Here is a 56,907-nt window from a genome sequence, read left to right on the forward strand (position 1 = left end):
TGGCGGCAATAGCGCAGTGGAACCACCTGACCCCATGCCGAACTCAGAAGTGAAACGCTGTAGCGCCGATGGTAGTGTGGCATTCGCCATGCGAGAGTAGGACACTGCCAGGCACCCAATTGAAGAAGCCCGCTCATTCGAGCGGGCTTTTTTATTGCCTGAAATTGGCCAGAACGGCGAATTTCCACCTTCAGATAGTCCCGCCGTTTTGTCATTAACCACCCTAGCTTCACCAATCCCTTTGATTCTCTGTTCGATATTTATCCATTGATAGTGTGCGTTGGATATAAAAAACACAGAATGTGATGCCTCTACCTTTCTTGCGATGCCCGCTCTGCTTTAATTCGTCAGCCCACGTTCGATGGGCCAAGGAATCACAATAATCTGAGGAATGGACACATGTTCAAAAGAACAGTAACGATGATGCTGGCGGCGGGAACCCTGGTATTAGGCGGTTGCGCATCAAATGGCGGTGCAGAGCAGGCGGCAGACAACAGCGACTTCGGCGGCAAGTCCATCTACCTGCGAGGGGAGATGAACGACTGGATGGCGACCGATGAGAGCAAGGTGGTCAAGGTCGCCGACAAGCTTTACATGGCCAAGGGCACGCTCAAGAAGGAGTGGGCTCCCTACAAATTCAAGTTCGCTGACTCCGGCTGGAGCTGCGGTACCAACTTCGGCTACAAGAGCCCGAGCGATGGCGTGGCCGTACTGGGCGGGGAGCCCGTACCGGTCAACCCTTGCTCCAAGTATGAGGACATGAAGTTCTCGCCCGATGCGGATGGCGTCTATGAGTTCTATCTGAATATGGCGGGTGAGACACCGAGCGTTTACGTCAAGAAACCCTGAGATCCCGCTTCGCATTAAATCTCTCGGGAATTGAACCGCTTAAATGCCCTGGCCCAGAAATCTGCTGGCCGGGGCATTTTTTTAGGATAGAATCTGCGCCCTCGTTATGACTGGTTTACTATATATAGTGTTGTCTGCCTTAAATTTCACTATTAGTTGTGCTTTTAGTGTTGTCAGGGTGTAGATGCATTCACATGAGGTTGATTGAACATGGCTAAATCCACCCCGGTGCTGGAGAGCGACACCCTCGCCCGCCAGATCCCCCTGCAGGAGACGTCCCTCGAGATCTGGGACAGTAAATATCGTCTCAAGAGCAAGGATGGCGCCCCCATCGATGGTTCCATCGACGAGACCTACCAGCGGGTCGCCCGCGCGCTGGCTGCGCAGGAACGCGAACCCGAGGCCTGGTATGCGCCCTTCCTGTGGGCCCTGCGCAATGGTGCCATTCCGGCGGGCCGTATCACCTCCAACGCCGGAGCGTTCGAGCACAAACCCGCCACGTCCACCATCAACTGCACCGTCTCCGGCACCATCGAAGATTCGATGGACGATATCCTCGGCAAGGTGCATGAGGCTGGGTTGACCCTGAAGGCCGGCTGCGGCATCGGCTATGACTTCTCGACCCTGCGCCCGCGCGGGGCCTTCGTCTCCGGTGCCGGCGCCTATACCTCGGGTCCGCTCTCCTTTATGGACATCTACGACAAGATGTGTTTCACCGTGTCTTCAGCTGGCGGCCGTCGTGGCGCCCAGATGGGCACCATGGACATCCGTCACCCCGACGTGATCGAGTTCATCCAGGCCAAGCGGGAAGATGGCCGCCTTCGCCAGTTCAACCTCTCCCTGCTCATCACCGAAGAGTTTGTGAAGGCGGTGAAGGTGGATGCCCCCTGGCAACTGATCTTCCCCTACACCGCCAAGGAGGTGGAACAGGACGGCATCGCGCTGGACGACCCGCTGCAGGTGATCTGGGCGGACTGGCCCAACAAGGAAGGGGTGGTGATAAACGAGCTGGGGCAGGTAGCCTGCAAGGTCTACAAGACCTTACCCGCCCGCAAGCTCTGGAACGTCATCATGACCTCCACTTACGACTATGCGGAGCCCGGTTTCATCCTGATCGACAAGGTCAACGAGATGAACAACAACTGGTTCTGCGAGGAGATCCGCGCCACCAACCCCTGTGGCGAGCAGCCCCTGCCGCCCTATGGCGCCTGTCTGCTGGGCTCGGTCAACCTGACCGCCTTCGTGCGTGACCCCTTCACCGAGCAGGCCGCCTTCGACTGGCCCGCGTTTCGCAAGGTGGTGGCCATCTTCACCCGCATGCTCGACAACGTGGTGGAGATCAACCAGCTGCCGCTGGCCAGACAGCGCGAGGAGATTACCGCCAAGCGCCGCCACGGCATGGGCTTCCTCGGCCTGGGCTCGGCCCTGACCATGCTGCGCATCAAGTACGGCTGTGCGGCGTCCGTCGCCTTTACCGAGCAGGTCTCCCAGGAACTGGCGATGACCGGCTGGCAGGAGTCCCTGCGGTTGGCGAAGGAGAAGGGGCCGGCGCCCGTCATGGAGCAGGAGTTCGAGGTCACCGGCAAAATGCTGCGCCTGCGCCCCGAGATGGCGGCAGATGGCATCAAGATCGGCGACAAGGTGAAGGGCAAGGTGCTGCACTCCCGCTACAGCCGCTACATGCAGCAGGTGGCCGAGGTGGATCCCGCCCTGGTGGCCGAGCTGGCCGAGGTGGGTGGCCGTTTCACCCACCACAGCAGCATTGCGCCGACCGGCACCATCTCCCTGTCGCTCGCCAACAACGCCAGCAACGGTATCGAGCCGAGCTTTGCCCACCACTACAGCCGCAACGTCATCAAGCCTGGCAAGAAGAGCAAGGAGAGCGTGGATGTCTACTCCTTCGAGTTGCTCGCCTACCGCGAGCTGGTGAACCCGGCTGCGATGCCCTATGGGGCGGATGAGGCCAGTCGCCTGCCGGATTATTTCATCACCGCAGACGACATCAGTCCGACCGGGCACGTGGACATCCAGGCAGCGGCCCAGCGCTGGATTGACTCCTCTATCTCCAAGACCGCCAACGTGCCGACCGACTTCCCGTTCGAGCAGTTCAAGGATATCTACCTCTATGCCTCGGATTCCGGGCTCAAGGGGTGCACTACCTTCCGCTTCAATCCGGAGGCCTTCCAGGGCGTGCTGGTGAAGGAGAAGGATCTGGAGAACACTCAGTACGAGTTCACTCTGGAGGATGGCTCCGTCATCACGGTGAAAGGGAACGAAGAGATCGAATACGATGGCGAGCTGCACACTGCCGCCAACCTCTACGACGCCTTGAAAGAAGGCTATTACGGCAAATTCTGAGAACGACACATGGTCAAGAAGATCGACAGAAAAATCGTCGCCTACAAGGTGAAAACCCGGGATGAACCGCAAGAGGCACCGGATCCCCAGGATGACGTGGTGCACATGCACGAGACGGTGCTGCGCCCGGAACGGCTGATGGGCACCACCTACAAGCTGAAGACGCCGGAGCACGTCTCCGAGCATTCGCTGTTCATCACCATCAACGACATCATTCTCAACGAGGGCACGGTCCACGAGACGCGCCGTCCGTTCGAGATCTTCATCAATTCCAAGAGCCTGGAACACTATCAGTGGATAGTGGCCCTGACCCGTATCATCTCGGCGGTATTCCGCAAGGGGGGGGATGTCACCTTCCTGGTGGAGGAGCTGCGCTCCGTGTTCGATCCCAAGGGCGGCTACTGGAACAAGGGCAAGTATGTGCCCTCGCTCATCGCCGAAATTGGCAACGTGATAGAGACCCATCTCACCGAGATCGGCATGCTTAAGGTGCCCGGGCTGGACGAGCACCAGCAGGCGTTTCTGGCCGAGAAGCAGGCGGAACTGCAGGCACAGCAACAGGCAGAAGAACAGCAGGCGGGCAGCGGTTTCCCCCCCAATGCGGCGCTCTGCTACAAGTGCCACACCAAGGCGCTGGTGCAGAAAGATGGCTGCATGACCTGCCTCAATTGCGGTGATTCCAAGTGCGGCTAACGGGGCCGCTTGGGGGATAATCACGCTTAAAAGATCGGCCAGAGGGCCGGTCTTTTTTATTGATTGCTTTATATACAGTCAGTTGGGGCGTGCAAGGGAAATGTTGCACGCCGGTAAATTCGGGCGTAGCGTTGGGGGTAATAAAACTGTCACGGTCGTGTGGTTTCAATGACATCTGAGATTCACACACGTGGCACCTTCAGTGCCAAGGAGGATGCTTATGGACAACACGGACCGAAAGCTGTTTATCCTGGATACCAACGTTCTGCTTCACGAACCCCTCGCCATCTACTCCTTCAAAGAGCACGACGTGCTCATCCCCATGACGGTGCTCGAAGAGCTCGACAACATCAAGGATCGCCAGAAAGACGTCAGCCGTGATGCCCGTATCGCCATTCGCGCACTGGAAGACGTATTCCGCGACGCGACCCCGGAACAGATAGTGCAAGGGGTGGCGCTGGCCGGCGAGGCGAGCGGTCGCATCTCCATCTTCAGCGATCACCATCTGCCTCAGGATGCCGAGGTGTTCACCGACAAGGAGGCGGACAACCGCATCATCAATGCGGCCCTCTATCTGCAAAAGCATGAGATGAAACGCCAGGTGGTGCTGGTGACCAAGGACATCAACATGCGCCTCAAGGCCAAGGGGGCCGGCCTTGCCCATGTCGAGGACTACCGCAGTGACCAGCTGATCGACGACATCCGCCTGCTGGCCAAGGGCTTCCAGGTGGTGCCCGGCAGTTTCTGGGAACGGGTCGGCGAGTGTGACAGCGAGACCCATGGCCGCGATACGGTGCACGTCATCGACTCGGCCCTGCTGGAGGGGGTGCACGTCAATCAGTACCTGCTGGACGAGGAGAACTTCTTTGCCGCTAGGGTACTCGCCCACGACGGCCAGAAGATCCGCCTCAAGGATCTGGGCCGCGAGCGGTTGATGTCGCGCAAGGCCTGGGGCGTGCATCCCAAGAACATCTACCAGGGCATGGCCCTCGACGCCCTGCTCGATCCCCATATCGACCTGGTGATCCTGACCGGACCTGCCGGTTGCGGCAAGACCCTGCTCGCCATGGCGGCGGCCCTGGAGCTGGTGATCGAGAAGGGGATCTACGAGAAGGTGATCGTCACCCGCAACACCCCGGAAATCGCCGAGAGTATCGGTTTCCTGCCCGGCACGGAAGAAGAGAAGATGATGCCCTGGCTGGCGGCGGTGACCGACACCCTGGAGGTGCTGCACAAGCAGGACGAGAACATGAGCGGGTCGCTGAGCTACATCATGGAGAAGGCCAACATCCAGTTCAAATCGGTCAACTTCATGCGCGGGCGCAGCATCCAGAACACCTTCGTGCTGCTGGACGAGTGCCAGAACCTGACGGCGTCCCAGATCAAGACCATCATCACCCGTTGCGGCGAGGGGACCAAGATCGTCTGCTCCGGCAACCTGGCCCAGATCGACTCCAACTACCTGAGCCCGGTGACCTCGGGTCTGACCTACATCGTCGAGCGTTTCAAGGACTTCGACGGCAGTGCCAACATCTTCCTGAATGGCGTTGTGCGCAGTCGACTCGCCTCCTTCGCCGAAGAAAACCTCTGATCCCGGCCGACAAACCATGCATGAAAAAGGGAAGCCAGCTGGCTTCCCTTTTTTGATCCCGTCTACCTAGGCCCCCTGGGGACGACCGAGATAGCGCAGCAACCCGGGATGATCGCTGCTTTGCAGGATCTCGGGCTTGCCCTGCAAGGCGATGCATCCCTCGTCGATGAAGAGTACCTGGTCGGCGATAAGCTGGGCGTCTTCCGGGTTATGGGACACCATCAGCACTGTAATGCCTTGTTCGCAGGCGAGGCGGGCGACTTCTGCCAGCATTTCCCTGCGCAGGGCCGGATCCAGGGCCGAGAAGGGCTCGTCCAGCAACAGCAGCGGCTTGCCCCGCACCAGGGCGCGGGCCAGGCCCACCCGCTGTTGCTGGCCACCGGAGAGCTGATCCGGCAGGCGCATCAGCATGGCGCCGAGGCCCACCCGCTCGGCCGCCTCGTTGACCTGATTCCGCTGGGCGGCGTTGAGACGCAGCCCGGGGTGCAGGCCGATGGCGATGTTGTCGAACACCGACAAATGCAGGAAGAGGTTGTGATCCTGGAACAGGGTGGTGACCGGCCGCTCGGCCGGGCCCAGCGGCATCAGATCCTGACCGTCGAAGGTGAGGGTACCGGACTCCACCGGCACGAAGCCGGCGATCATGCCGAGCAGGGTCGACTTGCCGGCGCCGCTCGGACCGATCAGGGCGGTGATCTCCCCCCTGGCCAGGGTGGCGGTGAAGTCGACACGCCAGTCGGGGTAGCTGGTGACCAGTCTGTCGATGTTCAACATCTTTTGTTCTCCGGGGAGCTGTGTGAGCGGCCAGCAGGGCTGTGTCGGGACCCTTGCAAGGTGCCGCGGATTTCAAGGTTCGGCATGCTTCCCTCCAAGCCCCCGCTCGACCAGCCAGAACAGGGAGAAACAGAGCGTGAGCAGCAGCAGGGCAGTGGCGGCCGCCTCGGTCAGGCGGTAGCTGCCGAGCTGCTGATAGAGCAGCCAGGGCAGGGTGGTGAGGGTCTGGCTGCCGAACATGGCGATGGCGCCGAGATCACCCAGCGACAGGATCATGGAGAGGGCCATGGCCAGGGCCAGCGGGCGGCGCAGCAGGGGCCACTCTACCAGCCGCAGGCGATGCAGGCCGCGTACCCCCAGACTGTCCGCCAGCCGATCATACTGGCGCACCACCAACTGCATGGGGGCGTTGAGGGTGCGCAGCACATAGGGCAGTGCCATCAGGGCGTTGACCAGTACCACCAGCCAGGGGCCCAGGGAGAAGACATCGGTGAAGGGCATGAACATGATGAAAAGCCCGGTGGAGAGCACCACCGCCGGTATCATCAGGATCATGGAGCCGCTGGCTTCCCACAGGGCGGCGGCGCGCCGCTTGCGATCCCGCACCCTGAGGTGGCGGCTGGTGAGCAGCAGGGCGGCGCCGAGCAGGGTGGCCAGGGAGCCAGCCGCCAGCGCAATGGCCAGCGACTGGCCTCCCGCCTGCCACAGCCGGTTCGACGTCAGTGCCGGCAGCAGGCCGGGGTTGAACCCGGCGACGACGATGGCCAGCAGCGGCGGCAGGAAGATGGCGAGCCCCAGGGTCAGGGCCAGCCCATCCACCAGGGCCGTGCCCCTCTGCTGACGGTCCGGGCGCAGGCAGGGGCGACGGCTCTCGATCCGGCTTGCCGGCGTGGTCTGCAACTTGTGCTGCAACAGGAGCAGGGCCAGGGTCAGCAGCAGTTGCACTAGGGCGAGCCCGCCGGCGGTGGCGAGATCGAAGTCAAAGCGTAGCGCCTGATAGACCGCTACCTCCAGAGTGGTGGACTTGGGGCCACCGCCGAGCGCCAGCACTGTGGTGAAGCTGGTGAAGCAAAGCATGAAGATGAGGCTGGCGAGCCCCGGCAGCATGCCCCGGATGATGGGCCACTCCAGCAGCCGGAAGATGTGGGAGGATCGCATGCCGAGCTGGCTGGCGAGGCGCCAGGAGGACTCGGGAATGCTCTCTATGCTCTGCAGGATGAGGCGTGCGGCGAGCGGCATGTTGAAGAAGACGTGGGCCAGCAGGATGCCGAACAGGCCGTAGAGGTAGTTGCCGGGATCCACGCCCAGACCGCACAGCAGTTGCGGCAGCCAGCCCTGACGGCCGTGTACTGCCACCATGCCGAAGATGGCGATGATGACGGGCAGCACCAGGGAGAGGCCAAACAGCTTGAGCAGCAGGCGGCGGCCGGTGAAACGGCGCCGAGCCAGGGCCCTGGCCACCGGAATGGCTAACCCTAAGCTCAGCAGGGTGGAGAGCAGGGCCTGCCAGAGGCTGAAGCCCAGCACGTGGCGCAGATAGGGATCGGCCATCAGGGTGCGGGGGGACAGGGTACCGGCCTGCCACAGCAGGGCCGCCAGCGGCCCCAGGGACAACAGCAGGATGATCAGGGTGGCTGCGCTGCCCGGCAGCCACCAGAGGGGTCGAGACTGTGGTTTCACGAAGTGATGGCTCACTGGGTGACGGCTTGCAGCCACTCCCGGATCCAGCCCTTGCGGTTGGCGGCCACCTCGTCAGAGGTGAAGCTGAGCGGCTTGTTGACGGTGATCATCTGCTCGAAGCCCTTGGGCAGCGGGGTGTCCGTCACCGGATACATCCAGTTGCCGGTGGGGATCTCGTTCTGGAAGGCGGGGCTCAGCATGAATTGCAGGAACTGGTCGGCCAGCTTGCCCTGCTTGGCGCTCTTGAGCTTGGCGGCTACCTCCACCTGGCGGTAGTGACCCTCCTCGAACGCGGCCGCCCGATACTGGGGCTTGTTCTCGGCGATCAGGTGATAGGCCGGGGAGGTGGTGTAGGAGAGCACCATGTCCGCCTCGCCGTCGAGGAACATCCCGTAGGCTTCTGACCAGCCCTTGGTGACGGTGACCGTCTTCTTGGCCAGCTGCGCCCAGGCGGCAGGGGCCTGTTCACCGTAGACCGACTTCATCCACAGCATCAGCCCCTGCCCCGGGGTGGAGGTGCGGGGATCCTGATAGATCACCTTGAGATCGGGGCGCTCCACCAGCTCTTTCAGACTCTTGGGGGGTTGCTTGAGTTTGCCGCTGTCGTAGACGAAGGCGAAATAGCCGTAGTCATAGGGGACGAAGGTATCATCCTGCCAGCCACCCGGCACCTTGAGGCCATCCAGCTTGGTGGAATGAGACGCGAACAGCCCGCTCTGCTTGGCCTCGCTCACCAGGGCGTCATCCAGCCCCAGCACCAGGTCGGCCTTGCTGTGCTGGCCTTCCAGCCGCAGCCGGTTGAGGATGGCCACGCCATCTTCCAGCGCCACCAGATCCAGGGTGCAGCCGCACTCCTTCTCGAAGGCCTGCTTGATCTTGGGGCCCGGGCCCCATTCGGCGGCGAAGGAGCTGTAGGTGTAGACGGTGAGGGTATCGGCGGCAAATGCCTGGGCCGAGAGCAGGCCGGTGGCGAGCAGCAGCAGGGTCTTCATCAATGGCACTCCTGTGGGTCCTGAGGTGCCATGGGCAGCGGGCTGCTCATCAATGGCACGTCTCGTGTGGTGAGGGCCAGCGGATGAGGGCGCAAAAACGCGCGTCATGCCTCAAATTCCTCCGCCAGCATTATCTGGATCAGGTTCACGGGTATAATCTCAGCGGTAAACCGCACCCCGTTTGAGCAACGCATCGCATTGTATGGGCGTTCCCAGGGGGAGGCCAGCACTATGTTTCACGGGCCGCATCGTGCGCGCCACCACCCAGGAGGATGCCCCAAGTGATCACCAGCACCAAGGAAAGACGAGCCTTCCAGCGCATGGTCATCAATGCCCCCGTCACCCTGTTCCAGCATGATCTGGTGCTGGAGGGGATCTGTCGGGATCTCAGCGCCAACGGCATGGGCGTCGAGGTGAACGAACACGGTTTCGATCCGGATCAACCCGTCCGGGTGAGCCTGGCCACCAGCAGCAACCTCCTGCCTCCCTTCGAGGCCCAGGCTCGCATCGTGCGGGTGCTGGAGGAAGAGCACGGGCTTCTGCTGGCGCTGGAGTTCCAGTCTCTGGCCTGACGCATACCCTCACCCCTTCTCACTCTCTTATCTTATCGGTCGGCCGAAGCTGGCCGCTCTGCTCGCCTGCCCGGTTCTTCACTGGTTGGCCAGTACCGGCTGCACGCTGAGCTGGCCGCTGTCGACCAGCACCCGGCTGGCGGGCGCGAGCTGCCCCAGGGGGAGCTGGGCAGGGCCGGTCGGTTCCATCAGGAGATAGGTTTCCCCATCCCGGCTCAGGGTCGCCGCACCCGGTGTGGCCGGCAGGGCCACACCCAGCAGGGCATGGCCAGGCACGAATACCATGGTCTGCCTGAGCTCGGGGAAGAGCTGGGCCAGCAGGGCGGCCATCAGGGTCACCTTGCTGTCGCAGTCCCCCCCGTTCTGTTCCAGCACCTGGCGGGGGCTCAGAAAGCCCTTGCCCGAGCGCCCCGACTGGCTGTCTAGCAGCCGATAGGGGATGGCCTGGACGAAGTCGAGGATGTACTCCACCGTCTTCTGGCGCGCCTCGGTTTCTGTGGTGCCTTGCCGCTTGAGCTGATCGGCGAGCGGTGCCAGTTCGGTCCGGCTCTCCAGGGCGATGCGCACATGATCCTGCTTGATGGCGGAGGCGCCGTCGGGAGCGGTGAAGGGCTGGAAGTAGTGCTGCGTGAGCCACTCGGACTCCAGCTTGCCGCGCTCCCGGGTGAGCCAGCTCATGGCCTGGTTGACCTGCTCTGGCTGGCGGCTCTTGAGCTGAAGCTCCATCCCGGGGCGGGAGAGGGAGAACTGTACGCCGGGGAACTCGGCCACCCCCTTTTGCAGCAGGCGCTGCAGTACCTCTTCCTGCATGCGGGCCGGCCGGTAGGCGATGAGTGGCGGCAGTTTGCCCGCCTCCAGCCGGTAGGTGAGCTGCTGCACCTCGCCCTCCCTGTCCTGCCAGCCGACGTTAAGCTGGCCGCCGCTGCTGTGGAAATAGGTCTGCCCGGCGCTGGCCGGGAGGGTGAGCAGCAGGATCAGCAGCAAGAGGGGGCGGGTACTTGTCATCATCCTTTCCTGTGGGTGAGCCCGTGGCGGGCGGGAAATAAAACAGGGAGCCTGGGCTCCCTGTGGATTCTACTCGCTTTATCGCGTCCGGGCCTTGTCAGATCCGGCTCGGCAACCTTGTCTCGAAGGCGCCTGGGCGGCTCTTGTGCTTGTCAGATCCAGCTCGGTTGCTTCGCCTCGAAGGCGCTGATGGCTGCCTCGTGCTGCAGGGTCAGGCCGATGGCATCCAGCCCGTTGAGCAGGCAGTAGCGGCGGAACTCGTCGATCTCGAAACCGAAGCAAAGTTCACCGGCTCGCACCTGGTTGGCCTCCAGATCCACTTCGATCTCGATGCCCGGCTGGGCGGCAACCAGCTGGAACAGGGCCTCGACCTCCTCCTCCTTCAGGCGCACCGGCACCATGCCGTTGTTGATGGCGTTGCCGTAGAAGATGTCGGCAAAGCTCGGGGCGATCATGGTCTTGAAGCCGTAATCCGCCAGCGCCCAGGGGGCGTGCTCGCGGCTCGAGCCGCAGCCGAAGTTTTCGCGGGCCAGGAGGATGCTGGCACCGGCGAACTGCGGCTGGTTCAGCACGAACTCGGGGTTGGGCTGCTCCCCTGCATCGTCCAGGAAGCGCCAGTCGTGGAACAGGTGCTTGCCAAAACCGGTGCGGTTCACCTTCTGCAAGAACTGCTTGGGAATGATGGCGTCGGTGTCGACGTTGGCGCTGTCGAGGGGAACGACGATCCCTTTATGTTGTTTGAATCCTGTCATCTCTCTTCCCTCTTACAGTGCGCGAATGTCGGCGAAGCGGCCGGTGACGGCGGCGGCGGCAGCCATGGCCGGGCTCACCAGATGGGTGCGGCCGGCACGGCCCTGGCGCCCTTCGAAGTTGCGGTTGCTGGTGGAGGCGCAGCGCTCCCCCGGTTGCAGCCGGTCGTTGTTCATGGCGAGACACATGGAGCAGCCGGGCAGGCGCCACTCAAAGCCCGCTTCGATGAAGATCTTGTCCAGCCCCTCGGCCTCGGCCTGGGCCTTCACCTGTTCGGAGCCCGGCACCACCAGAGCCTGCACGCCGGCGGCGACCTTGCGGCCACGGGCGATGGCGGCGGCGGCGCGCAGATCCTCGATGCGGCTGTTGGTGCACGAACCGATGAACACCTTGTCGATGGCGACGTCGGAGAGCTTCTGGCCCGGTTGCAAGTCCATATAGGCGAGGGCCTTGCGGGCGGACTGTTGCTCCACCGGATCGGCGAAGGATTCCGGCGCAGGGATGGGCTCATTGACGGCGATCACCTGACCCGGGTTCGTGCCCCAGGTCACTTGCGGGGCGATGTCGGCGGCGTCGAGCACCACTTCGGCATCAAATCTGGCATCGGCATCGCTCTTGAGGGTCTGCCAGTAGGCGATGGCCTGCTCCAGGACCTCGCCCTTGGGGGCGAACTCCTTGCCACGGATGTAGTCGATGGTGGTCTGGTCGGGGGCAATCATGCCCGCCTTGGCGCCGAGCTCGATGGCCATGTTGCACACTGTCATGCGCCCTTCCATGGTGAGCCCCTCGATGGCCTCACCGGCGAACTCCACCACATAGCCGGTGCCGCCAGCATGGCCGACCTTGCCGATGATGGCGAGTACCACATCCTTGGCGCTGATACCTTCGGCCAGTTTACCGTTGACCGAAATACGCATGGTCTTGGCGCGGCCCTGTTTCAGGGTCTGGGTCGCCATCACGTGTTCCACTTCCGAGGTGCCGATGCCGAACGCGAGCGAGCCGAAGGCGCCGTGGGTGGCGGTGTGGGAGTCACCGCAGACGATGGTGGTGCCGGGCAGGGTGATGCCAAGCTCCGGTCCCATCACGTGGACGATACCCTGGTATTTGTGGTTGAGATCGTAGAGACGAACACCGAACTCCTTGCAGTTGGCGGCCAGCGTCTCCATCTGGATGCGGGCCATCTCGCCGGAGGCGGCGATGTCCTTGGTGGTGGTGGAGACGTTGTGATCCATGGTGGCCCAGGTCAGATCCGGGCGACGCAGCTGGCGGTTCATGGCGCGCAGGCCGTCGAACGCCTGGGGGCTGGTCACTTCATGCACCAGGTGACGGTCGATGTAGATGAGGGGCGTTTCGCCTTCCACTTCCCGCACCACGTGGGCGTCGAACACTTTCTGATAGAGGGTCTTGGACATTGCTCTCTTCCTTGTTATCTGGTGGCGTCAGATGCGCGCGGCGATCTGGCTGCCCATGTCGGCGGTGCTTTGTACCGGGTGCTTGGCGCTGGCCTGATGCAGATCGGCGGTGAAGTAGCCTTCGGCCAGGGTCTGGGCCACGGCCTGCTCGATGGCCTGGGCGGCGGCTTCCTGACCGAGGCTGTAGCGCAGCATCAGGGCGGCGGAGAGGATCTGGGCGATGGGGTTCGCAATCCCCTTGCCGGCGATGTCGGGGGCCGAGCCGCCGGCCGGTTCGAACAGACCGAAACCGGATTCGTTCAGGCTGGCGGAGGGGAGCAGGCCCATGGAGCCGGTGATCATGGCGCACTCGTCGGAGAGGATGTCGCCGAACAGGTTGGAGCAGAGCAGCACGTCGAACTGGGACGGATCCTTGATGAGCTGCATGGTGGCGTTGTCGATATACATGTGGTTCAGCGCCACGTCCGGATAGGATTTGGCGACCTGGGTCACCACCTCGCGCCACAGGATGGAGGAGGCGAGCACGTTGGCCTTGTCGATGGAGGTGACCCTGGCCTTGCGCACCCGGGCCGATTCGAAGGCTATCTTGGCGATGCGCTCGATCTCGAAGCGGTGGTACACCTCGGTGTCGAACGCCTTCTCGGTGGCGCCTTCACCCTCGCGTCCCTTGGGCTGGCCGAAGTAGATGCCGCCGGTCAGCTCGCGCACGCAGGCGATGTCGAAGCCGCGATCGGAGATGTCGGCACGCAGGGGCGAGAATTGCTCCAGACCGGTGTAGATACGAGCCGGACGCAGGTTGCAGAACAGCTTGAAGTGGGCACGCAGGGGCAGCAGTGCGCCGCGCTCCGGCTGATCGTTCGGTGGCAGATGCTCCCACTTGGGGCCACCCACCGAGCCGAACAGCACCGCATCGGCCGCTTCACAGCCGGCAATGGTGCTCTGGGGCAGCGGGGTACCGTGGTTGTCGATGGCGATGCCGCCCACGTCGTGGCGGTCATAGTCGAGGGAGAAGCCGAATTTGGTCTGCACCTTTTCCAGTACCTTGATGGCTTCTGCCATCACTTCCGGGCCAATGCCGTCACCCGGCAATACTGCGATCCGATAACTGCTCATACTCTCTCCGTCTTGATAGTGTTATTCCATTTCATCTGCGAGGCCCGGACGCTGCCCGGGCGGCTGTCGCCTTGATGTTGTGCTGTCATCTTGTCCGGCGGGCTCAGACGGTTTCCGGCTTGATGGTGTTGTTGCGTTCCATCTGCTCGGCGACCTGGTCTGCACGCCAGATGCTGTTGATCACGTGGACCAGGGCCTGGGCCGACGACTCGATGATGTCGGTGGCCAGCCCCATGCCGTGGAACTTGCGCCCCTTGTATTCGGCGACGATGTCCACCTGGCCGAGGGCGTTTTTGCCCTCGCCCTTGCCCTTGAGTTCGTACTTGTCGATGCGGATCTCGTAGCCGGTGATGCGGTTGATGCACTGGTAGACCGCGTCCACCGGGCCGTTGCCGGTGGCCGCCTCGCACACCAGATCCTGGCCTACCTTAAGTTTCACCGAGGCGGTGGCGAGCACCGAGCTGCCGCTCTGCACGCCCAGGTACTCCAGCTTGAAGTGCTCCGGCTCTTCGTGGATCTGGCTGAAGAAGGCGAGGGCCTCCAGGTCGTAGTCGAATACCTGCCCCTTTTTGTCCGCCAGGGTGAGGAACTTGCCGTAGAGATCGTCGAGGTCATAGCTGCTCTCGGCGTAGCCCATGGACTCCATCCGGTGTTTGATCACGTGGCGGCCGGAGCGGGAGGTCATGTTGAGGTTGTTCTGGGTGAGGCCGATGCTCTCGGGGGTGATGATTTCGTAGGTGTTCTTCGCCTTGAGCACGCCATCTTGGTGGATGCCGGAGCTATGGGAGAAGGCGTTGGCCCCGACGATGGCCTTGTTCGGCTGCACCGGCATGTTGCAAATTTGACTGACGAGCGTGCTGGTGCGGTGGATCTCGTTGTGGCGGATGTTGGTGTGCACCCCGAGCAGGTCGGCGCGGGTCTTCAGGATCATCGCCACCTCTTCCAGGGAGCAGTTGCCCGCCCGCTCGCCGATGCCATTGATGGTGCACTCGATCTGGCGGGCCCCCATCTGCACGGCACCGATGGAGTTCGCCACCGAGAGGCCCAGATCGTCGTGGCAGTGCACCGAGATGATGGCCTTGTCGATGTTGGGCACCCGGTTGAACAGGGTCTGGATGATGCCGGAGAATTCGGTCGGCACCGTGTAGCCGACGGTGTCCGGAATGTTGATGGTGCGGGCGCCGGCCTTGATGGCGGCCTCCACCATGCGGCACAAATTGTCTATCGGGGTGCGGCCCGCATCTTCACAGGAGAACTCCACGTCGTCGGTGTAGCGCAGGGCGTGCCTGATGGCGCCGACCCCCATCTCCAGCACGTCCTCGAAGCTCTTCTTGAGCTTGCTCTCGACGTGGATGGAGGAGGTGGAGATGAAGGTGTGAATGCGAAACGCCTCGGCGACTTTCAGCGCCTCACCGGCGGCATCGATGTCTTTTTGCAGGGCGCGGGCGAGGGCGCAGACCCGGCTGTTCTTGATGTGGCGGGCGATGGTCTGCACCGATTGAAAATCGCCGGGGGAGGAGACGGGGAAACCCACTTCCATGATGTCGACCCCGAGCCGTTCCAGCGCCTGGGCGATCTGCAGCTTCTCCTTGACCGTCAAGCTGGCCGACAACGCCTGCTCGCCATCACGCAAGGTGGTATCGAATATGATGACCCGATCTGACATGTGACTTCCCTCTTCCTAAGTTCGCTTCGTGCATCCTGCGTGGCATAAAAAAACCCGTGCGGGGTGCACGGGTTTCTGTAAATTCCGGCTATGCCTAGCCCGGCTACAAGGATCCCGCGCGAGGAGTCGCGATTAGGGAGATAAGTAGTAGCGGGGCGGCAATACGCATGATGACTCAATCCTTCCAGTCGATAACGCTACTACCAATATCGAGATTTTTATGCTGTGTCAACCTGAACGGACAGGTTCAATTCACTGGGTTATTTAATCGAATTGTAAAGGAGTGCAAATTCTCTTGTCCCATATTCGGTTCATGCCTGATTATCTGGTTATTCCTGCTGTACTCGATCACCCTCACAATCAGATCGACTTGTCAGCCCTTGCTGAATTATCTGAGGTATTCCATGGAAAAACGCAGACCTGGCCGTCCGGTCGGACGTTCCGACATCCGTGACAAGCTGCTTGCCGCGGCGCGCGAACGTTTTCTCAACACCCCCTACAGCAAGGTGACGACCCGGGAGATCGCCGAGCTGGCCGGCTCCAATCTGGCGATGATCCACTACTACTTCGGCAGTAAGGAGGGTCTCTACAAGGCCGTGCTGGGGGACGTGGCCGAGCCGCTGGATCAGGCCTGGCACGACGAGAGCAGCAACCGCAGCCTGACCGATCTGCTCAACACCTACTATCAGGTGATGGCGCCGAACAGCGAGCTGACCTCCGCCATCTCCAGCGCGTTATCTACCGAGAAGAGTCCGGGGCGAGATTTTGTGCTGAATCGTCTGCTGGAACGCCAGCTTCCCCAGTTCGATGCCCTGCTCGCCACCATGCGATCCAACGGCCAGCTGGCGGACAACCTGGATCCCGAGATGCTGAAGATCTCCTTCCTCAGCATGATGTGGCAGCCGTTCGTGATGAAGGATCTCTACGAGCAGGTGTTTGGCCTGACGGTGGACGAGAGCTTCATGAGCCGGCTGGCGGCCCACAACTGCCAGCTGATGGAGAACGGCCTGCGCGGTTCCCTGAACTGAGCGTTGCCGACAACCTGCTGAAAAGGGGCCTTAGGGCCCCTTTTTTCATCAATCCGTTATTTGTGCGTCAACGAAGTGTCACGACCGCGCCCTAGTCTGTAGCCAAGACTCAAGGGAAGGGGGCGTGATGAACAAGATCCAGCAATGGGACCTGCGGGTGTGTCGTGTCTGCCTGCTTCACCCCTACAACCGGCCACAGGCCAGGATCAGCCTGCTCGTCTCCCGCACCGGTGACGGCCCCCTCTATGCCGTGCTGGCTGGCCTGCTCTGGTGGCAGGGAGAGGCGGGGCGGGCCGTGGTGCAGGCGGCCTTGTGGGCCTTTGCCCTCGAGCTGCCGCTCTATCTGCTGCTCAAGAACGCCCTCAGACGCCAGCGCCCGGCGGGCCTGCCGGTATTCATCACCCCGTCCGATCGTTACAGCCTGCCCTCCGGCCACACGGCCGCCGCCTTCCTGATGGCGACCGTGCTGGCCGCCGGCTTCCCCTCCTGGGCTCCCCTGTTGTTTGCCTGGGCGGCGCTGGTGGGGGCGTCCCGCCTGCTGCTCGGCGTGCATTACCTCAGCGATCTGGTGGCCGGTGCCCTGCTCGGCGGTGGCTGTGCCCTGTGGGCGCTCGGCTGGAGCCAGGGATGAGAATACTGTTTGGAGTGCAGGGGACCGGCAACGGTCACATCAGCCGTAGCCGGACCCTGGCGCGTGCCCTGAAGAGCAGGGGAATGGCGGTGGACTACCTGTTCAGCGGCCGCGCCGCCGACGGCTATTTCGAGATGGGGGAGTTCGGGGAGTATCGCACCTTTCCCGGCATCACCTTCGCCAGTCATCAGGGGCGCATCTCGGGCTGGCGCACCCTCAAGGGGCTCTCGCCCCTGCGTTTCTGGCAGGATCTGCGAGCCCTCGACTGCCGGGACTACGATCTCGTCATCAGCGACTTCGAGCCGCTCAGTGCTCATGCCGCCCGTCGCTGGGGCAAGCCCAGCCTCACCATCAGCCATCAGGCCAGCTTTGACTGGCCCATCCCGCGTTGGGGGGAGAGCGGCTTCAACCGCCAGCTGATGCGCCATTTTGCCCCGGTACGCCAGTCCCTCGGGCTGCATTGGTTCCATTTCGGTCAGCCTCTGCTGCCCCCCATCATAGATCCGCTGGCACCCACCCCCGATAACCAGCAGATCCTGGTTTATCTGCCGTTCGAGCAGACCGAGGCGATAGCGGCCCTGCTGTCCCGCTTCCGCCAGCAGCACTTCGTCTGCTTCCACCCCGAGGTGCGCAAGCGCAGCGAGTGGCGCAACATCCGCTTCGAGCCCCAGGCAAGGGACGGGTTCAAACAGGTGCTGGCCGGTTGCCGGGGAGTCATCAGCAATGCGGGGTTCGAGCTGGCATCCGAGGCCCTGTCGCTCGGCAAGAAGCTGCTGGTCAAGCCCCTCGGCGGCCAGTTCGAGCAACTGACCAACGGCAGAACGCTGGAGCTGATGGGGCTGGCCCAGCTGATGGAGACCCTGGATGCCAACGCGGTCCGCGCCTGGCTGGACACGCCGGCGCCGGGATGGGTGCGCTACCCCGATGTGGCGGGAGAGCTGGCCGACTGGCTGCTGGCGGGGGCGGAGGAAGAGCTTGGCTCCCTTTCCCGCCGCCTGTGGGGGCGCACCCTCTTCCCGGAGGAGGTGTGCGATCGCCTCAGCGAGCTGGCGGGTGGCACCCCCCTGGAGCACCCCTGGTTATCCCAACTCAGCGCCTTTGACTAAACTGAGTCGATCCCACCACGGAGAGGACGGACATCATGCGCTTTACCAATGAAAAAGGGGACACCATGACCCTGGCGGACAATTTGACACTCCACGAGCTGATCGACATGGGGGTCAGCATCTCCGTCTGCGAAGAGACGGATCCGGACCAGCAGATCTGGCTGGCAGAGCCCGAAGACGAGCAGTAGAACCGCCTCGTTTATGACGGCCCACCCCCTGGGGGTGGGCTGTTTATTTTGTCCTTTCCGCTACCTGACAGCATGATCTGCTGGCATCCTCCCCCCAGGTCCCCCTTTGTTGCACGTCAGGTGACCAAGTCACTGAATGTTAATAGCTGTTTGAAATTTCTGACTGTTCTGGCCAGACAAAGCCGTGGACAAGCGTTCACGGGCGGGTTAAGTTGGTTTTTCACCCGCTTTTCGGGTGAATGATGGAAAACCCCTACTTTTCTACTATCGACGGCTCCGAACTCGCCTGATCTGCCTGCAGACAACAACAAGACTCGGATCGGCGCTGCCGGGAAGCAGCGGACTGTCGATAGCTTTCGCTTAACGGAGCAAAGCCTGGAGGGCTTTATCATGGAGATGTTATCAGGCGCCCAGATGGTGGTTAGAGCGCTGGAAGATCAGGGAGTTGAGCACGTTTTCGGCTACCCTGGTGGCTCAGTGCTCGACATCTATGACGCTCTCTTCGAAAACGGCAAGATGGAGCACGTCCTGGTGCGGCACGAGCAGGCCGCGGTGCATATGGCGGACGGTTACGCCCGTTCCACCGGCAAGGTGGGCACAGTGCTGGTGACCTCGGGTCCCGGCGCCACCAACTGCATCACCGGGATCGCCACCGCCTACATGGATTCCATTCCCCTGGTGATCCTGTCCGGCCAGGTGCCGACCAGCATGATCGGGGAGGATGCGTTCCAGGAGACCGACATGATCGGCATCTCCCGCCCGGTGGTGAAGCACAGCTTCCTGTGCAAGAAGGCGAGCGACATTCCCGAGGCCATCAAGAAGGCCTACTACATTGCCGCCAGTGGCCGCCCGGGGCCCGTGGTGGTGGATCTGCCCAAAGACGTGCAGAATCCGAAAGAGAAATTCCCCTACGAGTACCCCGAGACGGTCTATCTGCGCTCCTACAATCCGACCAAGGCCGGACACAAGGGCCAGATCAAGCGGGCCGCCAAGCTGCTGACCGAGGCGAGCCGCCCGGTCATGTACGTGGGTGGCGGTGCCATCAACGCCAATGCGGATCACCTGGTGACCAAGCTGGCGGAGCTGCTGAACCTGCCGGTGACCACCACCCTGATGGGGCTGGGTGCCTTCCCCGGTACTCACCCGCAGTTCATCGGCATGCTCGGCATGCACGGCACCTTCGAAGCGAACAAGACCATGCACAACGCGGATCTCATCTTCGCCGTGGGTGCCCGCTTCGATGACCGCGTCACCAACAACGTGGCCAAGTTCTGCCCCAACGCCACCGTGGTGCACATCGACATCGACCCCACCTCCATCTCCAAGACGGTGCAGGCCCATGTGCCCATTGTCGGCTCGGTGGAAACCGTGCTCGAGCAGATGCTGGAAGTGATCCGCGAGTGCGGCTTTGACAACGACAAGCAGGTGCTGTCGGACTGGTGGGAGCAGATCAACCAGTGGCGCTCCCGCAACTGCTTGGCCTATGAGACCTCTCCCACCCTGATCAAGCCGCAACAGGTGATCGAGACCCTCTACAAGGTGACCAAGGGGGAGGCTTTTGTCGCCTCCGACGTGGGTCAGCACCAGATGTTTGCCGCCCTCTACTACCCGTTTGCCAAGCCACGCCAGTGGATCAACTCCGGTGGTCTCGGCACCATGGGCTTCGGCATTCCGGCCGCCATGGGCGCCCAGTTTGCCAACCCGGATGCAGTGGTCTGCTGCGTTACCGGCGACGGCTCGGTGCAGATGAACATCCAGGAGCTCTCTACCTGCATGCAGTACGGGGTGCCCATCAAGATCATCTCCATCAACAACCGTGCGCTGGGCATGGTCAAGCAGTGGCAGAAGATGTTCTACGGCGGCCGTCACAGCCACTCCTACATGGAATCCCTGCCGGACTTCGTCAAACTGGCGGAAGCCTACGGCCATGTCGGTATCGCGGTGAGCGATCCGGCGGAGCTGGAGAGCGCCATGGAGAAGGCCTTCGCCATGAAGGACAGGCTGGTGTTCATGGACATCTCGGTCGATCCGGACGAGCACGTCTATCCGATGCAAATCAAATTTGGCGCCATGGACGAGATGTGGCTGAGCAAGACAGAGAGGACTTGACAATGGGACACATTATTTCGGTCGTACCCATGGAGCTCAAGTTTGGTTCCATCAATGACGAGATGTGGCTGAGTAAGACGGAGAGAACCTGATGAGACACATCATTTCAGTACTGCTGGAGAATGAATCCGGCGCCCTGAGCCGTGTGGTGGGCCTCTTCTCCCAGCGCGGCTACAACATCGAGACCCTGACGGTGGCCCCCACCGAGGATCCCACCCTGTCGCGTATGACCATCGTCACCATGGGTGACGAGCGGGTGCTGGAGCAGATCCAGAAGCAGCTGCACAAGCTGGTGGACGTGCTCAAGGTGTGCGATCTGAGCGAAGGGGAGCACATCGAGCGGGAGATCGCCCTGGTCAAGGCGCGCGCCGCCGGTGGGGCTCGTGACGAGCTGAAACGGCTGGCGGACATCTTCCGCGGCCAGATCGTGGACGTGACCCCCGAGCTCTACACGGTTCAACTGGTGGGCACCAGCGATAAGCTGGACGCCTTCATCAAGACCGCGGCCCAGACCAACGAGATCGTCGAAGTGGTGCGCTCCGGCGTCTGCGGCATCTCCCGGGCGGACAAGTCACTGCGTCCCTGATCCGCTTCGGTTGTCACCTCTGTTCATCAAGGGCTCTTCGGAGCCCTTTTTCATGGTGGAAGGGAGGGCGAGGCGTTGTCCGAGGCTGTCATTTTCTTTCAAATGATCGACAAACTATCCACAAAAGCTGTGGAAAACTCTGTAGATTAGCGGTGTGTCTGACTTTAGTGTCATGATCTTAAAGGGATATTTCCATGTGATCCTGGCTGGATCGCATTTGTGCAATCCCCTGGCACGGGTGTGAGCGTTTGCTTATCCCCCGGGCCTTGCCGAGGGGGGCTCGTGGATCGGCAAGCGGATCCGGCAGGGATCCGGTTTTGATCTCGCCGATCAACATCCTGCCGAGCAGCCATAAAAAAGGCGCAGTCCCAATTATGTGTTGGAAGGCTAATCTGGAAGTAGGTCATCACCGCGAGGACCTTCATCATGGATACCCCAGCCTTCCAACACCTGTTGTCCCTCTCTCCATTACTTACTCTTCGTCAGCGCCGTGTCGCTCAGCATGAGCTCGCCGCTCCACACCCGATTACGTCCCTCCATGCCCAGTTACCCACATGCTGCGGCTGTCCCCACTGTCAGGCGGATGCCACCCAGCTAGCCCCCTGGGGCTGGAGCCGTGGGCTGCGTCGCTACCGTTGCAAGCAGTGTCGGCGAACCAGCTCCCTCCTCACCAAGACGCCTTTGGCCAGATTACGTAAGGCTGAGCATTGGGAGGACTACGCGCAGGCCCTCATAGATGGACTCACTGTCCGTCAGGCCGCCGTCCGCTGCGGTGTTTGCAAGAACACAGCCTTCTTGTGGCGTCACCGTTTCCTGAAGGCGATGGCAAACCACCAGGCAACACGGGAAGAAGGCATCGTGGAAGTGGATGAAACCTTCTTCCTCGAATCGTTCAAGGGGCAGCGAGGGTTGCCTCGCCCGGCAAGACATCGTGGCGGGAAAGGGCGCACCCGGGGGACCGGACGGGATTACATCCCGGTGATGGTGGTGCAGGACAGGGCGGGCCACCAAGCCGACTTTCAGCTGGAAAGGCTGGATGCGCAGACGGTGAAAGCAGTGTTGCAGCCACTCATCGCGCCCGATGCCGTGCTCTGCAGTGATGGTGCAGGGGTGTATGCCAGTTTCAGTCAAGCGCGGGGCATAACCCATCAGGTGGTGCACAACCGTCGAGGTGAGCGAGTGATTGGGGCATACCACATCCAGCATGTGAACGGATATCACCGGCGGTTGAAGAAGTGGATGGAGCGATTCCATGGAGTCGCGACCCACTATCTGAAGAATTATCTGGGCTGGCGCAGGATGCTGGAACGTTACGGCAGGGAGGTAAACATTAAGATGTGTTTACATGAGGCGCTAGGGCGCCCCATGCAACACGTAATTGGGACATAGCCATAAAAAAACCCGCCTCTCGGCGGGTTTTTCACAGGGTCAGACGACAGGGCGATTACTCGGCCTGGGCTGCCTGGATACCGGTCAGGGCGATGGTGTAGACGATGTCGTCCACCAGGGCGCCGCGGGAGAGGTCGTTGACCGGCTTGCGCATGCCTTGCAGCATGGGGCCGATGGAGACCAGCTCGGCGGAGCGCTGTACCGCCTTGTAGGTGGTGTTGCCGGTGTTCAGATCCGGGAACACGAACACGGTGGCCTTGCCGGCAACCGGAGAGTTTGGTGCCTTGGACTTGGCCACGTTCTCCATGATGGCCGCGTCGTACTGCAGCGGGCCGTCGATGATGAGGTCGGGACGCTTGGCCTTGGCCAGCTCGGTCGCTTCACGCACTTTCTCTACGTCCGCGCCGGCGCCGGAGGTGCCGGTGGAGTAGGAGATCATGGCCACGCGCGGCTCGATGCCAAAGGCGGCAGCGGAGTCGGCGGACTGGATGGCGATCTCGGCCAGCTGCTCGGCAGTGGGGTCCGGGTTGATCGCGCAGTCACCGTAGACCAGCACCTGATCCGGCAGCAGCATGAAGAAGATGGAGGAGATCAGGGAAGAGCCCGGAGCGGTCTTGATGATCTGCATCGGCGGACGGATGGTGTTGGCGGTGGTGTGAACCGCGCCGGATACCAGACCGTCGACTTCGTTACGCTCCAGCATCATGGTACCCAGTACCACGTTGTCTTCCAGCTGCTCGCGGGCCACCACTTCGGTCATGCCCTTGTTCTTGCGCAGCTCGACCAGACGGGCCACGTAGCGCTCGCGTACGGCAACCGGATCGATGATCTCGACGCGGTCGGTCAGGATCACGCCTTGCTGCTCTGCGACGCGGCGGATCTCGTCCGGGTTGCCCAGCAGTACCGGACGGGCGATGCCACGCTCGGCACAGATGGCGGCGGCCTTGATGGTGCGCGGCTCTTCCCCTTCCGGCAGCACGACGCGCTTGTTGGCCTGACGGGCCAGCTCGGTCAGCTGATAACGGAAGGCCGGCGGGCTCAGACGACGGGAGCGGGTGGACTTGGCGGAGAGAGACTCGATCCAGTGCTTGTCGATGTGGCCAGCCACGTAGTCCTGCACCAGCTCGATACGCTCGCGGTCATCTTCCGGGATGTCGACGTTGAAGTTCTGCAGGCTGACGGCGGTCTGCCAGGTGTTGGTGCCGGTGATCATGATCGGCAGGCCGGTGGCCATGGCCTGTTGGCACAGGGCCATCACCTGGGGTTCCGGGTGATAGTTGCCGGTCAGCAGCAGGGCACCCAGCTTGACGCCGTTCATGGCGGACAGGCAGGCGGAGACGATGACGTCGGAACGGTCGCCGGAGGTCACCAGCAGGCTGCCCGGGCGGAAGTGCTCGATCATGTTGTGGATGGAGCGGGCGCAGAAGGTCACGGTCTGCAGGCGGCGGCTCTCCAGCTCACCCTTGTTGATGATCTTGGCGGCCAGGTGCTTGGCGAGATCCTTGGCGCGGGGGGCGATCAGCTGGGTGTTCCAGGGGATGCAACCCAGGATGCGCAGCGGGCTCTTGCCGAAGACCTGCAGCACTTCCAGGTTGTGGCCGGTGTCGGCGCCGTGGTGGTGCGCCTCGAACATCTCGGTCAGGTCGGGACGGGTCACGCCGTGCTCGTCAACCGGTGCACCCACCTTGTTGATGACGCAGCCCACGATGCGCGGGTTGCTGACGCCACCGAAGTTGGAGCAGGCCAGCTCGATGCGCTCCTTGAGCTTCTGGCTGGAGTCGTTGCCCGGATGGGTCACGAACACCATGTCGGCGTCCAGCGCCTTGGCGACGTCGTAGTTCAGCTTGTTGGCAAAGGGTTGCTTGTCGGTCGGCACCAGGCCCTCGATCACCACCACTTCGGCACCGCTGCTCTTCACGTGCTCTTCGAAGCGGGCCACGATCTCTTCCAGCAGGATGTCGGTGTTGCTGGAGGTGATCATGTTCTCGGCGTAGGAGAGGGCGAACGGCTCGGGCGGGTTGATGTTGGCGGCGGCGCGGATCACGGCGGTGGAGCGCTCGGTACCGGTTTCACCCGGACGCGGCTGAGCGACCGGTTTGAAGAAGCTGACATTGACACCGTGACGTTCCATGGCGCGAACGACGCCAAGACTCACGGAAGTTACGCCGACACCAGTGCCGACCGGGATGAGCATAATAGTGCGTGCCACTTATTACCCCTTGTTCATTTTTTGGGATCAGGAAAAGGCCGCCCTGGGGCGGCCTTGCTCTACAGCTAATTTATGCGCCGACCAGTTCCAGCGCGTCGTGGGCGATGACCCACTCTTCGTTGGTCGGGATAACCAGGGCCTTGGTGGAACCAGCTTTGGTGATCTCGCCGCCCTTGCCGAAGCGCGCTTTCAGGTTGGCGTCGTGGTCGACGTCAAAGCCCAGCAGGCCCAGCTTGTTCAGGGTGATCTCACGGATCGGGGCGGAGTTCTCGCCGATGCCACCGGTGAAGACCACGGCATCCAGACGACCGTCCATGGCGGCGGCGTAGGCACCGATGTACTTGGCCAGACGGTAGCAGTACACGTCCATGGCGCGCTTGGCTTCTTCCTTGCTGTCGTAGTTGTCTTCAACGAAACGGCAGTCGGAGGTGACTTCGGTCAGACCCTGCAGGCCGGATTCCTTGGTCAGCATGGTGTTGATCTCGGCAACGCTCATGCCCAGCTTGTCGTGCAGGAAGAAGATGATGGCCGGATCGATGTCACCGGAACGGGTACCCATCACCAGACCTTCCAGCGGGGTCAGGCCCATGGAGGTGTCGACGGACTGGCCGTTCTTGATGGCGCAGACGGAGCCGCCGTTGCCCAGGTGGCAGTTGATGATGTTGAGCTCTTCCACCGGCTTGTTCAGTTGCTTGGCGGCTTCCAGGCTGATGTAGTAGTGGCTGGTGCCGTGGGCGCCGTAGCGACGGATGCCGTTCTCTTTGTAGAGCTTGTACGGCAGGGCGTACAGGAAGGCTTCTTCCGGCATGGTCTGGTGGAAGGCGGTGTCGAACACGGCGACGTTCTTCTCGGCCAGTTCCGGGAAGACTTTCAGGGCGGCACGGATACCGATCAGGTGAGCCGGGTTGTGCAGCGGTGCGTAAGGGATGGCGGCTTCGATGCCGGCGATCACGTCGTCACAGATGCGCACGGAGGAGGTGAAGCGCTCGCCGCCGTGTACCACGCGGTGGCCGATGGCGATCAGGTTCTTGGACAGCTCGGGGTTGAGCGGCAGGATCTTGTGAACGATGAAGTCCAGCGCTTCCTGGTGAGCGGCACCGGCACCCAGATCGGCGTTGCCTTTCTCGCCGTTCAGCTTCCACTTGATGCGGGCATCGTCGAGGTTGAAGCATTCGGCCAGGCCGGACAGCAGGTCATCACCGGTGGTTGCGTCAATGACAGCAAACTTCAGGGACGAGCTGCCACAGTTAAGAACAAGAACCAGCTTACTCATGAATAAATCCTATCGCAGATTGGGTTGGGTTGGAGGATGCGCCGGACGCGGTGCGTCCAAAAACAATCAACTTATCCTTATGAGGGTTGGCAATCTGTTGCTTGCCCCTTGTATAGTGATACAAGACCCGAAACTCAGACGTCCCTGACTGGCCAGCGACCGTGCGCCAGCGTAAAAATGGGCGTACAAAGGATAACCTGATTGTTGAAAAATAACAAAGTCATCCTCAACCTTTGTTATTGCCTCTCAAATATTGTCGAGGTTTTGCCGTTAATGCGTTCGAAAAGAGCTCGGAGGTAGCATGAGCATGAACATTTTTGGAACTAAATTACAGCAAGGCCGTCATTATATGACTCTTTGGCCGCGCCGTCCCGAGCTTAATTCCATGTTCCCGGAGAATCGGGTGATCAGAGCCACCGAGTTCGCTCTCAAGGTGATCCCGGCGCTGGCGGTGCTCAGTGTCATGCTGCAGTTCCAGTTCGGCGAACAGCACTACTGGCCTTCCGTCATGACCTCCGTACTCTTCCTGCTCAGCCTGCCGCTGCAGGGCTACTACTGGCTGGGTCAGCGCGCCGACACCCGGCTGCCGCCTTCGCTGGCCAACTGGTACCGGGAGATCAACGGCAAGATGAACGAGCAGGGCGGCCAGCGCCAGCTGGTGGCCCATCCCCGCTATGAGGAACTGGCTGACACCCTCAACGCCGCCTTCAAGCAGCTGGACAAATCCTTCCTCTACGAGTGAGGCCCGTGGGCCTGCCAACCGGACAAAGGCGCCTCGTGGCGCCTTTTTGATGCCTGTCGTATCAGGCGGCCAGTATCTTGCCGATCTCCTGGATGGAGAGTTTGTACTGGCGGGGGCACTGACGCCAGACCGCCAGCATGCGCTGGTATTTGTCCCGCATGGCGATATCGCTGGAGAGCTCGTCGCAGGGGCAGGGCAGTTCGGGGAAGCGCTTGTCCACCTCCAGCAGGAAGCAGACATAATCCGCCAGCTCCCGCTCCTGGCTGCGGCTGTAGCCGTTGAAGGCCAGGCGGCTCTCGTTGACCTCGGCCCGGGCACCTGCATCGAGATTGCCCCAGGAGATGGCCAGCGCGTGGTGCATCTCCAGGGTGTCCAGCACCTCCCGGCAGGTGGCGAGATCCAGGTGGCCGAAGCTCTTCTCCAGCTCGAGGATCTGCAGGCAGTAGCCGCGCTCGACTATGGTGCTGGCCCGCTGGTAAAACGCCGCCTTCTCCGGATTGAGTTTGGCCAGGATCTCGTACTGATTGCTCAGGATCAGGCGTTCGGTGTGGCTCATGTTCATGGGCTGTCTCACTGGAAAATGAATCTGGGGTCACGTTAACCCATATCCAGGATGAATTTTTTGATCTGGCAGGGGAGGTTGGCGAGAAAAACGGGGAAGAGGGGCCGCGTTGGCCTGCAAGCTCTGGTTAATTAAATACCGCCGACACAGCTTGCATTTTGTGCCGGGTCGGCAAGAATGGAGGCGTCATTCGGCTCATGCCAGATGACCTACCACCAAGGCACCCAACAGGGTGCAAGCAATCCTGATAAGTATCTCGCCGCAGCCCTTGGCTCGCAGGCGGGGCAGGCGGCTGCTTGCCCACCTTCCTATAAGAGTGGCCTCAGGCCATCGAAGCGTGACAACAAAGAGGGCCTGCAACAGCAGGCCCTCTTTGTTGTTAAAAGTGGCACGAATCAGGCGCCCGCAGACTGGTTTTTCACCAGTTCGAGCACCACCTGGTGGTGATCACTGGTCTTGAACTTGTCGAAGCGATGGCTGATCTTGCCCTCCGGGTCTATGAGGAAGCTCAGGCGGTGGATGCCGTCATACTCCTTGCCCATGAATTTCTTCGGGCCCCAGACGCCGAAGGCATCGGCCACGGCGTGATCCTCGTCGGCCAGCAGGCGGAAGTTGAGGTTGTCGCGCTCCTCGAATTTCTTCAGGCGCTTGGCGCTGTCCGGGCTGATGCCGAGCACCACTACACCGAGGGCCGCCAGCTCGCTGTTGACGTCGCGCAGGCCGCAGGCCTGGGTGGTGCAGCCCGGCGTCATCGCCTTGGGATAGAAATAGACGAGCACCTTCTTGCCGCGTAGATCGCCAAGACGTACCAGGTTGCCATCCTGATCGGAGAGGGAGAAGTCGGGGGCCTGGGTACCAGCTTCTAGTGGTGACATGGGGTCTCCAAACGCCGTCAGGCGTACTTGTGGTTGATGATGAATTCGAATGACTCGGCGCCCAGTTCGCGGCAGAAACCGGCGAAGGCGGCCTTGGAGCCGCTCTCGTCTCCCTGCTTGGCCAGGTTCAACTGGAAGTTGGCCTTGAGCAGGTTGAACGGCTGTTGTTCGAGAGTCATGGTCTGCATGGCCTGGATGTCCCAGCCGTGATCGCTGAAGAACTGGGTACACTGGCTTACGATGCCGGGCTGATCCCGGATCAGCACCTCGGCGCTGGCGCTGATGTCGTATTGCAGCGACTGGTGGCGCTCGGTGCGCTTCATCATGGTGATGAGATCCCACTCCTGACTGCGCAGGGGGAGGCTGATTTCGAGCTGCATCAGACTGTTCCAGTCACCGGACAGCAGCATGATGAAGGTGAATTCGTTGCCGAAGATGCCAAGACGGCTGTCGACAATGTTGCAACCGCAGCCACTGACGTGTCGGGTCACCTCATTGACGATGCCAGGCCTGTCCGTGCCGATGGCCGTTACGACCAGGTAGTGAGTCATAAATCGTCTCTCGTCCATTTATTGCGAATGCGGAGACAGCGAGCGTTGCTGGCGGGCATGACACCCTGCTCCGGGCCCTGTCCTGCCCTCGTGCATCCATACGTTTTGTGGCGGATGGTAACACGGCTTGTCCCTTGCCTCCCTTGTTTTTCAAAAGGGGCAGCTTTACCATTACGCCCCTGAAAATCGGGAGAATTATCCATGTTACGCGGTAGTATTGTTGCGCTCGTTACCCCCATGCTGGCCTCGGGTGACATCGATTGGAGCAGTCTGGCTGCACTGGTTGAATATCATGTCGATGCCGGCACCAGTGCCATCGTTGCGGTGGGCACGACGGGAGAGTCGGTCACCCTGAGCGAACAGGAACACATCGCCGTCGTCGAAAAGACGGTGGAGTATGCCGCAGGACGCATTCCGGTCATCGCAGGATGCGGTTCCAACAACACGGCCCACGCCATCGCCCTCTCCAGGCGTTTCGCCAGCACCGGCGTGGTGGCGGGTCTCTCGGTCACCCCCTATTACAACAAACCCACCCAGGAAGGCCTCTATCGTCACTATTGTGCGATCGCCGAGGCTAGTGGTCTGCCCCAAATTCTCTATAATGTGCCCGGTCGCACCTGCTGTGACCTCAAACCTGAGACGGTGGCCCGTCTGGCCAGGGTGCCCGGCATCATCGGTTTGAAAGAGGCGACCGGCGATCTGAGTCGCACCCCGCTGCTGCGCGAGCTGTGCGGGCCGGATTTTGCGCTTTATAGTGGCGATGATGCCAGCGGATGTGATTTTATGCTGCAGGGGGGCGACGGAGTCATTTCGGTCACCACCAATATTGCGGCGCCCCAGATGGCCGACATGTGTCGTGCTGCGCTGGCCGGTGATGCCGGGCAGGCTCATGACATCAACAATCGATTGATGCCGTTGCATCAGACTCTGTTCTGCGAACCGAGTCCCATTCCGGTGAAATGGGCCTGTGCCCGGCTGGGATTGATGGCGACGGCGACCTTGCGCCTGCCCTTGACCGACCTCACCCCAGAGGGAGAACAGGCGATGGCGCGAGCACTGACGACTGCGGAGTTGATGGCGAGTGTTTAAAGCAAATGGAAAGGGAAATGCAGCGCGCCTGGTGCTGAGTGTCGCGACGGTGGCCGTGCTGGCCGCCTGTAGCTCGCCTCAGGATCGCAAGATGGCCAACCGTGGTTTCGAGTATGAAGAGAGCCGCCTCGAAGGCCGCGCCTTCCTTGTGCCCGCCGGGTTGAGTACCCCCGCCTTTAACAGCAATTTCGACATTCCCGCCCTGCCGGAAAGCAGCCGTGAGGGGGCCCTCGGGGCCAAGGTGGACGTGCGTCCGCCTGCCCAGCTGCTGACCGTGGTACCGGGTAGCCAGGTAGTGGCCAATGCCAGCGAACCCACAGTGGCCTTCTATGCCCTGAGCACCAGCCAGAGCGTCGAGCGCGACACCTGGGCCTTCCTGATGAACTTCCTGGCCGAACACAAGGTCACCACCGAGAGGCTGGATCAGCAGGCTGGAGTCTTGCAGACCGGCTGGTTCGACAACTCCGCCGTGCTTGATGGCTGGGCGGAAGAGGATGATGACTTCCAGATCCGCCAGCGCTACCAGTTCGTCTTGAAGAATGATGTGCAGCGCCACGCCACCATGATGTCGGTACGGGTGCTGGATCACGAAGAGACCATCGATGGCGAGACCAGCACCGAGCTGACGCCGGCCGATGCCCAGCGCTACGCGACCCGTGCCCTGAACCAGTTCTCCCTCTATTACGACAAGCAGCTCAAGGCCCGGGAACAGCACAAGTCCAGCGATGGCATGGGGCTGCAGCTGGGACTGGACAACAACGAGCTGAGCGCCTGGATTGCCGAGGGGTCGTTTGACCAGGTCTGGCGCCGCCTCAACCAGGTGCTGCCGGCCTACGGCTTCACCATCAAGGATACCCAGCAGTCCCTGGGCTGGATCGACGTCGAGTATGACGATCCGGGCAGCGAATTCTGGCAGGCCAAGGGTGCCGAACCGTTCAAGCTGGAGGAAGACAAGTACCGCTTCCAGCTCGGTGAGATGGCGGGGGGCAAGACCTCCATCACCCTGTTCGACAAGGACAAGAAGCCTGTCTCGTCTGGCGTCATCTCCCAGATGTACATCAGCCTGTCCGAGGCCTTTGCCAAGGGCTTGGCCGATCAGGGAACAAAATAAGCATGAAAACAGGGGCCTCGCGCCCCTGTTTTGTTATGCCCGACTCGCCGCAGGGCCTGCATGTCGGGCCGACGGCAAGGAGCCTTCGGGCTTGATGATGAGAATCCCCCACAGACAGGGGCCTGTGCGCCTGTCTTACTAGTCCCACAACAGGAAGTGTTATTAGCCATGAGTCTTGCAGATCAAGTATTGGCGGTGAACGACGATTTGCCGATCCGTACCGATAAACCTGTCCATTCCGGCAAAGTGCGCAGCGTCTACTGGTTGACCCCCGCAGACAGTGCCCGACTCATCAAAGAGAAAGGCTATGATGTGCCGGCCGATACGCCGCTGGCCCTCATGGTGATCAGCGACCGCATCTCGGCCTTCGACTGCATCTGGCAAGGGGTGGACGGCCTGAACGGCGTCCCGGGCAAGGGCGCGGCGCTCAACGCCATCTCCAGCCACTGGTTCAAGCTATTCAAGGAGAAGGGGCTGGCGGACAGCCACATCCTGGACATCCCGCACCCCTTCGTCTGGATAGTGCAAAAAGCCCGTCCCGTGATGATCGAGGCCATCGCCCGCCAGTACATCACCGGCTCCATGTGGCGTGCCTACAAGGATGGCGAGCGCGAGTTCTGCGGCATCACCCTGCCCGAAGGGCTCAAGAAGGATCAGAAGCTGCCCGAGATCCTCATCACCCCCTCCACCAAGGGGATCCTCAAGGGGCTGGACGGTGTGCCGGAAGCGGACGACGTCAACGTTTCCCGCAGCGACATCGCGCGTCACTACCAGGCGTTCGGCTTCCGCTCCCCGGCGGACATCGACCGCTACGAGGCGCTGCTCAAGGAAGGTTTCAACGTCATCAGCGAGGCGCTGGCTGCGCTGGATCAGGTCTTCGTCGACACCAAGTTCGAGTTCGGTTACGTGACCGACGCCGCCGGCAACGAGAAGCTGATCTACATGGACGAAGTGGGCACCCCCGACAGTTCCCGTATCTGGGATGGCGCCGCCCTGCGTCATGGAGAGATCGTGGAGAAGTCCAAAGAGGGCTTCCGCCAGTGGCTGCTCAACCACTTCCCGGATCCGGACATCCTGCTCAACAAGAACCGCATGCCGGAGCGCTTCGCCCTGGCCCGGGACAACAAGCTGCCGACCGAGGTGATGATGGACATCTCCAACACCTATGTGGGGATCGCCGAGAAGATCATCGGTCAGCCGCTGGTGCGCAGTGCCAATCCGAAGCAGGAGATCATCGAGGTGCTGCACGAGCAGTACGGTCTGATCGACTGAGACCGGGCGCATTTTTTGCCGCTGGTGAACAAACGTTTGCTGATGGCGGGCGAGGTGTTCTCAAAACGGATAAGGAAACGGGCCCCATGACGGGGCCCGTTTTCATTGGTGTGTCCGGTGAGTTCAGCCATTGACCCGGAAGATCTGGCCGGTCTGCACTCCCAGCACCGACTTCTTGTAGGCCTGGGCCACCCTGGCGGCGGGCACAGGCACGAAGCCCGGAAAGAAGTCGGCGTATTTACCCATGGACTCTTCCAGCACGGTGGGGCTCACCACGTTGATGCGCAGCCCCCGGGGCAGTTCGCAGGCGGCCGCCTTCACGAAGTGCTCGATGGCACCGTTGATGGTGGTGGCGCTCACCCCCCAGTTGATGGGGTCCTCGCTCAGGATGCCGCTGATGAGGGTGATGGATCCCCGATCGCTCAAGTGGGGGATGGCGGCCCGGGTCAGGTTGATCTGGCCCATCAGCTTGCTCTGGAGGCCCAGCTGCCACTGCTCGTCGCTCATCTCCGTCAGGGCGTTGAAGGCGACGCTGCCGCTGGCGACCACCAGGGCGTCGAAGGTCCCGATCTGGTCGAACAGCGCCTGGATGGAGGCCTGGTCCCGCATGTCGACGGTCGCATCGCCCCGGCTGTGGCCGACCCGGATCACCTGGTGCTCCTTGGCCAGCAGGTCGCTCACGGCGGAGCCTATGGTGCCGGAAGCACCCACAATCACAATTTTCATCTGCGTCACTCCTGGTTGGGATAGGTTGATGATAGCTGGATGAAAAGAGAGAAAAAGCGCTTATGATGAACCCATTGTTTCCGTATTGGAGCTAATGGATGGACATCGCCCATCTGAGCAGTTTCTATGAGGTGGTGCGGCGGGGCAGCTTCTCCGCCGCTGCCGATACCCTGGGGGTGAGCAAGGGGATGCTGAGCCGCCACGTCAGCGCCCTGGAGTCCTCCCTCAATGCCCAGTTGCTGCAGCGCACGACGCGCCGGCTGAGCCTGACCGAGGCGGGCAAGACCCTCTATCAGCAGGCGGGGGAGATCTTCGCACTGGCCCGCCAGGCGGAGCAGGACATCCAGGCCCTGACCGAGGAGGACGGCGGCCGACTGCGGTTCACCTGCCCGGTCAGCACGGGGGACAGCATGGTGAGCGATCTGCTTGCCCGCTTCGCCGAGCTCTGCCCCGGCGTCCAGGTGGAGCTCAACTTCACCAACGCCATGATCGACATGAGCCAGGGGGAGCATGACATCGCCCTGCGCGCCATGAGCCGCATCCCCGACAATCTGGTAGCGCTCTCCCTCGGGCAGTTGAAGGACGTGGTGGTGGCCAGCCCCGCCTTGCTGGCCCGGGAGGGGGTCCCCGCCACTCCCTATGAGCTGGGAGGGCGCCCCTGCCTGCTGCAGGGGCACAACCCGGACTGGGAACAGTGGCACTTTCGAAAGGGGGAGGAGGAGGCGCACATCCTGGTGCAAGGGAAGGTGCGGGCCAACCACTACAGCACTGTGCTGCAGCTGGCCCGGGCGGGCATGGGCTTTGCCAAGTGCCCCCTGATGCTGGTGGAGGCCAGCCTGGCCAGGGGGGAGCTGGTGCCGGTGCTGGAGAGCTGGCAGACCGGGCTGCACCCTATCCATGTGCTGCACGCCCAGCAGCGGCGGGTGCCGCGCAAGATCCGGCTGTTCAAGCAGGTGCTGGCCCAGTGGTTCGCCGAGCGCCCCCACTACCTGCTGCGATGAGGTGAGCCAGGGGGCCGTTATTTTTCTGTCATATGGGGCTGCTACCCTGCGCCATCATCGCGAAAGGAGAGAGACAGGGAATGAAGCGTCATCAGGGTTGGGCTGGCGTTGCGCTGCTGTGCTGCGCCGGTGTGCAGGCCGAGGTCAGGGTAGAGGTGCCCCGGGATTTCCAGATCCTGGCGGTGAGTGCGGGCAAGGTGCAGGACGAGCAGCACGCGGTGCTGGCCGACGGTGTTCAGCAGTTGCTGGTGCGCTATGAGGGGGTGATCCCGAGCCGCAACAGCAGCGACAACGATCGCCAGATCCGCTCCGAGCCCCAGGTGCTTCGTTACGAGGCCAGCGGGCAGTCGGTGCGTCTGCAGGCCACTGTGCCCAGCGACGAGAAGGGGATGGAGCGCTACGCCAGTGCGCCGACCCTGGGCCTGGTGGCCGGTGGGCAGCCCCTTGGCGTGCAGCAGGATGTGCTGGTGGTGCAGGGGATGCAGATAGGCATGGACTGGCATGCCAGGCTGATGGAGTACAATCGTGGCACGGGCGCTGCGGTGCTGGCCAGCGTGGCTCCGGTCGCCCAGTCTACCCCGATGCCCCAGGCAGCCACAGTCCCGGCCAGCGCCCTGGAAGGGCAGTTGCAGCAGCTCTTCCTGCAGGCGGACCCCGAGCTTCGCAAGCGCTTCATCGGCTGGGCTGTGCCCCGCCTTTAAGTTTGCCTCCCGTTGCAGTAACGTGGGCACTCTCATCCCCTGACGTGCCCATGTTGACCAGCGAGGCCCCCATGTTCGAATTGCATCCCCGCCTGCAGGCGGATACCCGTGTCCTCGGGGATCTGCCCCTCTGCCGCGTCCTGCTGGCCAGGGACAGCCAGTATCCCTGGCTTATCCTGGTGCCCAGGGTCGCCAACCTGCGGGAGATCCACCACCTGCCCCCTGCGCAGCAGCAGCAGCTGATGCAGGAGTCCTGCGCCGTTGCCACCCTGATGGAGCAGGCGCTGAACCCGGACAAGATCAACGTGGCGGCCCTCGGCAATATGGTGCCCCAGCTGCACCTGCACCACGTCGCCCGCTTCGCTTCGGATGCCGCCTGGCCAGGTCCCATCTGGGGTGCTCACCCCGCCGTGCCCTATGAGGCGCAAGCATTGCAAACCGCGGCCGATAACTGGCGAACCCGGTTGCTTCCCCTCGCTGGATTCCAGCCCTGGCCGGACGATAATTGCATCAAGTGAGAGGTGGCTCCCGCTTTGCGCATCGGGAGCATGCAATCTGTTAGCGTCTCGCGCCCGTGCGTGATGACATGGGCGGCCAGCGAGACAAGCCTATTTTTTCGATCAGCAGGAAGGTTCCATGATAGTGACAAGATCCGAGGATGATGCCGTATTGACCACAGAGGATGTGCTGCTGAGTCTGTGCAATTCGGTGACGAGCGTATTGAGTGCGGCGACCCAGACCCAGGTGCGCTTCTCCGGCATGGTGCAACGGATCAGCAAGACCTGCCTCAAGCCTGACATCGGCTGCTTCGTGCTGTTTGACGGCGGCTTCTCCGGCCTGGTGGTGATCAACTTTTCCGCCGCCGCGGCCATGGAGCTCTATGAGAGCTACATGCTGAGCATGGGGCTCTCCAAGGAGGATCTCGCCATCTCCCATACCTCGGACGAGGTGAGCAACGTCATGGGCGAGCTGATGAACCAGATCGTCGGCAGCTTCACCACCAAGGTGGGGCGCGAGTTGCAGACCCACATCACCCAGAATCAGCCCAAGATGCTGGCCCTGAACAAGCAGGTGATGCTGAGCGTGGACACCAACCTGGACAACCCCGAGACCCGCCGGGTCACCTTCTTCACCGCCAGCAACAACATCTTCTATCTGGAGCTGGCCATGGACAAGACGGAGTTCATCCGGATTCACGATGGCGGCGTGCAGGAGGAGGTCGATCCTGACGAGCTGATCGCCCAGGCCAAGCTGGCGGCCAAGCCGGCCCCGGCCGCCGCCCCGGCGAGCAACGAGCACGACGATCTGCTGGATTCCCTCGGCATCTGACCGCGCAGGCACAAGACATGAAAAAGGCCACCCAGAGGGTGGCCTTTCTCGTTGGCAAAGGGCCTAGAAGTTGTAGAGCAGGCCGGTGCTGACGCGGGTGGCGTGGCTGTCGTAGAAGTCGATGTCGGAGTCGGCGCTGGAGTAGGCCAGGGTGAAGGTGGAGGAGAGGGACTTCACCCCGAACAGGTTGTGCCAGAAGAAGGTGCCATTGAGGGCGAACTCGCTGGCATCCGCGCGCTGGCCGAACAGGGGGTTCGCCTCGTCATACTTGCGCTTGCCGCCATAGACGTTGCTTACGATGGACCACTGGGGGCCGCGTTTGGCATAGGTCAGCTGCAGGCCGGTGTTCTGGTAGCTCTCTGCGCTGCCGTCGAGATCTGCCTCCTTGTAGAGGATCGCGGGCTCCAGCAGCTGGTTGCCGGCGAGGTGCCACTGGTAGGAGAGCTCAATAGCGTGGATCTTGCCGTTGCGATCCAGCATGGGGGCGTAGTGGGTGCCGTGGGTCAGGTCGTACTGCTGGCCGCTGCGCTCCTCGTCGAGCTCCACTTCCCGGCTGGTCAGTGTGCCGTAGAAGTTGCTGCCCCAGATCCTGTCCCAGGCGAAACGCACCCCCTTCGACTCGAGATCGGTCTCGCTGCGATCCACCCCGGTGGCGAAGGGATCGCTCCACAGCTTCACCGGCATGAGGTTGAACACCAGAGAGGTCGCGACTATGCCCTTGTCGCCCATCTCCTGGCGCAGGCCGAACTGCTGGGTGAAGTCGAAGCGCACCGCGTCCTGGATCAGGTTGCCGAGGAACACCTGGGTGCGGGTATCGGCGAAGGTGTAGCGGATGTCGGCGTTGATGAGGGGGCTCAGGCCGCTCTCGCTGTCGGGGGAGCCGAGATCCTGGATGCGGCTGTTGCTGTCATCGCCGGCATAGAAGTTGGACTCGTAGCTGGTGGCGTTGACCCCGCCCAGCAGGAAGCCTGACCAGCCCGACACCCGGGGGATCTCCCCCAGATCGGCGTGGGCGGCGTTGGCGACCAGCAGGCCAAGACTCAACAGAACATGATTGCGCATCGGGAGTGCTCCTGACATAACGGATGACAAGGGAGTCAGCAAGATCCGGCCTGGCAGGCTGAACCGGCGCTGACTGACGCATGGCGGGCATGCTACTCCAGTCGGAGTGTGACGTTAATCAATAATTTATGGTGCGGCGGGCAAGAGTTCAGGGCGCCGTACTGGTATCCTGTTTGCGCAATAAAAGGGGAGAAAACACCGCGATGAAGCAGATCAAATCCTGGGCGCAATATTACGTCGACCTGATGACCAAGCTGGGGCTGGTGCGATTCAGCATGCTCCTGGCGACCGGCATCATAGTGCTGGCGGTCTCCATCCAGATGGGCGTGACCCTGTTTCTGCGCGGCACAGTGGACATCGTCGACCTGGTACGCTCGGTCTTCTTCGGCTTGCTGGTGACCCCCTGGGCCGTCTACTTCCTCTCCATCGTGGTGGATCAGCTGGAGGACTCCCGTCAGCGGCTGACCCGCATGGTGCGCAAGCTGCAGGACATGCGGGAGCGGGACCTCGAGCTCAACAGCCAGTTGCAGGAGAACATCAGCCGCCTCAACGCCCAGATCGCCGAGACCAACCGGGCTGAGACCCTGCGCCAGCAGGCCATCGAGGATCTGGAGAACGAGGTGTTCCAGCGGGAGAAGGCCCAGCTGCACCTGGGGGAGCGCACCGCCCTGCTGCGCTCCTTCATCGACTGTTCGCCGGACCTGGTTTACTACCGCAACGAGGACGAGCAGTTCTCCGGCTGCAACCGCGCCATGGAGGAGCTGACCGGCAAGGTGGAGGCGGAACTCATCGGTCTGACCCCCTTCGACGTCTACAAGCACGACATCGCCAGCAAGGTGGTGGAGACCGACAAGCAGGTCTTCGCCAGCAACGAACCCCTCACCTACGAGCAGTGGCTGGAGTACCCGGACGGTCGCAAGGCCTACTTCGAGCTGCGCAAGGTGCCCTTCTTCGACCGCTTCGGCAAGCGTCTCGGCCTGCTCGGCTTTGGCCGTGACATCACCGAGCGCAAGCAGTACCAGGACAAGCTGGAGAAGGCGAGCCGGGACAAGACCACCTTCATCTCCACCATCAGCCACGAGCTGCGCACCCCCTTGAACGGCATCGTCGGCCTGAGCCGGATGCTGATGGACACGCCGCTGGATGCGAAACAGCAGCAGCAGCTCAAGACCATCCACCTGAGTGCGGTGACGCTCGGCAACATCTTCAACGACATCATCGATCTGGACAAGCTGGACCGGCGTCGGCTGGAAATCGCGCCGGCCCCCCTGGATCTGCCCGCCTTCCTCGACGAGCTGGAGACGCTGTCGCGTATCCAGGCGGAGCAGAAGGGGCTCTATCTGCATTTCGACCGGGATGGCGACATGCCGCAGTTCGTGATGGCGGACGGTACCCGGCTGCGCCAGGTGCTGTGGAACCTGGTGGGCAACGCGGTCAAGTTCACCGACGAAGGAGGGGTAACGGTGCGCTGCCTCGCCCACGCCGCCGACGCGCCGGGCAAGCTGGCGCTGCACTTCGAGGTGGAGGACACCGGGGTAGGCATTCCCCGTGCCCAGCAAGAGAAGATCTTCGCCATGTACTACCAGGTGCAGGGCAAGAAGCACGCCACCGGCACCGGCATCGGTCTTGCGGTCTCCCGTCAGCTGGTGCAGGCCATGGGGGGCCAGCTCTATGTGGACAGCGATCCGGGTGAGGGTTCCTGCTTCACCGCCGAGCTGGAGGTGGCGTGCGTCGAGCCCCAGGCCGCGGCCCCGGAGCCCGAGATGCCCTCCCTCGACATCCTGCTGGTGGAGGACGTGGAGCTCAACGTGACCGTGGCCTGCGCCCTGCTGAACAAGCTCGGCCACCAGGTCAAGGTGGCGCGGGATGGCGCAGAGGCGCTGGCCATGGCCAATCCGGACGATTTTGATCTGATCCTGCTCGACATCCAGCTGCCGGATATGACCGGCTTCGATGTGGCGGAGCAGCTGCTGGCGCGCTATGGCGACAGCCTGCCCCCCATGGTGGCACTCACCGCCAACGCCACCGGGGATCGCCAGTACTACCGGGATCACGGCATGCAGGACGTGATCAACAAGCCGCTCGGCTCCAGGGCGGTGCGGGAAGTGATTGGTCACCTGTTTGCGGATCTAGCCGACGACGAGGCGGACGAGCAGGACGATGCCCACCACCAGGATGCGCTGCTGGATCTGCCCTTCCTCACCGATTACGCCAGCACGGTCGGCAAGCCGGTGCTGCTCTCCAGCGTCGAGCTGTTCGAGAAGATGATGCCGGACTACATGGCGGTGCTCGACTCCAACATGATCGCCCGGGATCAGGCTGGCGTGGTGGAGGAGGCACACAAGATAAAAGGGGCGGCGGGGTCCATCGGCCTGCGCCGGCTGCAGCAGACGGCCCAGCTTATCCAGAGCCCGGATCACCCCGCCTGGTGGGAGAACGTGGAAGACTGGATTGAGACGCTGCGCCGGGAATACCCGGGCGATATCGCTCGCCTGCGGCGCTGGTTGCTGTCGTGACGCCACCGGGAGCCGCTGGCAAGGAGCCACACCATGTATGACCGTTTGATAACCCCCGAGCGCATCCACCCCTGGGGCGACGGCAGCCTGCTGGAGGCGACCGAACAGGATCGCGCCCGCATCGTGCAGGCGGCGCCGGTGCGCCGCTTGCAGCAGAAGACCCAGGTCTTCCCCCTGGACGTGAAGGCCTCGGTACGCAGCCGCCTCACCCACTCTCTGGAGGTGCAGGAGACCGGTCGCCAGATCAGCCGACGCATCCTGTCCCTGCTGCCTGCCAACACGGTGTGCGAGGGGGCCTTTATCAATCTGGTGGAGATGTCCTGCCTGCTGCACGACGTGGGCAACCCGCCGTTCGGCCACTTCGGCGAGCAGGTGATGAGCCAGTGGCTGGCACAGGAGCTGGACGGCCTCTTCGCTCGCGCCCACGATCGGCTGCCGAGCGCCCAGTGGGCCGAGCTTCGCCAGGATCTGCTGGTGTTCGACGGCAATGCCCAGAGCCTGCGGCTGGTGCACAGCCTGCACGAGCTGAACCTCACCCTGGGCCAGCTGGCGGCCCTGTGCAAGTATCCGCAGCAGCCCCAGCCGGGGCTGCACAGCCCCCAAGGATATGGCCAGCATCACGGCTGGACCAGCAAGCGCGGCATCTTCTTCAGCGAGCAACCTCTCTACAGCGCCCTCGGTCAGAGCCTGGGGCTGGCGCCCGGGTGCCGCCATCCGCTGGTCTACATCATGGAGGCGGCGGACGACATCTCCTACTGCATCGCGGATCTGGAGGATGCGGTGGACAGGCATATCCTCACCCAGGGGGAGCTGCTGACGGCGCTGCGCACGGCCGACCGGGGGGACTACATGGCCGCCCTGCTCGACGAGGCACTGGCCTCGGGTCGGGGCTTCTTCCCCCATTTCCGCCAGCAGCTGACCCGGGATCTGGTGGCGCTGGCGGCCCACACCTATGTGAGCGAGCACGAGACCATACTGAGCGGCGCCTACCCCAGGGCGCTGCTGCACGGCCAGGCCCCGGCGGCCCGGGTGCTGGATGTGCTCAAACAAGTCGCGAAGGCGCAGGTGTTCATGCGCCCCGAGGTGGAGGCCCTGGAGCTGGAGGGCTATGCCGCCCTGCGCGGCGTGCTCTCCACCTATGCCTGTCTGCTGGCCCTGCCTGCCAGCCAGTTCGAGCGGCTGCTGGCCGGTGACGGGGGCAGCGAGCTCTTCTTTGCGAGGCGGCTGTTCCACCGCCTGTCGGCCCGCCACCTCAAGGCGTATCGGCTGGCGGTGGCGAGCCGGGATCCCCGTTTCGACGAGGAGGCCGAGCAGGAGTGGTACTACCGGGTGCGCCTGCTGCTCGACTACGTGAGCGGCATGACGGATACCTATGCGCTGGAGGAGTTCCGGCTGTTGTCCGGCATATGACGGTGTCTTGCCCCCACCCATATGGGTGGGAGCGATATTGCGTAAAATTCGGTGTTTTTTTACACTGTGGCAACTTGTTCAACTTTCACACGGTAAGGAGACGAATATGCAACATTCCATGCTAAACGTTGCGTTCGATCGCTGCTCTGGCAGCGCGAAGACTCGTGCTCTTTATTCACCGCGTGGAGGGAACAGGTAACACCTGCTTTTCCATCACCCGCGGTTGTCCCGCAGGGTGATCACCTCTCTCCGGGAGAACCGCACGTTCAACTGGAGATGATTATGTCTATCGAACTCACCCTGCTGCGCCACGTCGAGACCCTGGTTCAAAAACGGATCACCCGGCTGGAGCGTCGCGTCAGCTACCTGCACCTCTCCCCGGCCCTGCTCAAGGACATCGGGCTGGAAGGACAACAAGTGCACGTCGCCCATATCCGTGAGCGGGAGTTTCAAACCGGTTTCCGGCTCGGGAATCGAATAACCTGAGGGGAGGGGCACAAGCCCCCCATCTCGTGGATGGCAGGCCTGGGCCTGCCATTTTTCTTTGCCCCCGGGCACGACGGCAATTTATATGTTTTAAAGGGGTCAAACCCCCTATGATCCCCCCAGTCTGTCAGGGAGTTGATTATGTTCCGCCGCTGTTGCCACCTCATCCTGTTCTGCTGGTTGACCTGCTGTAGCCTGGTGGCGACGGCGCATTCGTCTTACATGGACAGAAGCGTCTTCACACCGGCCGAGCAGCATTGGCTCGCGACCCACGACGAACTGGTGATCGGCATGCCGACGACGGCCTGGCCGCCCTATGTCTATACCGATGGCCGGGGCAACTTCACCGGTCCCCTGAACGAGTTTGCCTTGCTGATAGCGCAGCGGTTGGGGCTCGGGGTCCACTACCGGACCTATGCCAGCAACGCGGCGCTGCAGCAGGCCTTGCTGGATGGCGAGATAGACATGCTGTTCGGCGCGTCGCCGAGCCCGACCCGCACCTTGCGGATGCTGTTCACCACCGAGCTGATGGCGCTGCCCCGCGCCGTCCTGCTGATCGGGGGACGGGAGAGCCTCTCCCTGGAGGAGGCTTACGGAATGCGCTGGGTCTGCGTCTTCGGCGTCGGCGCCTGCGACGCGCTGCTGCACCTTGGCATCTCGAACCTGGTCACGGTCGACAGCCGGGACGAGGCTATCTTCATGCTCAAGGAGGGGAGGGCGGACGCCTACCTGGCAGATCTCCCCATGTTGAGTCGCCTGCAAGCCATGGCGGGCATGACCCTGACCACGGTGGACTGGATGAGGGACTCCTCGCTCACCATGGCGGTCGCCCCGGATCAGGGGCCCCTGCAGGGGCTGCTGGAGCGTGCCCTCGACGACATATCCCCTCTGGAGCGCCGCCGCATCCTGGAGGCGGGGGGCATTCTCGACTACGACCTGGTGCAGGAGAGCAGGGCGATTGCCTTCACGGCGCAGGAGCAGGCGTGGCTGCAAACGCACCCGGTGATCCGCTACGGGGTCGCTCCGCAGTGGACCGGCATGAGCGAGCTCGACGATCAGGGGCGGCTCAAGGGGTTCGTCGCCGACCTGCTGGCGATGATGAGCCAGCGTGCCGGGCTCCAGTTTACCCTGGTGCCGACCAGGAGCTGGGCCCAGACCGTCGAGCTCTTCCAGGGACACAAGCTGGATCTGATCCCGGCCATGACGCCAACCGCGGAGCGGCAGCAGTTCGCCCGCTTCACCCCCCACTTCGCCTCCCTCAACCGGGTGGTCGTGGCCAGGCAGGGCACGGCCGAGCTGGCCAACCTCAAGGAGTTGAAGGGACGCCGGGTGGGCATGGTGGGAGGCTCGGTGGAGCAGTCCCTGCTGAGGGAAATGGGGGCCGAGTCCGTTGCCGTCGGGAGTGACGCCGAACTGTTGCCGCTGCTGGATGCGCAGAAGGTCGACTATGTGCTGATGGGGGTGACCTTGCTTGGGCAGTCGCTGCAGAAGGGATTCAGCGATCGCTACCAGGTGGTCTTCTCCGGCAGCGATCTGCGGGTTCCCATCGCCATGGCCACGCACCTGCAGGATCCCATGCTGCAGCAGATCATGACCAAGGTGCTGCTCTCCCTGCCGCCGGAGGAGCTGACCGCCCTGGAGAAGAAGTGGCTCTCCCTGACCATACAGACGGGGCTGGATCCCCACAAGGTGCTGCTCTGGTCCTCCCTCGGAGTCGGCCTCTTCCTGTTAAGCCTGCTGCTGTTCCTGGGCTGGAACCGGACGTTGCGCCGCCAGATGAGTCAGCGACGGGAGGCGGAGCGGCGGCTCGAGGAGCAGCTGGCGTTCGTCCAGATGATGCTCGATGCCCTGCCGAACCTGGTGGTACTGACCAACGAGCACTACGAGGTCGCGATGACGAACCAGGCGTACCGACAGGTTTTCTTCGGGGGAGAGAACCTGAAGGGCTCCTACGAGCGGCTGCTCCAGCATCAGCTGCCGGAGGCGATCCGGATCAAGGTCATGAAAGAGGATGCCCGGGTGTGGGAGAGCGGGGAGGAGCTGCGTGGCCGTGGCGAGCACCAGAAGGAAGACGGCAGCCTGCACCAGATGATCTACACCAAACGCCTGTTCGTGGGGCCCGACGGCAAGCGACTCGGGATCCTGACCGTGCTGACCGACGTGACCGAGCTGGAGCAGGCGAGGTTTGCGGCCCAGGAGGCCCAGACCCGGCTGACCCAGATCACCGACAGCATGCCGGGTGTCGTCTATCAGTATCAGTGGCTGGGGCCGGGCGAGGGGCGCTTCCTCTACACCTCCCAGGGGCTTAAGGAGATGATGGGCCATGACACGGATCCGGTGACCGAGATGACCCGGGGATCCACTATCCTGGGGCTGAAAGGACAGGCTCAAGAGGAGTTCGTGGCCACGGTCGCACGCCATGCCAGGGCCATGGAGCCGCTGGATCTGGAAGTGGAGATCCAGCGTCAGGGACAGCCTGGCTACCTGCAGATCCGGGGTCACTTCGTACATCAGGAGGGAATGGACGGGGTCATCCTGAACGGGGTGGTGCAGGACATCACCAAGCTCAAGCGCCAGGAACTGGAGCTGCGCGAGGCCAGGCGGGTCGCGGAGGAGGCCACCCAGGCCCGCAGTCGATTCCTCGCCACCATGAGCCATGAGCTGCGCACCCCCATCTCCGGCATGCACGGCATGCTGGAGTTGCTGCAGATGAGCGCGCTGGACGACGATCAGCGCTACATGTTGCGCAATATTGCGACCTCCACCAACCATCTGCTCTATCTGGTCAACGACATCCTGGACTTCTCCAAGATGGAGGCGGGGCAACTGCAGCTGCATCCTCACCATTGCCGGCTGACCTCGGTCATCTGCGACGTCATCCGCGGCCATGCGGCCCTGGCCTATGGCAAGGGGCTCAACGTGACGCTGGCATGGGGGCTGGCGGTGCCGGATCAGGCCAGCATAGACGCGGTGCGGGTGGGTCAGGTGATCTCCAACCTGTTGAACAACGCGGTGAAGTTCACCGAGGCGGGGGAGATTGCCATCCTGGTGGACTACCACGACAACAGGCTCACCCTGCGGGTGCGGGACACCGGGATCGGCATCGCGACGGAGCAGCAGGAGAACCTCTTCATCCCGTTCAAGCAGGTGGAGTCGGACATCAACCGGCGCTTCGGCGGCACCGGGCTCGGGCTCGCCATCTGCGATCAGTTGACCCAGAAGATGGGTGGCAGCCTGACGCTGGAGAGCAAACCCGGAATAGGCACGACGGTGACCTTCGCGATCCCCCTGGCCGACAGCCAGTGGGATGCGCCGCCCCTGGCCGGCCAGACATGGTGGTGGTACGGCGAGGATGAGGCCTTGCCGTCGGTGATGGCGCGCTTCGGCGCCACCTTGCAGCGGCTGGATGCTCGCCAGTGGCAGCAGCCTCCCTCGGGGTATCTGCTGGCGCAGGAGAGCTTTCTGGAGCAGACCCTCGGCGGAGACTGGCTTACCCATTTGCAGCGATCTGCCCTCAAGGGCATAGTACTCTCCCCCCATGAGGCCCTGCGTGGCCGCATGGACAGCGATGCCTGGTGGCGGCTCGGACAGTCCCCCCTCTATCCCGATCTGCTGCTGGAAACCTGCCAGCAGCTCTTGAGCCAGGGGCCGAGCCCGGCGTTGCAAGTACCCGGGGAGAAGCTCGGCGGCCGCGTGCTGGTGGCGGACGATCATCCCGTCAACCGCGCGCTGCTGGCTCGCCAGCTTGCTATTCTGGGGTTGGAGCCCGAAGTGGTGGATGACGGGGAGAAGGCGCTGCGCGCCTGGCAGGGGCAGGATTTTGCCCTGCTGTTGACGGATTGCCACATGCCGGTGAAGGATGGCTATGCCCTGGCACGGGCCTTGCGTACTGCGGGAGATGAGGCCCCCATTATCGGGGTCACGGCCGATACCTCGGAGGAGGCGATCGAGCAGATGCGGGAGGCCGGCATGAACGACATGCTGCTCAAGCCCTACAGCCTGGAGGCTCTGCGCCAGATCCTGGTGCGCTGGTTACCCTTGCCCGGGGCACAAGAGGAGGCAATCTCTCCCCGGCAAGCCCGGGCCCAGGCGCCCGGCATAAGCTGGTTGACCCTGTTCGGCGATGAGGGGGTGGCGCGCAGCATGGCCATCGAATATCTGGAAGCCAATGAACAGGATGGCGAGGACATGAAACAGGCCCTGGCGAGGCAGGATACCCAGGCGCTGGTGGAGACCGCCCACCGCATCAAGGGTGCCGCCCGCATGGTGGGTCAGATGGATCTGGCAGAGGAGGCTGCCAGGCTGGAAGCGGCCGCCCGATTGAAGCAGGTGGACAGGCTCGACGAACTGGGTCGGACGGTACAGGGATTGATGGACACTATCAGAAATGAAACGGGGTTATGGCTCGATGAATAATGCACGGCATGACTTGATGATCATGGTGGTGGAGGATCACAGCTTCCAGCGCAAGGCCCTGATGCACCAGATCCGCGGCCTTGGCTACGGCCGGCTGCTCGAGGCGCAGGACGGTGAGGAGGCGCTGGCACAGTGCCAGCACCATCAGGTGGACATCCTGTTCTGCGACCTGCGCATGCCAGGTATGGATGGCATGGCCCTGCTGCGACGCCTCTCCCTTGGCGGGTTTCGCGGTGGCATTGTGCTGTCCAGCGCCCTGGAGGACGACGTGGTCGATGCCGTGCTGCGCATGAGCCGGGCCTATGGTCTGCAGGTGCTGGGACGCATCGACAAGCCCGCCTCGGCCCAGCAGATCGCCCAGCTGATCGCGGCTTGGCGTCCAGAGATGGCGCGCAGTCAGGAGGAGGACGGCTATCACCTCACCCTGGGCGAGCTGTGTCAAGCCATGGATCAGGACCAGCTGCTGCCCTGGTATCAGCCCAAGGTGAGTTTCGACACCGGGGACTGGGTCGGCATGGAGGCGCTGGCCCGCTGGCAGCACCCGGAGTACGGCCTCATCTCGCCGGCTCGCTTCATCCCGCTGGCGGAGCACAACGGTCTTATCGATCAGTTGACCGAGGTGATCATCGGCAAGGCGCTGCGCGACGGTCACCTCTGGGCGCAGACCGGGCTCTCCCTCAACCTGTCGATGAACCTCTCCACCACCTCGCTCATCGAGGGGGATTTGTGCTACACCCTGCTCAATCACTGCCAGCGCTGGAGTATCAACCCCGAACTCATCACCCTGGAGGTGACCGAGAGCGCCTTCGTCAAGGATCTCGGCAAGTCGCTGGAGGTGCTGACCCGGCTGCGGATGCACGGTTTCGGCCTCTCCATCGACGATTTCGGCACCGGCTACTCCTCCATGCAGCAGCTGGCCCTGCTCCCCTTCACCGAGCTCAAGCTCGACAGATCCTTCGTCGATCGCTGCTATGAGGATCCCTCCCGGCTCGCCATCATCGAATCCAGCATCGAACTGGCCCGCAAGCTGGGGTTGAAATCGGTGGCCGAAGGGGTCGAGGATGAGGCGACCTGGCAGCTGCTGGCGAAGCTGGGGTGCGATCAGTGCCAGGGGTTCTTCTCCGCCCGTCCCATGCCCAGCGAGGAGCTGAGCGTGTGGCACGAGGACTGGCTGGCTCGGCTGCCCACGTTGATCGGGCACTAAATCAGGGCAGGATGCCCGTCGCGATACAAGGATGTACATGAAACTATCAAGCAAGTTGCTGTTGAGCTTCTGTTTTATCAATCTGCTGATCATTCTCTCCTCCGCCCTCGTCTACCATCAGCTCGGCCGGATCGAGGGCTCCCGGGAGGCCCTGCTGGGGCAGACCCTGCCCGCCCTGCAGCGGGACGAGGCGAGCCAGAAGGCCCTGATCGCCACCGTTTCCTCCCTGCGAGCCTACCTCATCCTCGGCAAGGACCCGGTGCAAGGTGCGCGCATCCAGCAGGAGTGGGAGGGGGCCTGGCACCTCATCGAGCGCCAGCGCTTCGCCCCCGCCCTGACCCGCGACCTCAAGGGGTTCAAGGGGGCCCAGGAGAAGGTCTGGGCCCTGGCCCATACCGAGGAGAACCTGCCGGCCCATACCCTGATGCTGCTGGAGGCGGGCCCCCTGGCGGAGGCCGCCCTGGATCAGCTGCAATCCATCGCCAATGAAGAGGTGGCGACGCCCGAGGCGGCGCTGCCGGGGGATCGCCGTCTGCTGCTCAAGCAGGTGGGGGACGCCTACAACGGTCTGGCGAACGCCCTCTCCGCCCTGCGGGACTTCCTCATCTCCGGGGAGAAGGATTACCGGGACAAATACCAGGACTACTACCAGTACCACCAGCAGCGGGTGGCGGAGCTGAAACAGCAGCAGGAGCACTTCACCGAGGCGCAGAAGGGGCTGTGGACGCTGTTCGAGGAGATGTCGGCCCCCTTCGCCGAGCTGGTCGGCCAGGTGATCGAGAAACGCCAGTCGCCGGACTGGAACCGGGCCAACCATCTGATGGCCACCGACATCGAACCCGCCCTGACCCGGCTCGCCGATCGGCTGGCGACCCAGGTGAGCCATACCCGGGGGGAGGTGGACAAGATGGCCGGGGAGATGACCGCCGCCGGCCAGACCATTCACCGCACCCTGCTGCTGGCGACCACCAGCGTCATCCTGCTCGGTACCCTGGTGGCCCTGCTGTTCAGCCGGCGTCTGACCCGGGACATCGCCAGCCTGGTGAAACGGGCCGGTCTGGTGGCCGATGGCCGGCTACCGCTCGACCCCCTGCCGGTGCGAAGGCAGGATGAACTGGGGGGCCTGACGGGCTCCATCAACCGGATGTCGGCCCAGCTACGCGAGCTGGTGGGGGAGATCCAGGGGGCGGTCGCGCAGGTGGAGGGGGCCGGTCGGGAAGTCGGCCATACCACCAATGCCATCGCGGACGATCTGGCGAGCCAGAGCCTGCGGCTGGATTCGGTGGCGGCGGCCATCGAACAGGTGTCGGTCAGCACCCGGGATGTGGCGGGCAACATCGCGGGGGCGGCCGGGGCGGCCCGCGAGACGGAGCTTCAGGCCAGGCAGGGGGAGCAGGCACTCGGGCGCATGGGGGCCACCATGGCGCAGATTGCCGCCATGATAGCCCAGGCGAACCAGGCGATGACGCAGCTCAGTAGCCAGAGCGAGCAGGTGGGGCGCGTCACCGAGGTAATCGCCACCATCGCCGAGCAGACCAACCTGCTGGCCCTCAATGCCGCCATCGAGGCGGCCCGCGCTGGCGAACAGGGCCGCGGCTTTGCCGTGGTGGCCGACGAGGTGAGGCAGCTGGCGAGCCGCACCAGCGCGTCGACCATGGAGATCAACCAGACCATCGCCAGCATCCAGCAGCAGACCCGGGAGACGGCCGATACCGTGGGCAGTGGCACCCTGCTGGTGGAGCAGGGACGGGGGGCCATGGCCTCGGTGACCGAGACCCTGAATGCCATGACGCTGCTGGTGCAGGATCTAAGCGGCCAGCTTGCCGCCATCGCCGCAGCGACCGAGCAGCAGTCCAGGGTGGCCCAGGAGGTAGCTGGCACGGTGGAGGAGATCGCCGGGCTCAGCCACCAGTCCAGCGAGCACAGCCAGCAGGGGGAGCAGATCGCCGCCCGGCTGACGCGGGAGACAGGCAGGCTGACCTCGACCATCAGCCGGTTCGATCTGAATGCCTGACGAGGGGACGGGAGAGCGCAAGGGGCAGGCCGGGAGGTCTGCCCCGTTTTATTGGGCCCAAAGGTGGGAACTGGGAGATGTCACTCCAGATGGTCTGGTTTCCGACGAGCCGGTTCACCAGCAGGAGAGGAGGGCTTCTCGATGTGGATAGCCCCCTGCGCCGTCATTCCAGACGGCGGAAGGACTGATTCTCGAAGCTGCTGCAGGTCTCCTGATTGAGCAGGTTCACCAGCAGGAGAGGAGGGCTTCTCGATATGGATAGCCCCCTGCGCCGTCATTCCAGACGGCGGAAGGACTGGTTTTCGAAGCTGCTGCAGGTCTCCTGATTGAGCAGATTGACCAGCAGGATGGCCCGCTTCTCGCCATCCGGCTCCAGATAGATGGCCTCAAACCCGGCGAGGGGGCCCGATTCGATGAGGACCTTGTCCCCCTGGGACGGCAGGCGGGCATAGCTGGCGCGCGCCTCGTCGCTGTCATCCCGGCTCATCAGCCGGTAGATCAGCTGGCTGCTGACGGGGGTCCACTCCTTGCCGAAATGAATGATGCGGCTGATGCCCCGGGTGGATTTCAGGGTCACCGGGGTCACCTCTTCCAGATCCACATAGATGAACAGGTAGTTGGGGAACATGGGTTCACGCTGGGGAACCCGCTTGCCCCGCCGCAGCTTCTCGATTTCGACCATGGGGTAATAGGATTCGACGCCCTGGGCAGCCAGATGAGCGCGGGCGCGGGCCTCTTCTTTTGGCTTGCAGTAGGCCAGATACCATTTTTTCATGTGATCAATACGTTCGTGTTGCCGTGCTCGCGGATATGATAGCGGCGCCCAATAAAAAGGCCACGCAAAGCGTGGCCTTTTTTACTGAATGAACAATTACCAGCCTTTCACCAGGCCGCCCTTGAACAGCTCGGTACCCTTCTTGTAGACCTCGTCGGTCTGGAAGGACTGGACGAACTCCTTGACCTTCTCGTCGTCCTTGTTGTTTTCGCGGGCAACGATCAGGTTGACGTAGGGTGACTCCTTGTCTTCGACAAACAGGCCGTTCTCGGTCGGGGTCAGGCCAATCTGACCGGCGAAGGTGTTGTTGATGATGGCCAGATCCACGTCTTCCAGGGAGCGGGGCAGCTGTGCGGCTTCCAGCTCGACGATCTTGAAGTTACGCGGGTTGTCGACGATGTCCAGCACGGTCGCTTCCAGACCGGCACCCTCTTTAAGCTTCAGCAGGCCCTGCTTCTCCAGCAGGATCAGGGAGCGACCCAGGTTGGTCGGATCGTTCGGCACTGCGATCTGGGCACCGTCCTGGATCTCGGAGAGCGCTTTGATCTTCTTGGAGTAACCGGCGATCGGGTAGACGAAGGTGTTGCCAACCGGTACCAGCTTGAAGCCGCGATCACGGATCTGGGCGTCCAGATAGGGTTTGTGCTGGAAGGCGTTGACGTCGACGCTGCCGTCGTTCAGGGCCACGTTAGGGGTGACGTAGTCGGAGAAGGTGACCACTTCGACGGTCAGACCGTATTTCTCCTTGGCCACCTTGGCCGCGGTCTCCACCAGCTCGGTCTCGGGACCGGCGATGGCGCCCACTTTCAGGGTCTTGTTCTCTTCTTTCTGGCCGCAGCCGACCAGTACCAGGGTAGCCAGCAGGGCTGCCGCCGCGGATTTGATGCCCAATTTCATAAAAACCTCCTGTCAGAAATCGACGATTAACGATGATCACATTGTTTGACCAGGCGCTCACCCGCGCTCTGGATGAGTTGAACCAGCACCACCAGGATGACCACGGTGACCAGCATGACGGTCGGATCGAAACGCTGGTAGCCGTAGCGAATGCCCACATCGCCGAGACCACCGCCCCCGATGGCACCGGCCATGGCGGAGTAGTTAACGAGCGTGACGAGCGTGATGATGATGCTGTTGAGGATCCCCGGCAGGGCCTCGGGCAGCAGCACCTTGGCGATGATTTGCAGGGGCTTGGCCCCCATGGCCTTGGCCGCTTCCAGCAGGCCGTCCGGCACCTCCATCAGGGCCCCTTCCACCAGGCGGGCGATGAAGGGGATGCAGCCGACGGTCAGCGGCACGATGGCGGCGATGGTGCCGATGCTGGTGCCGACGATGAAGCGGGTCAACGGAATGATGGCGACCAGCAGGATGATGAAGGGCACGGAGCGGCCGACGTTGACGATGACGCCCAGGGTCCTGTTGAGCACAGGGTTGGCCAGGATCTGGCCGGCCTTGGTCACGTGCAGCGCCACGCCGAGCGGCAGGCCGAGCAGGCAGCCGAACAGGGCGGAGGCAAACACCATGATCAGGGTGTCGCCGAGGGCCGAGATCAGCAGATTAATCATTGCTTCGGACATGAGTCATTACCTCCAGCTGGATAAGATGGCTGAGTCGCCGAGGATGGGGCGCAGCAGATTAGTCATTGCTTCGGACATAACCCATTACCTCCAGCTGAATGTGGTTGTCGATGAAGAACTGCTGGGTGGCCTCGCACTGGGCCTCGTCCCCGAACAGTTCCGCCAGCAGGAAGCCGAACTTGACGCCACCGGCGTACTCGATGTCTGCGCTCAGGATGCTGATGTCTATGTTGAAACGGCGGCTCACCTCGGAAATCAGCGGTGAATCGACGGTGGTGCCGGTGAAGCCGAGCTTCACCAGGGGATAGCTGCCGGGCACCCGATCGCGGCTCATCCTGTCCTGGTACTCCTGGGGCACTTCCAGGTGGATGGTGGAGTGGATGAAGTCACGGGCCAGCTGGGTCTTGGCATTGCTGAAGAACCAGGCGACCTCGCCCTGCTCGATCAGGCGGCCGTCGCTGATGATGGCCACTTCGTCGCAGATCCCCTTCACCACGTCCATCTCGTGGGTGATGAGCAGTATGGTGAGCCCCAGCTTGACGTTGATCTCCTTGAGCAGGCTCAGGATGGAACGGGTGGTCTGGGGATCCAGGGCCGAGGTGGCCTCGTCGCACAGCAGCACCTTGGGCGCCGGCGCCAGGGCGCGGGCGATGGCGACGCGCTGCTTCTGACCGCCGGAGAGTTCGGACGGATAGGCGTGGGCGCGGGCTTCCAGCCCGACCAGGGCCAGCAGCTCATCGACTCTGGCCTGGATCTGCGCCTTGCTCCAGCCCGCCAGTTCCAGCGGGAAGGCGATGTTGGCGGAGACGGTACGGGAGGAGAGCAGGTTGAAGTGCTGGAAAATCATGCCGATCTGGCGGCGAGCCTGGGTCAGATCCCGCTCGCTCAGGGCGACCAGATCCTGGCCGTCGACGATGACCTGGCCCTCGGTGGGGCGTTCCAGCAGGTTGACGCAACGAATGAGGGTGCTCTTGCCGGCACCGGAGGCGCCGATCACCCCGAAGATCTTGCCTTGCGGCACATGCAGGCTGACATCACGCAGGGCGTGCACGGCATCACTGCCTTTACCGTAGACTTTGTTGAGACCGATCAACTTAATCATGGATTCTTCCGTGCTAACAGCCTTAAAGCACAGGGCGCTACAGGCGGGTGAATTGGGCAGAGGTTTCACTGGGTGACACTGCCATCATGGAGGATGATGCTAAGATGTCCGGATGGCCGTGTCAACGTATGTTTCTACGTCTAGACGTCTAAAAAATGGATAAGAATTGCCGCTCATTGACTATGGCACAACGGGACATGGGAGAGTCCCAATATTAGATTCTGGAATGGTGATTAATGGCCGAATATAACCTGGATAATCACCCATAAGCTGATGATCTGATGTTTCCTTCCAAGGGCGAGGTGGAAAAATCACCGGTTGTCGTCCCGGCACCGCTGCCCACCCTGCGCGCACTTCTTTTCTTTTTATTTCTTCTCCATCTCCTTGACGCAGAACAATAAGCGACCAGTTATCGGCCGGGGCGAGGCGCCGCCTCCTTATACTGGCAGAAGGTGGGTGCCAGGAGGGAGGAGAGATGCGATTTCAACAGATCAAGGACCTGATGCTGTATCTCGAACAGCTTCATCACCAGCAGGGGCTCGGCTATGGGCGCCAGATCTCCCGGGTGGACGGGGAGCGCAGCCGGATGCTGCTGGCCTATCTGCAGGGGCGGGAGGACGCGGCGGCGGCCCATCTGCACGATTACCGCGAGCAGATGGGGAAGGCGGTCAGGGAGACCTGGCTGGATCAGGGATTCGGCGAGGATCTGCTGGCGGAGTGCCAACGCCTGGCGCTGGAGGCCGGGACTCGACCGGAAGAGATAGTGGCGCTGGCGTCGCGGCAGGAGGAGAAGCTCATCGGCGAGTTGTCACGCCTGGCCCGGGAGTGCCCCACGCCGGGCACGGTGGCACTGCTGAAGGCCCTGGCCTCGATGGCACAATCCCGCCTGACCCGGCTGGTGCACGGGGCCCATCGACTCGACGACATCTGACCCCGATGGCTGGGGCTCGGCAAGGGACGAGCCCCCGAGTTCAGAGCGGGGAGAGACTACTCCCCCTCGCGGGACGCACCGTAGAGGGCGGCCCCTATGATACCGGCCTGGTTGAGGCTGGCCGCCGCGACCAGGGGGGCGCGGGTCTCTATCCTGTCGATGAACTTGTCGAGCTTGGCAGCGCTGCCGCCCCCCAGGATGAAGAGGTCGGGGGAGAAGAGGAACTCCAGCCTGGCGAGGTACTTGTTGAAGCGCTTGCCCCAGCGGCTCCAGGAGAGATCCTCGCGCTTGCGCACCGCGTCGGAGCAGTAGTGCTCGGCGACCATGCCCTCCAGGATCAGGTGCCCCAGCTCGGTGTTGGGCAGCAGCTGGCCATTGACGAAGACGGCGGTGCCGATGCCGGTCCCCACCGTGATGAGGATGATGATCCCCTTGCGATCCCGCCCGGTACCAAAGCGCATCTCGGCGAGGCCGGCCGCATCGGCGTCGTTCAACACGTGGCAGGGCAGGCCGGTCACGTCGGCAAACAGATGGGCGACATCGGTCTCAATCCAGCTCTTGTCGATATTGGAAGCGTTCTTGGCGATGCCGTTGTGGATGGTGGCGGGGAAGCCGCAGCCCACCGGGCCCTTCCACTGGAAGTGCTCGACCAGCGCCTTGAGGGTGTGTGCCACGGCGGCCGGGGTGGCCGGTTGCGGCGTAGGGATGCGGTGGCGCTCGCCAATCAGTTCCCCGGTCTCGGTGTCGACCAGGCACCCCTTGATCCCGGACCCACCAATATCTACTCCCAACATCTGCATCAAAATCTTCCTTTTTATAGTGCCGATGACCAATGGTCGACAGAGCATGAAAAAATGGCTGCGATCCGACAAGGGTCAGATCGTCTATGCGTGATCCGGCAGACCTTTTTCGATGCAGCGGATCAGCAAACGAGTCTTTTTGTTCTCATCTTGCTGGCGCCTGGCCAGGGTAGCCAGGGCCCAGTCGATGTGCTCGGCCACCATGGGCTCTGCCCCGGGCCTTGCCTGTTGCAGGGCGGCCATCACCTCCGGGGTCGCCGGCCCGTTGCCGAGGGCGACCGCCAGGTTGCGGCGCCAGCGCTGGTAGCCGATGCGGCGAATGGGGCTGCCCTCGGTGTGCTTCAGAAATTCGCTCTCGCTCCAGCCCCACAGGTCAATCAGGGGAGGGCGGTGCAGGTTGGGCCTGGGGCTGAAGTCGGGTTCTGGGCTCGCGTCCGCGTAGCGGTTCCAGGGGCAGATGAGCTGGCAGTCGTCGCAGCCATAGATGCGGTTGCCCATGAGCGGCCTGAACTCTTCCGGGATGGGGCCGTCGTTCTCAATGGTGAGGTAGGAGATGCAACGACGGCCGTCCACCACATAGGGGGCGACGATGGCCCCGGTCGGGCAGATGTTGATGCAGGCCACGCACTTGCCGCACTGCTCCTTCTCCACCGGGGCATCCAGGGGCAGCGGCAGGCTGACGAGGAGCTCCCCCAGGAAGAAGAAGGAGCCGGCGGATTCGTTGAGCAGCAGTGAGTGCTTGCCCACCCAGCCAAGCCCGGCCTTGGCCGCCAGCGGGCGTTCCAGAATGGGGGCCGAGTCGACGAAGGGGCGCCACTCGCCCATGGGGTCAGTGGTGGTGTGAAACAGCTCGGCGCAGCGCTGTTCGATACGCTCCCCCAGCTGCTTGAGCCGGTTGCGCAGCACCTTGTGGTAGTCGCGGCCGAGGGCGTAGCGGCTGATGTAGCCCAGGGTAGGATCCTTCAGGGTGGTGGCGAAGCCGGCCTCGAAGGGGAGGTAATTCATCCGCACCGACAGCACCCGCAGGGTGCCCGGCAGCAGCTCGTGGGGGCGGGCTCGCATCATACCGTGGCGCGCCATGTAGTCCATGGTGCCGTGATGGCCTGCATCCAGCCAGGCCTGCAGCCTGGGCTCTTCCAGGGCGAGATCCGTGTCTGTGATACCGACCTGGTCAAATCCTAGCTCCCGCGCCCAGAGCTTGATATCTTGGGCCAGTTGTGCGAGTTCGGCGGCCATCATGCTGCGGCGCCTGCCGGCCGGCCGGTGCGCCGTCTGTGCCGGGTCATGGGATGAGGAAGGTTGGAGGCCGTCATGGTACAGGTGTTCGGGGACGCTATCCGCAAAAATGAGTGGGAGAGTCTAGCACAACCCCTGTGGCGGGCCGAGCAGATCCGCTGCATGGAGGAGCGCTGGGCCGCGCGCGAGGGGCTGCCCCTCTATGTGCTGATGGAGCGCGCCGGCGCCGCCTTGTGCAACTATGCCTGCCACCACTGGCCCGAGAGCCGCAACTGGTGGATCTTCGTCGGCCCTGGCAACAACGGGGGGGATGGCTATGTCCTGGCCCGCCTCGCCAGGCGCCTCGGCCTCGAGCCCCTGGTGATCGCCAGCCGGGCGCCCGACCTGCTTCGCGGCGACGCCAGACGGGCGGCCGAGGAGTGGCTGGCGGCGGGGGGCGGCGTGATGATGGCGGAGGAACTGGCGCAGGCGCCGCTGCCATCGCCGGATCTGGTGATAGATGCACTGCTTGGCACCGGTGTCCAGCTCCCTCTCTCCCTCTCAATGACAAAGATCGTCGCAACAATCAACGACTTGAACGCCCCCGTGCTGGCGGTGGATCTGCCCTCCGGGCTCAATGCCGACACTGGCCGCGCCATGGGCGCCCTGGTTCGCGCCACCCGGACTCTCACCTTTATCGGCATCAAGCAGGGCATGCTCACCGCCGACGGAGTGGACGGCGTGGGCCACCTCGACTGGGACCCCCTCGGGGTCACGGTGGAGGAGGGCGTCACCCCCGCCGCCTGGCGCATCGACTACCCCCGTCTCAAGGCACTGTTGCCCCCTCGAGCCCGCTCCGCCCACAAGGGGCGCCACGGCCGGGTGCTGCTGGTAGGGGGCAACCTGGGGATGCAGGGTGCCATCCTGCTGGCGGGACAGGCCTGTCTGCGAGCAGGGGCAGGCCTGGTGCGTCTTTGCCAGCACCCGGACGCTCCCCCGGCCAGCCTGGTGCAACCCGAACTGATGGGGTGCCCGGACGGCATGGACGAGGCGTGGGCATCGGTGCGGGTGCTCGGACCCGGACTCGGCCAGGATGAGTGGGCCAGGGCGCAGTTCGATCGCCTGATCGCGACCCCGGATCCGCTGGTATTGGACGCCGATGGATTGAATTGGCTGGCGCAGGCCCCCCGTCATCAGGATAATTGGGTGCTTACCCCCCACCCGGGGGAGGCGGCCCGTTTGCTGGGTTGTACCATCGCCGAGGTCGAAGGGGACAGATTCGCCGCCGTTTCGCGGCTGCAGCGGCGCTACGGTGGCGTGGTGCTGCTCAAGGGGGCCGGGTCGCTCATCTGCGATGGCCGGCACATCAGCCTCTGCAACGAAGGCAACCCCGGTATGGCCAGCGGCGGCATGGGGGACCTCTTGTCTGGTATAATCGCCGCCCTTCTGGCCCAGGGCTGGACCGC

General features: G+C 62.8%; 49 protein-coding genes, 1 rRNA gene and 1 riboswitch (1 of these 51 only partly in view). Of the genes, 29 read left to right on the top strand and 21 right to left on the bottom strand.

Annotated elements, in window-relative coordinates; all coding sequences use genetic code 11:
- The 5 genes from rrf to J9885_RS02060 form a co-directional block, all read left to right on the top strand.
- Positions 1 to 113 (top strand): 5S ribosomal RNA (gene rrf, locus J9885_RS02040); the annotation flags it as partial.
- Between the two features lie 286 nt (positions 114 to 399).
- Entirely contained in the window at positions 400 to 849 is a 450-nt protein-coding gene (locus tag J9885_RS02045; RefSeq protein ID WP_025328176.1) for a pullulanase, read from the top strand.
- 210 nt (positions 850 to 1,059) lie between these two features.
- The gene (locus J9885_RS02050; protein ID WP_210547940.1) at positions 1,060 to 3,207 is read left to right on the top strand and encodes an adenosylcobalamin-dependent ribonucleoside-diphosphate reductase; all 2,148 of its coding nucleotides are present in this window, start codon (positions 1,060 to 1,062) and stop codon (positions 3,205 to 3,207) included.
- 9 nt (positions 3,208 to 3,216) lie between these two features.
- The gene (locus J9885_RS02055) at positions 3,217 to 3,900 is read left to right on the top strand and encodes an NrdJb (protein WP_134697298.1); all 684 of its coding nucleotides are present in this window, start codon (positions 3,217 to 3,219) and stop codon (positions 3,898 to 3,900) included.
- Positions 3,901 to 4,120: 220 nt separating this feature from the next.
- On the top strand, positions 4,121 to 5,491 hold the full coding sequence (locus tag J9885_RS02060; protein ID WP_043758138.1) for a PhoH family protein: 1,371 nt from the start codon (positions 4,121 to 4,123) through the stop codon (positions 5,489 to 5,491).
- 66 nt (positions 5,492 to 5,557) lie between these two features.
- On the opposite strand, the gene thiQ is transcribed toward J9885_RS02060, so the two are convergent.
- The 3 genes from thiQ to thiB form a co-directional block, all read right to left on the bottom strand.
- Positions 5,558 to 6,265 carry a thiamine ABC transporter ATP-binding protein gene (thiQ, locus tag J9885_RS02065; protein ID WP_134697300.1) on the bottom strand — a complete coding sequence of 236 codons (708 nt, stop codon included), beginning with the start codon at positions 6,263 to 6,265 and terminating at the stop codon, positions 5,558 to 5,560.
- Between the two features lie 72 nt (positions 6,266 to 6,337).
- Positions 6,338 to 7,960, bottom strand: a complete 1,623-nt coding sequence (gene thiP / locus J9885_RS02070; protein WP_210548880.1) for a thiamine/thiamine pyrophosphate ABC transporter permease — start codon at positions 7,958 to 7,960, stop codon at positions 6,338 to 6,340.
- The gene (gene thiB, locus J9885_RS02075) at positions 7,957 to 8,937 is read right to left on the bottom strand and encodes a thiamine ABC transporter substrate binding subunit (RefSeq protein ID WP_210547941.1); all 981 of its coding nucleotides are present in this window, start codon (positions 8,935 to 8,937) and stop codon (positions 7,957 to 7,959) included. The genes thiP and thiB overlap by 4 nt, the downstream gene beginning before the upstream one ends.
- 99 nt (positions 8,938 to 9,036) lie before the next feature.
- Positions 9,037 to 9,127: riboswitch (TPP riboswitch) on the bottom strand.
- 91 nt (positions 9,128 to 9,218) lie between these two features.
- On the opposite strand from thiB, the gene J9885_RS02080 reads away from it, so the two are divergent.
- Entirely contained in the window at positions 9,219 to 9,509 is a 291-nt protein-coding gene (locus J9885_RS02080; RefSeq protein ID WP_043758147.1) for a PilZ domain-containing protein, read from the top strand.
- Positions 9,510 to 9,587: 78 nt separating this feature from the next.
- On the opposite strand, the gene J9885_RS02085 is transcribed toward J9885_RS02080, so the two are convergent.
- The 5 genes from J9885_RS02085 to leuA all read right to left on the bottom strand — a co-directional run bounded on the left by J9885_RS02085 (position 9,588) and on the right by leuA (position 15,455).
- Entirely contained in the window at positions 9,588 to 10,514 is a 927-nt protein-coding gene (locus tag J9885_RS02085) for a transglutaminase domain-containing protein (RefSeq protein ID WP_210547942.1), read from the bottom strand.
- Positions 10,515 to 10,666: 152 nt separating this feature from the next.
- Complete coding sequence (gene leuD, locus J9885_RS02090; protein ID WP_210547943.1) at positions 10,667 to 11,266, bottom strand: 3-isopropylmalate dehydratase small subunit; 600 nt, start codon at positions 11,264 to 11,266, stop codon at positions 10,667 to 10,669.
- 12 nt (positions 11,267 to 11,278) lie between these two features.
- A complete protein-coding gene (leuC, locus tag J9885_RS02095; protein ID WP_134696433.1) occupies positions 11,279 to 12,676 on the bottom strand; it encodes a 3-isopropylmalate dehydratase large subunit in 1,398 nt (465 codons plus the stop codon).
- Between the two features lie 27 nt (positions 12,677 to 12,703).
- Positions 12,704 to 13,789 (bottom strand): 3-isopropylmalate dehydrogenase, encoded by a 1,086-nt coding sequence (gene leuB, locus J9885_RS02100; RefSeq protein WP_134696432.1) that lies wholly within the window; start codon positions 13,787 to 13,789, stop codon positions 12,704 to 12,706.
- Between the two features lie 103 nt (positions 13,790 to 13,892).
- The gene (leuA, locus tag J9885_RS02105; protein WP_210547944.1) at positions 13,893 to 15,455 is read right to left on the bottom strand and encodes a 2-isopropylmalate synthase; all 1,563 of its coding nucleotides are present in this window, start codon (positions 15,453 to 15,455) and stop codon (positions 13,893 to 13,895) included.
- 404 nt (positions 15,456 to 15,859) lie between these two features.
- Here leuA and J9885_RS02110 point away from each other — a divergent pair, with 404 nt between their 5' ends.
- From J9885_RS02110 to J9885_RS02140, 7 genes are all read left to right on the top strand, one after another.
- Complete coding sequence (locus tag J9885_RS02110) at positions 15,860 to 16,483, top strand: TetR/AcrR family transcriptional regulator (protein ID WP_043758157.1); 624 nt, start codon at positions 15,860 to 15,862, stop codon at positions 16,481 to 16,483.
- Between the two features lie 127 nt (positions 16,484 to 16,610).
- Complete coding sequence (locus J9885_RS02115) at positions 16,611 to 17,114, top strand: phosphatase PAP2 family protein (protein ID WP_043758158.1); 504 nt, start codon at positions 16,611 to 16,613, stop codon at positions 17,112 to 17,114.
- Positions 17,111 to 18,220: an MJ1255/VC2487 family glycosyltransferase gene (locus tag J9885_RS02120; protein ID WP_210547945.1), complete on the top strand. Its 1,110-nt coding sequence runs from the start codon at positions 17,111 to 17,113 to the stop codon at positions 18,218 to 18,220. The genes J9885_RS02115 and J9885_RS02120 overlap by 4 nt, the downstream gene beginning before the upstream one ends.
- Before the next feature lie 35 nt (positions 18,221 to 18,255).
- Positions 18,256 to 18,408, top strand: coding sequence for a hypothetical protein (locus J9885_RS02125; RefSeq protein ID WP_081843615.1), 153 nt, complete (start codon positions 18,256 to 18,258; stop codon positions 18,406 to 18,408).
- A 390-nt stretch (positions 18,409 to 18,798) separates the two neighbouring features.
- A complete protein-coding gene (locus J9885_RS02130) occupies positions 18,799 to 20,517 on the top strand; it encodes an acetolactate synthase 3 large subunit (RefSeq protein ID WP_210547946.1) in 1,719 nt (572 codons plus the stop codon).
- Positions 20,518 to 20,608: 91 nt separating this feature from the next.
- Positions 20,609 to 21,103 carry an acetolactate synthase small subunit gene (gene ilvN, locus J9885_RS02135; RefSeq protein WP_043758165.1) on the top strand — a complete coding sequence of 165 codons (495 nt, stop codon included), beginning with the start codon at positions 20,609 to 20,611 and terminating at the stop codon, positions 21,101 to 21,103.
- A 426-nt stretch (positions 21,104 to 21,529) separates the two neighbouring features.
- Positions 21,530 to 22,492 (top strand): IS1595 family transposase, encoded by a 963-nt coding sequence (locus J9885_RS02140; RefSeq protein ID WP_210547947.1) that lies wholly within the window; start codon positions 21,530 to 21,532, stop codon positions 22,490 to 22,492.
- Positions 22,493 to 22,547: 55 nt separating this feature from the next.
- Here the strand turns inward: J9885_RS02140 and pta are convergent, their stop codons facing one another.
- Entirely contained in the window at positions 22,548 to 24,701 is a 2,154-nt protein-coding gene (pta, locus tag J9885_RS02145) for a phosphate acetyltransferase (protein WP_043758167.1), read from the bottom strand.
- A gap of 70 nt (positions 24,702 to 24,771) precedes the next feature.
- Positions 24,772 to 25,974 carry an acetate kinase gene (locus tag J9885_RS02150; RefSeq protein WP_010673162.1) on the bottom strand — a complete coding sequence of 401 codons (1,203 nt, stop codon included), beginning with the start codon at positions 25,972 to 25,974 and terminating at the stop codon, positions 24,772 to 24,774.
- 301 nt (positions 25,975 to 26,275) lie between these two features.
- Between J9885_RS02150 and yfbV the strand changes: the two genes are divergently transcribed.
- Positions 26,276 to 26,716: a terminus macrodomain insulation protein YfbV gene (gene yfbV / locus J9885_RS02155; protein WP_043758170.1), complete on the top strand. Its 441-nt coding sequence runs from the start codon at positions 26,276 to 26,278 to the stop codon at positions 26,714 to 26,716.
- Between the two features lie 61 nt (positions 26,717 to 26,777).
- On the opposite strand, the gene J9885_RS02160 is transcribed toward yfbV, so the two are convergent.
- The 3 genes from J9885_RS02160 to J9885_RS02170 all read right to left on the bottom strand — a co-directional run bounded on the left by J9885_RS02160 (position 26,778) and on the right by J9885_RS02170 (position 28,704).
- A complete protein-coding gene (locus tag J9885_RS02160; protein WP_210547948.1) occupies positions 26,778 to 27,278 on the bottom strand; it encodes a YfbU family protein in 501 nt (166 codons plus the stop codon).
- A 395-nt stretch (positions 27,279 to 27,673) separates the two neighbouring features.
- Positions 27,674 to 28,153, bottom strand: a complete 480-nt coding sequence (gene bcp, locus J9885_RS02165) for a thioredoxin-dependent thiol peroxidase (protein WP_210547949.1) — start codon at positions 28,151 to 28,153, stop codon at positions 27,674 to 27,676.
- A 17-nt stretch (positions 28,154 to 28,170) separates the two neighbouring features.
- On the bottom strand, positions 28,171 to 28,704 hold the full coding sequence (locus J9885_RS02170; protein WP_043758179.1) for an ACT domain-containing protein: 534 nt from the start codon (positions 28,702 to 28,704) through the stop codon (positions 28,171 to 28,173).
- Positions 28,705 to 28,905: 201 nt separating this feature from the next.
- Here J9885_RS02170 and dapA point away from each other — a divergent pair, with 201 nt between their 5' ends.
- The 3 genes from dapA (at position 28,906) to J9885_RS02185 (ending at position 32,176) form a co-directional block, all read left to right on the top strand.
- The gene (gene dapA / locus J9885_RS02175; RefSeq protein ID WP_134696427.1) at positions 28,906 to 29,793 is read left to right on the top strand and encodes a 4-hydroxy-tetrahydrodipicolinate synthase; all 888 of its coding nucleotides are present in this window, start codon (positions 28,906 to 28,908) and stop codon (positions 29,791 to 29,793) included.
- Positions 29,786 to 30,904 (top strand): outer membrane protein assembly factor BamC, encoded by a 1,119-nt coding sequence (gene bamC, locus J9885_RS02180; RefSeq protein ID WP_210547950.1) that lies wholly within the window; start codon positions 29,786 to 29,788, stop codon positions 30,902 to 30,904. The genes dapA and bamC overlap by 8 nt, the downstream gene beginning before the upstream one ends.
- A 168-nt stretch (positions 30,905 to 31,072) precedes the next feature.
- Positions 31,073 to 32,176 carry a phosphoribosylaminoimidazolesuccinocarboxamide synthase gene (locus tag J9885_RS02185; RefSeq protein ID WP_210547951.1) on the top strand — a complete coding sequence of 368 codons (1,104 nt, stop codon included), beginning with the start codon at positions 31,073 to 31,075 and terminating at the stop codon, positions 32,174 to 32,176.
- Positions 32,177 to 32,299: 123 nt separating this feature from the next.
- Here the strand turns inward: J9885_RS02185 and J9885_RS02190 are convergent, their stop codons facing one another.
- Positions 32,300 to 32,902, bottom strand: a complete 603-nt coding sequence (locus tag J9885_RS02190; RefSeq protein ID WP_210547952.1) for a short chain dehydrogenase — start codon at positions 32,900 to 32,902, stop codon at positions 32,300 to 32,302.
- A 98-nt stretch (positions 32,903 to 33,000) separates the two neighbouring features.
- Here J9885_RS02190 and J9885_RS02195 point away from each other — a divergent pair, with 98 nt between their 5' ends.
- The 4 genes from J9885_RS02195 (at position 33,001) to J9885_RS02210 (ending at position 35,933) form a co-directional block, all read left to right on the top strand.
- Positions 33,001 to 33,903, top strand: coding sequence for a LysR family transcriptional regulator (locus tag J9885_RS02195; RefSeq protein ID WP_210547953.1), 903 nt, complete (start codon positions 33,001 to 33,003; stop codon positions 33,901 to 33,903).
- 80 nt (positions 33,904 to 33,983) lie between these two features.
- Positions 33,984 to 34,604: a DUF2057 domain-containing protein gene (locus J9885_RS02200; protein ID WP_210547954.1), complete on the top strand. Its 621-nt coding sequence runs from the start codon at positions 33,984 to 33,986 to the stop codon at positions 34,602 to 34,604.
- Between the two features lie 71 nt (positions 34,605 to 34,675).
- Complete coding sequence (locus J9885_RS02205; RefSeq protein WP_210548882.1) at positions 34,676 to 35,122, top strand: HIT domain-containing protein; 447 nt, start codon at positions 34,676 to 34,678, stop codon at positions 35,120 to 35,122.
- Positions 35,123 to 35,240: 118 nt separating this feature from the next.
- Positions 35,241 to 35,933, top strand: coding sequence for a DUF3334 family protein (locus tag J9885_RS02210; protein ID WP_043758200.1), 693 nt, complete (start codon positions 35,241 to 35,243; stop codon positions 35,931 to 35,933).
- A 63-nt stretch (positions 35,934 to 35,996) separates the two neighbouring features.
- On the opposite strand, the gene J9885_RS02215 is transcribed toward J9885_RS02210, so the two are convergent.
- Positions 35,997 to 36,995 (bottom strand): DUF2860 family protein, encoded by a 999-nt coding sequence (locus J9885_RS02215; RefSeq protein ID WP_210547955.1) that lies wholly within the window; start codon positions 36,993 to 36,995, stop codon positions 35,997 to 35,999.
- A 203-nt stretch (positions 36,996 to 37,198) separates the two neighbouring features.
- On the opposite strand from J9885_RS02215, the gene arcB reads away from it, so the two are divergent.
- The 6 genes from arcB (at position 37,199) to J9885_RS02245 (ending at position 49,041) form a co-directional block, all read left to right on the top strand.
- Positions 37,199 to 39,511: an aerobic respiration two-component sensor histidine kinase ArcB gene (gene arcB / locus J9885_RS02220; protein WP_210547956.1), complete on the top strand. Its 2,313-nt coding sequence runs from the start codon at positions 37,199 to 37,201 to the stop codon at positions 39,509 to 39,511.
- A gap of 33 nt (positions 39,512 to 39,544) precedes the next feature.
- Entirely contained in the window at positions 39,545 to 40,921 is a 1,377-nt protein-coding gene (dgt, locus tag J9885_RS02225; protein ID WP_210547957.1) for a dGTPase, read from the top strand.
- 282 nt (positions 40,922 to 41,203) lie between these two features.
- Positions 41,204 to 41,407: a hypothetical protein gene (locus J9885_RS02230; protein WP_134696418.1), complete on the top strand. Its 204-nt coding sequence runs from the start codon at positions 41,204 to 41,206 to the stop codon at positions 41,405 to 41,407.
- 141 nt (positions 41,408 to 41,548) lie between these two features.
- A complete protein-coding gene (locus tag J9885_RS02235) occupies positions 41,549 to 45,823 on the top strand; it encodes a transporter substrate-binding domain-containing protein (RefSeq protein ID WP_210547958.1) in 4,275 nt (1,424 codons plus the stop codon).
- Positions 45,816 to 47,027 carry an EAL domain-containing response regulator gene (locus tag J9885_RS02240; protein WP_210547959.1) on the top strand — a complete coding sequence of 404 codons (1,212 nt, stop codon included), beginning with the start codon at positions 45,816 to 45,818 and terminating at the stop codon, positions 47,025 to 47,027. Before J9885_RS02235 ends, J9885_RS02240 begins: the two co-directional genes overlap by 8 nt.
- A gap of 37 nt (positions 47,028 to 47,064) precedes the next feature.
- The gene (locus J9885_RS02245; RefSeq protein ID WP_134696417.1) at positions 47,065 to 49,041 is read left to right on the top strand and encodes a methyl-accepting chemotaxis protein; all 1,977 of its coding nucleotides are present in this window, start codon (positions 47,065 to 47,067) and stop codon (positions 49,039 to 49,041) included.
- A 274-nt stretch (positions 49,042 to 49,315) separates the two neighbouring features.
- Here the strand turns inward: J9885_RS02245 and rfaH are convergent, their stop codons facing one another.
- From rfaH to metN, 4 genes are all read right to left on the bottom strand, one after another.
- A complete protein-coding gene (gene rfaH, locus J9885_RS02250) occupies positions 49,316 to 49,816 on the bottom strand; it encodes a transcription/translation regulatory transformer protein RfaH (RefSeq protein ID WP_043758217.1) in 501 nt (166 codons plus the stop codon).
- 96 nt (positions 49,817 to 49,912) lie between these two features.
- Entirely contained in the window at positions 49,913 to 50,713 is an 801-nt protein-coding gene (gene metQ / locus J9885_RS02255; protein WP_043758219.1) for a methionine ABC transporter substrate-binding lipoprotein MetQ, read from the bottom strand.
- A 26-nt stretch (positions 50,714 to 50,739) separates the two neighbouring features.
- Complete coding sequence (locus J9885_RS02260; RefSeq protein ID WP_043758222.1) at positions 50,740 to 51,393, bottom strand: methionine ABC transporter permease; 654 nt, start codon at positions 51,391 to 51,393, stop codon at positions 50,740 to 50,742.
- Positions 51,394 to 51,451: 58 nt separating this feature from the next.
- Positions 51,452 to 52,495: a methionine ABC transporter ATP-binding protein MetN gene (metN, locus tag J9885_RS02265; protein ID WP_043758223.1), complete on the bottom strand. Its 1,044-nt coding sequence runs from the start codon at positions 52,493 to 52,495 to the stop codon at positions 51,452 to 51,454.
- 475 nt (positions 52,496 to 52,970) lie between these two features.
- Between metN and J9885_RS02270 the strand changes: the two genes are divergently transcribed.
- Positions 52,971 to 53,426, top strand: coding sequence for a hypothetical protein (locus J9885_RS02270; RefSeq protein ID WP_210547960.1), 456 nt, complete (start codon positions 52,971 to 52,973; stop codon positions 53,424 to 53,426).
- Between the two features lie 56 nt (positions 53,427 to 53,482).
- Here the strand turns inward: J9885_RS02270 and ppgK are convergent, their stop codons facing one another.
- Together ppgK and queG are read right to left on the bottom strand one after the other, a co-directional pair.
- Entirely contained in the window at positions 53,483 to 54,226 is a 744-nt protein-coding gene (gene ppgK / locus J9885_RS02275; RefSeq protein WP_043758227.1) for a polyphosphate--glucose phosphotransferase, read from the bottom strand.
- A gap of 84 nt (positions 54,227 to 54,310) precedes the next feature.
- The gene (gene queG / locus J9885_RS02280) at positions 54,311 to 55,465 is read right to left on the bottom strand and encodes a tRNA epoxyqueuosine(34) reductase QueG (RefSeq protein ID WP_210547961.1); all 1,155 of its coding nucleotides are present in this window, start codon (positions 55,463 to 55,465) and stop codon (positions 54,311 to 54,313) included.
- Positions 55,466 to 55,537: 72 nt separating this feature from the next.
- On the opposite strand from queG, the gene J9885_RS02285 reads away from it, so the two are divergent.
- On the top strand, positions 55,538 to 56,907 hold the 5' portion of the coding sequence (locus J9885_RS02285; RefSeq protein WP_210547962.1) for an NAD(P)H-hydrate dehydratase. The gene runs 133 nt beyond the window's last position; the window shows 1,370 of its 1,503 coding nt (coding positions 1-1,370); its start codon is at positions 55,538 to 55,540; the stop codon falls past the right edge of the window.

It is taken from the genome of Aeromonas sp. SrichE-2G (assembly GCF_017939565.1).
Classification (GTDB): Bacteria; Pseudomonadota; Gammaproteobacteria; order Enterobacterales; family Aeromonadaceae; genus Aeromonas; species Aeromonas taiwanensis.

Excerpts from the sequence above, each read along its gene's own strand:
- J9885_RS02125 (WP_081843615.1), top strand. The coding sequence starts at position 18,256 with ATGCGCTTTACCAATGAAAAAGGGGACACCATGACCCTGGCGGACAAT.
- J9885_RS02230 (WP_134696418.1), top strand. The coding sequence starts at position 41,204 with ATGTCTATCGAACTCACCCTGCTGCGCCACGTCGAGACCCTGGTTCAA.
- J9885_RS02185 (WP_210547951.1), top strand. The coding sequence starts at position 31,073 with ATGAGTCTTGCAGATCAAGTATTGGCGGTGAACGACGATTTGCCGATC.
- J9885_RS02235 (WP_210547958.1), top strand. The coding sequence starts at position 41,549 with ATGTTCCGCCGCTGTTGCCACCTCATCCTGTTCTGCTGGTTGACCTGC.
- J9885_RS02150 (WP_010673162.1), bottom strand. The coding sequence starts at position 25,974 with ATGAGTAAGCTGGTTCTTGTTCTTAACTGTGGCAGCTCGTCCCTGAAG.
- dapA (WP_134696427.1), top strand. The coding sequence starts at position 28,906 with ATGTTACGCGGTAGTATTGTTGCGCTCGTTACCCCCATGCTGGCCTCG.
- ilvN (WP_043758165.1), top strand. The coding sequence starts at position 20,609 with ATGAGACACATCATTTCAGTACTGCTGGAGAATGAATCCGGCGCCCTG.
- thiQ (WP_134697300.1), bottom strand. The coding sequence starts at position 6,265 with ATGTTGAACATCGACAGACTGGTCACCAGCTACCCCGACTGGCGTGTC.
- J9885_RS02245 (WP_134696417.1), top strand. The coding sequence starts at position 47,065 with ATGAAACTATCAAGCAAGTTGCTGTTGAGCTTCTGTTTTATCAATCTG.
- metN (WP_043758223.1), bottom strand. The coding sequence starts at position 52,495 with ATGATTAAGTTGATCGGTCTCAACAAAGTCTACGGTAAAGGCAGTGAT.
- J9885_RS02205 (WP_210548882.1), top strand. The coding sequence starts at position 34,676 with ATGTTCGAATTGCATCCCCGCCTGCAGGCGGATACCCGTGTCCTCGGG.
- yfbV (WP_043758170.1), top strand. The coding sequence starts at position 26,276 with ATGAGCATGAACATTTTTGGAACTAAATTACAGCAAGGCCGTCATTAT.
- J9885_RS02170 (WP_043758179.1), bottom strand. The coding sequence starts at position 28,704 with ATGACTCACTACCTGGTCGTAACGGCCATCGGCACGGACAGGCCTGGC.
- J9885_RS02240 (WP_210547959.1), top strand. The coding sequence starts at position 45,816 with ATGAATAATGCACGGCATGACTTGATGATCATGGTGGTGGAGGATCAC.
- arcB (WP_210547956.1), top strand. The coding sequence starts at position 37,199 with ATGAAGCAGATCAAATCCTGGGCGCAATATTACGTCGACCTGATGACC.
- J9885_RS02085 (WP_210547942.1), bottom strand. The coding sequence starts at position 10,514 with ATGACAAGTACCCGCCCCCTCTTGCTGCTGATCCTGCTGCTCACCCTC.
- J9885_RS02045 (WP_025328176.1), top strand. The coding sequence starts at position 400 with ATGTTCAAAAGAACAGTAACGATGATGCTGGCGGCGGGAACCCTGGTA.
- leuC (WP_134696433.1), bottom strand. The coding sequence starts at position 12,676 with ATGTCCAAGACCCTCTATCAGAAAGTGTTCGACGCCCACGTGGTGCGG.
- J9885_RS02110 (WP_043758157.1), top strand. The coding sequence starts at position 15,860 with ATGGAAAAACGCAGACCTGGCCGTCCGGTCGGACGTTCCGACATCCGT.
- queG (WP_210547961.1), bottom strand. The coding sequence starts at position 55,465 with ATGATGGCCGCCGAACTCGCACAACTGGCCCAAGATATCAAGCTCTGG.
- J9885_RS02215 (WP_210547955.1), bottom strand. The coding sequence starts at position 36,995 with ATGCGCAATCATGTTCTGTTGAGTCTTGGCCTGCTGGTCGCCAACGCC.
- J9885_RS02200 (WP_210547954.1), top strand. The coding sequence starts at position 33,984 with ATGAAGCGTCATCAGGGTTGGGCTGGCGTTGCGCTGCTGTGCTGCGCC.
- J9885_RS02160 (WP_210547948.1), bottom strand. The coding sequence starts at position 27,278 with ATGAACATGAGCCACACCGAACGCCTGATCCTGAGCAATCAGTACGAG.
- J9885_RS02190 (WP_210547952.1), bottom strand. The coding sequence starts at position 32,902 with ATGAAAATTGTGATTGTGGGTGCTTCCGGCACCATAGGCTCCGCCGTG.
- leuA (WP_210547944.1), bottom strand. The coding sequence starts at position 15,455 with ATGTCAGATCGGGTCATCATATTCGATACCACCTTGCGTGATGGCGAG.
- J9885_RS02050 (WP_210547940.1), top strand. The coding sequence starts at position 1,060 with ATGGCTAAATCCACCCCGGTGCTGGAGAGCGACACCCTCGCCCGCCAG.
- J9885_RS02195 (WP_210547953.1), top strand. The coding sequence starts at position 33,001 with ATGGACATCGCCCATCTGAGCAGTTTCTATGAGGTGGTGCGGCGGGGC.
- J9885_RS02115 (WP_043758158.1), top strand. The coding sequence starts at position 16,611 with ATGAACAAGATCCAGCAATGGGACCTGCGGGTGTGTCGTGTCTGCCTG.
- J9885_RS02055 (WP_134697298.1), top strand. The coding sequence starts at position 3,217 with ATGGTCAAGAAGATCGACAGAAAAATCGTCGCCTACAAGGTGAAAACC.
- J9885_RS02140 (WP_210547947.1), top strand. The coding sequence starts at position 21,530 with ATGGATACCCCAGCCTTCCAACACCTGTTGTCCCTCTCTCCATTACTT.
- thiB (WP_210547941.1), bottom strand. The coding sequence starts at position 8,937 with ATGAAGACCCTGCTGCTGCTCGCCACCGGCCTGCTCTCGGCCCAGGCA.
- J9885_RS02260 (WP_043758222.1), bottom strand. The coding sequence starts at position 51,393 with ATGTCCGAAGCAATGATTAATCTGCTGATCTCGGCCCTCGGCGACACC.
- J9885_RS02270 (WP_210547960.1), top strand. The coding sequence starts at position 52,971 with ATGCGATTTCAACAGATCAAGGACCTGATGCTGTATCTCGAACAGCTT.
- J9885_RS02120 (WP_210547945.1), top strand. The coding sequence starts at position 17,111 with ATGAGAATACTGTTTGGAGTGCAGGGGACCGGCAACGGTCACATCAGC.
- dgt (WP_210547957.1), top strand. The coding sequence starts at position 39,545 with ATGTATGACCGTTTGATAACCCCCGAGCGCATCCACCCCTGGGGCGAC.
- J9885_RS02060 (WP_043758138.1), top strand. The coding sequence starts at position 4,121 with ATGGACAACACGGACCGAAAGCTGTTTATCCTGGATACCAACGTTCTG.
- rfaH (WP_043758217.1), bottom strand. The coding sequence starts at position 49,816 with ATGAAAAAATGGTATCTGGCCTACTGCAAGCCAAAAGAAGAGGCCCGC.
- ppgK (WP_043758227.1), bottom strand. The coding sequence starts at position 54,226 with ATGCAGATGTTGGGAGTAGATATTGGTGGGTCCGGGATCAAGGGGTGC.
- J9885_RS02130 (WP_210547946.1), top strand. The coding sequence starts at position 18,799 with ATGGAGATGTTATCAGGCGCCCAGATGGTGGTTAGAGCGCTGGAAGAT.
- bcp (WP_210547949.1), bottom strand. The coding sequence starts at position 28,153 with ATGTCACCACTAGAAGCTGGTACCCAGGCCCCCGACTTCTCCCTCTCC.
- leuD (WP_210547943.1), bottom strand. The coding sequence starts at position 11,266 with ATGACAGGATTCAAACAACATAAAGGGATCGTCGTTCCCCTCGACAGC.
- metQ (WP_043758219.1), bottom strand. The coding sequence starts at position 50,713 with ATGAAATTGGGCATCAAATCCGCGGCGGCAGCCCTGCTGGCTACCCTG.
- J9885_RS02210 (WP_043758200.1), top strand. The coding sequence starts at position 35,241 with ATGATAGTGACAAGATCCGAGGATGATGCCGTATTGACCACAGAGGAT.
- leuB (WP_134696432.1), bottom strand. The coding sequence starts at position 13,789 with ATGAGCAGTTATCGGATCGCAGTATTGCCGGGTGACGGCATTGGCCCG.